Origin of the sequence: Dellaglioa algida (genome assembly GCF_030127605.1) — a bacterium.
Taxonomy (GTDB): domain Bacteria; phylum Bacillota; class Bacilli; order Lactobacillales; family Lactobacillaceae; genus Dellaglioa; species Dellaglioa algida.
Genome location: NZ_JANXLE010000007.1, coordinates 57,672 through 114,956, shown reverse-complemented (window position 1 = coordinate 114,956; position 57,285 = coordinate 57,672). Strand labels below are relative to the sequence as shown.

The following is a 57,285-nucleotide window of genomic DNA, read 5'->3' as shown; positions in this document are numbered from 1 at the left end:
CATTGCAGATAAATTTAAAAATTCAAAAATAACCGCCTTTATTGCAACAAAAAACGACCCGGACCCATGAATGTGGGTACAAGCCGTTTTTACAAATTTTTACTTAATTACATCCAATCCGCCCATATATGGTCGAAGAACCTCTGGAACTGTTACCGATCCATCTTCATTTTGATAATTTTCAAGAACCGCAGCCAACGTACGTCCAACAGCTAATCCTGAACCGTTCAACGTGTGGACAAACTGTAATTTTCCATTATCATCTCTGTACTGGATATGTGCTCTGCGTGCTTGGAACGTCTCAGTATTAGAACAACTTGAGATTTCACGGTACATATCTTGGGCTGGTAACCAAACTTCTAAATCATGCGTCATTGCCGCAGAAAATCCCATATCTCCGGTTGATAACGTGATGACATGGTAAGGTAATCCTAATTTTTCCATGATTCTTCCCGCATCGTTCGTCATTTTTTCTAACTCCGCATATGAATCTTCTGGTTTAGTGTATTTCACCATTTCTACCTTGTTAAACTGATGCAATCTAATTAAACCACGAGTGTCTCTACCTGCACTTCCCGCTTCAGACCTAAACGATGGTGAAAGAGCTGTGAAATAAACTGGTAATTTTTCTTCCGGGATAACTTCATCTCTATAGTAATTAGTTAGAGGGACTTCTGCCGTTGGGATTAACGTTAAATTTTCATTTTCAATTTGAAAAACGTCCGCCTTGAACTTAGGAAATTGTCCCGTTCCATACATTGATTCATCATTAACAACGTATGGCGGAATGATTTCCGTATACCCATCGGCTGCATGTTCGTCAAGCATAAAGTTATATAGTGCGCGTTCTAACCGTGCGCCCCAACTCTTATAGTACAAGAAACGGCTACCCGCCACTTTGGCACCACGCTCAAAATCCAAAATATCTAATTTCTCTCCGATTTCCCAATGCGCTTTAGGCTCAAAATCAAATGTTCTTGGCGTTCCGACTTTTCTTAATTCAACGTTCGAATCTTCATCAGGTCCAACTGGAATCGTCTTGTTTGGCATATTTGGCAAGCGTGACGCCATATCAGTTACCTCTTCGTCCAAACCGTTTAATTCTTCATCGAATGCCTTTATAGCATCCCCAACTTTTTTCATTTCTTCAATTTGAGCATCCGCATTTTCTTTATTACGTTTCAATTGTGCAATGGCTTGTGAAACATCATTTCTTTGCTTCTTTAACGTTTCCGTTTGAACAATAATATCTCTACGTTTGCGATCTTTTGCAACTATTTCTTCAATAATCTCGGGTTTAACTCCTCGATTACCTAACTGTTCCTTCACTTCATCAACATTTTGGCGGATCATTTTAATATCTAACATGCCTTATTCCTCCTTTTTTTGTATAAAAAAAGCCCACTCATCCACTAATTGGGACGAAAGGCTTATTTTCGCGGTACCACCCAAGTTCGACAAATAGCTATTTGTCACACTCAAATTAATAACGGTCTCCCGTGTGGCATTACCCACCCACTTATTCACGCCGGATTTTCAGCTTCGTAATTCTCACCACCATTACGTCTCTTAAATGCCTACTTATAACGTTTTCCGTGTTTATTTATTACTTTAATAATAAGCGTTGACCCGCCAAATTGCAAGTTTATTTCTTGCCTTCTTTGTTGAGTAACGTTATATATTCTTCCAACGACAAATTATGCTTAACTATATATTTTGCGTTATCTTTACCAACATAGCGAAAATGCCACGTTTCATAGTCAATTTTCGTTGATTTCTCTTTATTTTTTGGAAATCTTAAAATAAATCCATAATCCACTGCATGATCCATCAACCACTTTTGGCCTCTATCTTTTTCACTGCTGTTGTCTAAATCACCATGCTGAGCGTACCAATTTGATGACATAATATCGACAGCCAGTCCAGTATGGTGCTCACTAGATCCCGGTGCGGCCACGTATTCTTTAGTCAGCTTTTCAGCCTCAGAAACCGATTTTTCAGAATTTTCATAACTCTGAATTGAATCTGCATAGACTTCTTTTTGGTAGCTGATTGATCGATAACCCGATACGAGTGAAGCTTTATATCCAGCTTTGCTTGCAGCTGCTACAAATTCGTTCAGAGCACTTTCTATTTTAGTATTTATAACAATACTACCATCCGTTACCTGTTTAAAATCCAATTCTTGCTTTAATTTATGATCAGAATTGACCAACACTAAATTCCAATCGTTACTTTTTACATTTTTAGGTAGTTCGCTTTTTTTAACGACTTTCGATTCTTGATGAGTTGATGTCGTGTCCGCTTTTTTACCACAAGCACCTAAAAATAGGATACACGTTGCCAATGTTACTACCATCCATTTTTTTCTAATCAAGACGCGCCTCATTTCTTCGATAAATCAACATCTTTCAATGGAATTAATTTTGTTTTATAACGTATTTTATAGTATGTGTACAGGACAATGAATAATGGAATACTCATATAACTAACTGATATGGCTTCCCAATCAAAATGTTGGAATGATTGGATATCTTGTCCAAGAATAACTAATATACAAAGGATAAGTGCCAAAATTGGGCCAACCGGGAACCATTTTGCCGAGTATTTTAATTCTGATACTTTGTGTCCCTGCGCTTCAAACGCTTTTCTAAATCTATAGTGTGAAATTGCAATCCCTAACCAAGCGATAAACCCAGTTAATCCACTTGCACTGAGCAAGAAGACATAGACCCTTGATCCAAAGACACTTGCTAAAAATGTCAGTAATCCGATAAATGTCGTTCCCCATAAAGCTGCCATCGGAATGCCACGTTTATTCGTTTTTCTGAACTTTTTAGGCGCGTAACCTTGTTCCGCAAGTGAATGTAGCATTCGCGTTGACGCATACATTCCTGAATTTGCCGCAGAAAGGACCGATGTTAAAATAACGGCATTCATAATACTTGCAGCCGAGGCTAGACCAGCTCTTTGGAAGACGAGTGTGAACGGACTAATTGAGATATCCGACGCACTTGATCCAAGTAAATCTGGGCTAGTATATGGAATAATTGCCGCAATAACAAAGATTGCAAAGATATAGAATAGTAGAATTCGCCAAAATACTTGTTTAATCGCCTTTGGAATACTCTTTTCAGGCGTTTCTGATTCTCCCGCCGTAATACCAATTAATTCAGTTCCTTGGAACGAAAAACCAGCAACAACGAAGACACTTAAAATCATTGGGACACCACCAACAAATGGTGCCTTTTTCATCGTAAAGTTTTCAAGACCCGTTGCATGTCCACCAAGAATACCGAAAATTGTTAGGACACCAACAACTAAGAAAACGATAACCGTTACAACTTTGATAATTGATAGCCAATACTCAGTTTCACCAAATGATTTAACAGATAGTGCATTAATTGCGAAAATAATGACCAACGAAACTGTACTAAATATCCAGCCCGGCACATCCGGCAACCAAAATTGCATAACCAATGCCGCCGTACTAATATCAACGGCTAGCGTGATTGCCCAGTTAAACCAGTAGTTCCAACCCATTGCAAAACCCATTGCTGGGTCAACAAACCGCGTTGAATATACCGCAAACGAACCCGAAACTGGTAAATACGTTGCCATTTCACCCAAACTCGTCATCAAAAAGTAGACCATAATTCCGATTCCGGCATAAGCTAATAGTGCGCCACCCGGGCCTGCTTTTGAAATTGCTGATCCACTTGCCACGAATAATCCCGTTCCAATACTTCCACCCAAAGCAATCATAGATAAATGCCTTGTTTTTAGTTCTCGATGCATACCTTCTTGTTCTGCCATTTGAAATCCCCCCTATATATAGAGGAGCACTCGTGATTTTTAAAATTGAGAAAAGAAAAGAGCCTTCTTATACAACACTATTATGCGTTATACAAAAAGACTCAGATTAATAGACTCAGTCAAATCGTTATAAGCGCCCCGCGGTCGTTATTGACCACGACAGTCTTTGACTTATTAAGCCAAAACCCAGCAGTCACTAAATTTAAGTTAGCGTCCACTTCGGCAGTCTACCCTTTCTGTTTAAGTTCTTCAGCACTTAATTGCCTCGTTAAACATACTCATGAAAACTGCATCCTCTTCTTTCGATAATTCCTACTATAATCAATTCACTAAATTTTTGCAAGCCAGAACTTAGTTTTCTGCCAATTTAATCTCATCGTGTAATTTCGCGACATTAACGTTACTCTTTAAAAAAGCATCATTTTCAATCGGAAAATGTTGTTCAAGTGAACTAAACGGTTGTAAACTAACCATCCCATTCTCTAAATGATAATCTAAAATGTGACCGCCCATATCCATTTCATCGGATAAAAAGTGTAGGTGAAAACCAGCCGCACCAATCCCTTGGAATAACTTAGGCGTAAAATAACCAACGATTGTGCCATCAATATGTTCCGCGCTAAATTCCGATTGTTCAGCGGTCACGGCCGTTAGGGTTGGGTAAGGTTTACTCTGTTTAGCAACCGATCGTGTATTCATTTTGCTAAACGTTCCTTTAATAACAATCCCAAAAAATAAATTTTGATAAGGATATAATTCTAGCAATTGTTCCTCTAAGATGCTACCCGCCACATTCTCAAATTGAATAGAAACGTCTGGCTGATGAAAATGAACCGTCGCAAATGGGACAAGAACATTATCGGTAAGCTGATTAACTTGGCCTTCTGAGGTGATTTGGAATGCCTTTCCATCCATAGCAATCATTTCACCATCTAAATCGCCGACAGTTCCAATTCCATAATCACCATGTTTTAATAGTTCTCCAACGGAAAGTGTGCCTTCATATAATCCTTCAATTAAAGTTGCCAAAGTACCATGCTGATAAATCTTATTTGTCTCATGCATTGAATTAACCCCTTTTCATCATTATTTTTAGTACAATTGATCCATTAAAATTGATTGACCTAATTCTTGATTGTCTTTGTAGTTAACTGGGACATCAACAATTACAGGACCATTTGTTGCAAATGCTTCATCTAATGTTTTAGCCAAATCTTGTGCTTTTTCAACGCGTAAACCTTTTGCGCCAAAACTTTCGGCGTACTTCACGAAATCAACTGGGCCAAAATTAACCCCAGCAGATTTACCATATTTCATTTCTTCTTGGAATTTAACCATGTCATAATGACCATCGTTCCAAATAATATGAACAATATTTAAATTCAAGCGAACTGCTGTTTCTAAGTCTTGTGCTGAAAATAAAAAGCCACCATCCCCAGAAACTGACACAATCTGCGTATTTGGTCGGACCAACGCCGCTGAAATTGCCCAAGGTAACGCAACACCTAACGTTTGCATCCCGTTACTGAATAACAAATGACGAGGTTCGTAACTTCTAAAATGACGCGCAATCCAAATATAGAAACTTCCGACATCAACGGTCACAGTCATTTCATCTGAAACGCGTTTTTGTAGTTCACGGATGATACTCAATGGGTGACTAGTCAAAGTTTCATCAGTCACAACTGGTGCTTCATCTCTTGCTTGTAATTTTTCTTGTAGCCCATCCAAGTACTCACGTGACTCAGAAGCCATTTGGTAACCTTTCATGTATGGCAATAAAAATTCAAGTGTTTGTGCAATATCACCGACCAACTCTTTTTTAGGTTGAAAATTATGATCGATTTCTGAACGCATATCATCGACAACAACAATATTTGCCGTTCCTTCGGCATTCCAGTTACGTGGTTCGTACTCAATGGGATCGTAGCCAATTGTAATGACTAAATCACTCTTTTTAAGTAATTGATCCCCTGGTTGATTTCTAAATAAACCGACACGGCCAAAGAAATCACCAACTAATTCACGAGAAATCACACCAGCAGCCTGGAATGTCTCAACAACGGGTAAGTTAGTTGCTTCAACCAGATTACGAATAGCTTGCGTGACTTCAGGTGAAGACGCACGCATCCCCACAAGTAGGACAGGTAATTTTGCTGATTTAATTTCTTGTGCTAAAAGGGTACTTTCAACCGGACTAGCTGGCCCTAATTTAGGTGCCATCAATGGTTGGATAACCTTTGTTTTCACTTCTGAATCCGTTACATCTTGCGGCACACTAACAAAACTTGCCCCTTGTTTTGCGGCCTCAGCTTCTTGGTAAGCATTTGCAATCACTTCTGAAATATTTTCGGGTTCTTGAACTTCTGCACTGTATTTAGTAATGGGTTCAAATAATGCTGTATTATTCATACTTTGATGCGTTAAGCGCGTTAAATCTGAACGTTTAACCTGTCCAGAAATGGCTAAGACAGGATCACCTTCGGCTGTCGCAGTCACAACACCAGTTGCTAAATTACTTGCACCCGGTCCAGAAGTCGTTAGTACAACCCCTGGTTTACCCGTGATACGACCAACACCAGCAGCCATAAATGCCGCATTTTGTTCGTGACGTGTAATAATTAATTCTGGTGACTTAGGGTTCGTTGGATGTTCTAATTTCTCAAAAACGCGATCAATCTTCGCACCCGGAATTCCAAATACGTATTTCACATCATGGTTTATTAAACTATCGACAATGGCATCTGCGCCGTAATATTTATTATCTGACATTATGATTCCTCCATATTTCTATTAACACTACGTATGATAGCATTTGCATAAATAAATAACCATCGTTTTTGCTTACAAAATATAAGCTTTATACAAAAAAACATGATTAACCCAGTTACGGCTAATCATGTTTTCATTTATTATTTATGATTTCCTGTTACATTTTCAACAATTTTTTGGATAATCAACTTATGTTGACCACTAATGTCCTCTTCATTCCAGTTAATTAAAGGAATTTCAGATTCACCAAACGTTGCGGAGATGAGTTGATAAACCGTTTGAGATTCTAAATAATCGGCCCAACGTTTATCTGCCTCCGTAAATACATTGTTAATAACCGCCGTTGCTTTTTTCGTATCTTGCTTAAATTCGCGGAATACGCGATCAAAAAAACCATAATTAGGATAGGTTTCGATTTTGCCTTCAGTGGCCTCCACAATTTCTAATAAATTAATATCTTTGGCATCCCTTGCCAATGTAAATCCACCATTATTACCAGAAATAGATTTCACAAGACCCGCGACAACTAATTTACGCATAATTTTACGTAAATAGGTTTGTGACCCTCCAAGACGCGCGTTAATCACTTGCGATGATATTGGCACACCTCTATTTTGTGTTGCCAATAAAGAAATAATACAAGCTGCTTGTTCAAATCCTTTTGTTAATTGCATCATCAGTCACCCCAATCAATTAATTTTGAAACCGTTTTTTATATCGCATTAAGGATACCATATGTCGTTAATAATTGGTACTCATTATTTTAAATCAATCGCGTACACAAGTTCGACGACTAACTCAGCCGGACTAAAGACCGATGGAACTTCCCTTTTCTCAATAAATTGAAAGCTTGATTTTTTTAAAACCTGAATTGACGCTTCATTTTCAAGCGTTGTTACACCCATTATTCGTTTTAAAGAGCCAATTCGAACTGCTGTTAACAGTCCTTGAACTGCTTCTGTCATGATTCCTTGATTTTGAAAAGCCGGATTTAATGCATACCCTATCTCTTTAATCGTTAAACTAGGTTCCTGATCCTCATCGATGACTTCATATAAGCCAATGTTGCCAACTACCTTTCGCGTAGCTTTAAGCTCAATCGCAAAAATCCCTTGTTTTTGCAATGTTGCAATAAATAAACTGGCCTCGACCGATGAATTGACGGGAACAAAGCCCGCAGATTGACCGACATTTTCTAGCTGCGCGTATTCATAGATATCAGTTACGTCTGAAGCCCTTAGTGGGCGGACGATTAATCGACTCGTTTCATATTGATTCATCTTCTTAACCCTCGATATTAAATTTCTTTAACCATTTTAATTTTAAAGTTGGATATATCATTAACGCGATTGATGTCCAGGTCGATGCTAGTAAAACAGAACCTATTGTATCCGTTGGAAAATGGGCCCGCAAATAAACTCTTGAAACCATGATTAATATAATCCATACGACTAATAAACTATTAATCAAGATTTGTCGACTATTTTTAAATTCTAACAGCATAATACTCATGATAACTAGGCAAAATAACGCTACACCAAACGTATGACCACTTGGGAAACTAAACCCACCAATTGAGCCATGACCAACCGGCCGGGGTCTCTGAATGGTATTTTTAAGAAACGTAACAAGAAATTCGCCACTTAACATGATAACACCGACCCACACAACGGGGATTAAACCGCGTAATTGATATAAAATAGCCATTACAATAATTGAATAAAGAAAAATCATCATTGGACTACTTAACCAACTAATCATCCACATGACTTGATGCAATTGTGTCGATGGTTGCGCCCTAATTATTGCCGTTATATGGTCATCAATATCTAGAATGAATCCATTCTTAATAACAACTAACCACGTTAACTTCAAGAATAATCCACCACAGATAACCGCTAAAAAAACAAGATACTTCTTATTTTTTATCATCACTCTCCAACCCCCTAATCTCTGTCTGTTTCTTTCCCATAATTTATCATATTTTTCAATTCAATTAAAGTCAGAGAATGTAAATCTTAAAATTTCATACAGAAATTCAGTGAACGCTCAATTTTTGCTTGTTTTATGGTAAAATAAGCCATGTTTATAAATTTAGAAAAGGATTGGATATAAATAATGAATATACTACTACTTATGCTTGTTGCCGGTATTGTGGCAGGCGCACTAGGATCAATCTTAGGGTTAGGTGGCGGTATCATTGTCACTCCCGTTCTGACTTTAATGATGGGTTTAGACATTAAATATGCCATCGGAGCCAGTATTATTGCCGTTATTGCAACAAGTTCCGGCGCAACAATCGCATTTTTAAAAGATGACGTCTTAAATTTAAGAGTTGCCATGTTTTTAGAAATTGCGACAACAATCGGCGCCATTGGTGGTGCCCTTCTAACTGGTATCTTCAATACATCATTTCTTTTTATTTTATTTGGTGCTTTCTTGCTACTCTCAGTCTACAACATGCTCAAAAAAATATTTGTTGGCGAGGAAGTTCTCAAATCAGCCAACCCGGATTACTTATCAACTAAATTCAAATTAAATAGCTCTTATTATGATAAACAATTAAAAAAACAAATTGATTATCAAGTTGAAAACGTTCCGGGCGGTATGGCTATTATGTTAGGTGCGGGGGTTGCTAGTGGTCTCTTAGGTATTGGCTCAGGTATTTTTAAAGTTATGGCCATGGATACTGCAATGAAGATGCCACTAAAACCATCAAGTTCAACAAGTAACTTAATGATGGGTGTAACCGCTGCTGCAAGTGCCACCGTTTACTTTTTTAATGGTTCAATTAGGCCCGACATTGCGGTCCCACTGGCATTAGGAATTTTGGTTGGGTCATCTATTGGCTCACGCGTGATGCAATATTTACCCGCAAAAATCATTCGTCTAGTTTTTGTACCGGTCTTGCTCTACGTCAGTACTCAGATGATTTTAAAAGGATTCGGGGTGTCTATCTAGCATGAATGAAAATAATAAAACATCAGCCGAAATGGCTAAAATTGAATTAATGATTGGCAAAATTTTAAGAGCCGGGGTTTTCGTCTCTGCTACCATTATGATTATTGGCCTTGTCTTATCGTTAGTTACCGGTTCGACGGGCTATCCGGGGAACACATTTCCAACTTCGTTTACTGCTATTATTTCAGGAATTGGTGCTTTAAAACCATACGCAATCATGATGCTCGGTTTATTTTTTCTCATATTAACACCAATTCTTCGGGTTGTTGTTTCAATCTACGCCTTCTACAAAGAAAAAGATTACTTATACGTTAAAATTACCGTCATTGTTTTAGTCATTTTAATTGCTGGCTTTTTCATTGGTGGACACTAATTAATTAAAGGGGAACGTTTTCATGTCAAGTCGTCGAGAAGAATATCAAAGGGAACAAGCGTATCAAAGATTAAATGGTTCAACGCCATTACCAAAACGCGAAAAAAAAGGACATAAAAAGAAAAAAAATAAGAAACGCCGTCGTTTAATTGCATTAGTTATTTTAATCCTCGCCATCGGCGGTGGTATCTACGCCTATCAAAAGTATTCGAATGCCAAAAATGCGGCTGATAAAATTTATACGTCGACTAAAATTGCTAAGTCTCGTAACGTTTCATCCGTCTTGAATGATGGCAATCCTATTTCTATTTTACTTTTAGGTTCCGATGACGGTGCTCTAGGACGTGCTAAAACGGGTGGCCGTACGGATACTTTGATTGTTGCTACGCTTAATCCGAAAACGAGTTCAATGACTTTAGTTAGTCTACCTCGCGATGCCGAAGTTGCTATCTCGGATCATGAATCTGACTTTCCAAGCAAAATCAACTCCGCCTACGCATACGGTGGTGCCGCAACGGCCGTCAAAACGGTTGAAAAATACTTAAATGTACCAATTGATTTCTATGCGACAATTAACATGGGGGGATTAGAATCATTGGTTGATGCCGTTGGCGGTGTTGACGTCAAATCACCATTAACCTTCTCATACGGTGGTGCGAGCTTTAAAAAAGACGTTAAGAGTCATGTAAATGGTAAACAAGCATTATCGTATGCTCGTATGCGCTATGACGATCCACTCGGTGATTACGGTCGTCAAACCCGACAACGTCAAATTATCATGGCGGTTGCCTTGAAGAGTACCAATCTTCAAAATCTATTGAATCAGAAATTTTTAAATACCATGTCATCTCAACTAAAAACTGATTTAAGCTTTGATGATTTAACCGTTCTGGGAACAAATTATCGTAAATCAACTCATCATTCAAAATCGGATCATTTACAGGGAACAGGCACAATGGTCAACGGTGAGGCCTTCGAAATTGCTGATGAGGCTGAAAAGCAGCGTATCACTGATAAACTACGTGATGCACTCGATCTTGTTCACGCCGAAACGGGCAACACGTTAATGCCAAATGCCAAAATTAATACCACGCGTAAATAATATTTAAGACCGTCAACTTCATATTGACGGTCTTTTTTGTACAAAAAAACAACTCACTATAACAGCAAGTTGTTTAAGTTTTAAATTAGTCTTTGTTTACGTTAACTGCTTGAGGTCCACGGTCACTATCTTCAACGTCAAAAGTTACTTTTTGACCTTCATCTAATGTTTTAAAACCGTCGCCTTGGATAGCTGAGAAATGTACAAATACATCGCTACCATCTTCGCGAGTAATGAAACCAAAACCTTTATCTGCGTTAAACCACTTTACTGTACCTTGTTCCATGAATAAAATCCTCCTTGTGTCTAGTGACACGTTTTATTTATGACCCTCGAACCGTCCCAGTTGGTATCGTCTCCGAAAACACTCATCAACTTCATTTGGTTCGAAAAGTCACCTAAATTATATCACGTCTAATCGTAAAAATAAATTCTAAAGTAGCGCTTTTATTTAGTTATTCTCATCTTCAAGAGGCAACGCTAAATCGTCATTTTCTTCAAGACTACGTGGTTGGTATTTACCCATTAAATAGCCCTGTATCATCTGGATAACTTCATAACGATCATTACCCGACAAGTTTTTATCTCGATAGGAGAGTGTTGCCGTCCGAGCAAATAAATCTTCAAGGTCGATGACCTCGTTATTTGTTTGGCCGACTAAAAAATCAATTGAGACATGGAAGAATTCGGCCAATTTTCTAACTTCTAAATACGAAGGCGTGTTAATACCACGCTCCCAACTACCAATCTGAGGACCAGAATTTAAATTGTGCGTCGATTCTTGTGACTGATTAAGCCCAACGGCTAGTTGCGTTAATGTTAACCCACTACCTCTACGCAATGCTTTTAGTCTTTCCGGAAACATAAACAACACTCCTTTTAGTTAAGCATACCTCTTTTTCAAAAAAAGTGTCGCTTTTTAACCGAATAACCCACCAATATAATAAGTCACAATCATGGTAACTAATCCAACCACAACATTTCTAGTCATCGCGTACTTAACATTATTGTGCCCTAGTACGCCACTTATCGCCCCGGTTAGAAGCAAGGCTAAGGCGACGCCGATAACGGTCATCGAAATCATCATCCCCGCTGGCAATATTGTTATCAACAACAAAGGAACCAGTGACCCAACCACAAACGAAATCACCGATGAAATTGCGGCATGCCAAGGGTTCAGGTATTCGCCAACATCAATATTATTAACTTCTTTGCAGTAGTTTTCCAACTCATTTTGACTCATTAATTCAGAAACAACATCCACTGCAACCGTTCGTGATAGTCCTTTACCCTGATAAATACCAATTAAGCGTTCAATTTCAAATTCATGGTTTTCTTGTAATCGTTTCGCTGCTAGTTGAATAACTGACTTTTGTGTCTCTCTTTGTGCAGAAACTGACACATATTCACCACCCGCCATGGAAAAGGCGCCAGCAAACATCCCCGCAAGTCCAGCTAATACGAGATAGTATTTATCTTGACTAGCACCTGCCATTCCTAAAATGACGCCCGCAACTGAAATAATTCCATCATTAGCACCTAATACCCCGGCTCTTAAAATATTTAACTTCGTTGATAATGTCATACCAACCTTGACTACACGGCTATCCATCAAACGTCTCACTCCATTTCCAATTACTTAAGTATAAGCTAATTGAGAATAATTATCAGTTAGCTCAGCCAATTTAAGAAAAGAACATGATTGTCTTATCTTAAATAGGGTGCGACCTTTTCTCATACATCGGCGGTTGTCTCATAAGTCGAAAGAAACTGCATTTCCACCCATTATAGGATATAATTAAAACAGTTGTTCGAAAGAGGTGAATCAAATGTCTGACTCAAAAAAATATCCAATTAGTCCTTATTTTGAAATTAAAAGTAATCATCCTTGGTATATTGACGCGGAAATTGAAGAATTAATGCATTATGGTCAAAATCTTAAAACTGTCTTACAGTCAATCACCAAAAATGAAAATATTAATAAGGGCTGGCGCGATGAAGATTTAGAAACCAACGTCCAGTTACTGCTCCTTATTGACTACGAAGAACTTGAAGTTTGGAAATACCCTGTTGATTTGTCATTTGGTAAGCTGTCTTTAAAAGAAGATGTCATTTCATTCAATAAAAATAGTCGGATCGCGCTTTATTTTGAAGACGATCAAGCCGTTATGCGTAAACTGGGGTACTTACCAAAAGAAGATACACTTCAGGCACACAATATTATGGCTGAATTACCTAACTATAAAATTGCTACCTATTTAACGGGTGGTCCTTATAAGAAGCTCACATTTGAAGATAACGAACTTGAAATAGATAACGGTTTTGAAGAATTCCGGTTAAATATTTTAATCTACTAAAAAAAGCATTCTCGATGAGAATGCTTTTTTTGTTATTTATTTTTACTTATTTTTCCGATAATTGACTTGGCCGAACGTTTTAATACATCACCCATACCAAGCGCCTGAACCATATTTGCTGGATCAACATAGTTCCGAATAGTACGTAGCACTAGCTTTGGCTTTTTAGAAGCGAATGTGAATGTCCCATTTTTTTTCGTTTTAATTGCATAACGCGGAATCCAATGGCCTTTAAACATCACCGATGCAACTACTTGTTGAACTTCATCCCATGGAATTTGGATAAACTTACGAGCGTCAGATTGATTATAAAATTCAAACCCTTTATCACCAATCATTATCGTCCCGTAGTCTGCTAATCCCGTAAAGGCGGTTGCATCTATTGTTAAATCTATTTTTGTATTCATTGATTGAACCATGCTGTTTGGACTCCATTTTCTGTTTTGACGTAGCTTAATTATACCGTTATTTACCCTAATAAACTATAAAAAAAAACTCGGGATATTTCCCCGAGTTCAATTTTAATTTTATAGGATGTGAAGAACGTGAGCACCGATACCAACTACGAATAAACCTAGAATGATAACAATTGGTGAAACTTTCTTCTTCAATAACCACATACATAAGAATGTAAGTAATAACCCAGCTAAACCTGGAATTAATTGATCCAAGTTTTGTTGCAATGTTGTTACTTTATCTGGTGTTAGTGATAAACCTGATGCTTGGTCTTGCAAGGCTTGTTGAACCCCTGCAGAACCTTTAGGCATATTAGTCCAGTCAATGAAAGCACCTTTAGCTAATTTAACCGTTGAAACAACCGGCGTAAATTTAATTGAAACCCAACGTTCAACCAAGGCCGCAAGTACGAACATACCTAGAATCGAAGCACCTTTAGTAATATCTTTTAACAAACCACCTGAAAGATCTTCTGTGATTTTAGAACCGGCTTTGTAACCAAATTCTTGTGTATACCACATGAAGCCCATACGGATGATATTCCAAGCAACGAAGAAGATGATTGGTCCAAGAATATTACCACCGATAGCCAATGAGGCACCTAAAGCACCCAACATAGGACGGACAGTAAACCAGAAGACGGGATCGCCGACACCGGCTAAAGGACCCATCATACCAACTTTAACACCTTGAATTGCAACATCGTCGATATCAGCACCATTAGCACGTTCTTCTTCAAGTGCTAATGTAACACCAAGGATTGGTGATGCAAGATAAGGATGAGTATTGAAGAATTCCATGTGTCGTTTCATTGCTGCCGCACGGTCTTCTTTAGTTTTGTATAATTTTTTAATTGCTGGAATCATTGAGAATGTCCAACCACCATTTTGCATACGTTCGTAGTTCCATGAACCTTGAATGAACGTTGAACGCCATGCTACGGCTAATCGATCTTTTTTAGTTAATTCAATTTTATCTGCCATAATATTTTTCCTCCCTCTTCCAGTCTAATAGTCGTTTAGAATTTCGCCAAGTGGATCACCGGTATTATTGCCACCGCCACCATTTGATGAACCACCCATTTTTTCGAGGTTCAAGTAAATAAGAGCAAGGGCAACACCGATAGCACCAATAGCGATCAATGTTAATTGCGTAATAGCTGCGACTACGAAACCAAGAACGAAGAATGGCCATACTTCTTTTGTAGCCATCATGTTAATAACAAGTGCATAACCAACGGCAACCACTAATCCACCACCAATAGCCATACCATCTGTTAACCAAGCAGGCATTGAGTTCAAGAATCCGGCAACAGTTTTTGCTGGAATGAAGAGAAGTGCTGCTGCAGGGATAGCAATACGGATACCTTGCATACAGATAGCAAGAATATGCCATACTTCTAATTTACGGATATTACCTTGTTCTGCTGCGGCATCCATTGCATGAACAATAGGAACAGCAAGTGTACGAACAACCATTGTTAAGAATAATCCGGCAACGGCAAGGGGAACGGCAACAGCGATAGCTGCGGGAACACCTTTAACACCTTGTCCACCTAATACTAAAATAATTGCTGATGCAACTGAAGCAAGTGCAGCATCGGGAGAAACAGCAGCCCCGATATTTGCCCAACCAAGTGCGATCATTTGTAATGTACCACCAAGAACGATTCCGGCGGTGAAATTACCAGTTACTAAACCGATTAAGGTACATGCCACTAGTGGTTGATGGAATTCGAATTCATCCAAAATTCCTTCAATACCAGCTAGAAAGGCAACTAATACTACTAAAATCATTGATATAGCTGACATAATAAGCCTCCTAAATTAATTTCCTTTTATTTGTTGTTTAAGCCTTAGCTAATTCTGCTTTAGCTTTTTTGAGAATGTTAGCCATGTTATCCTTTGAATCATTAGGTACTTTACGGACATCAAATGTAACGCCCTTGTCTTCTAATTTTTCAAAAGTATCAACATCTTCTTGTCCCATTGATAATACGTTGTTAACAACGACTTTACCAACTGAATGAGCCATTGAACCAAGATTAATTTCACTAAAGTTCATACCGCCATTCATTGCTGTTAAAACATCTTCTGGGCTTTCAAAGAGTAATAATGCTTTCATTCCACCAAAACGAGGGTCTTTTGAGACTTCAATCATCTTAGCAATTGGCACAACATGTGCAACAATACCAGGTGGTGAAGCTTGCTCGATTAAGTTTTTACGAAGCGCATCTTTGGCAACATTATCAGAAACAACAATGATACGATCGGGTTTAACTGATTTAGACCAAGCTGTAGCAACTTGTCCATGCAATAAACGAGAATCGATACGTGTTAAAACGTAATCAATTTTACCATCACCGATGACAGTTCCTTCAGGAATTGAACCAGTAGGTTTGTTTGTTGCAACAACAGCTGTTTCTTTTGGTGCCAAATCTTCTGGTTTGATCTTAACGCCGCCTTTTGCTTCACCTAAGATACTTGCAGCAATTTCTTGTGCAGAATCCATTGATAAGCGTGCTGCGTAAGCTTCAATTAACATTGGCAAGTTTAAACCTGTAACGATTGCCCATTTGTCTTTGTGGGCTTCAAACAAACCGTTTGCTTGATTAAATGGTGATCCACCCCATAAATCAACTAAGAACAAGACTTCATCGTCGTCATCAAAAGTAGCAATTGCTGCTTCAAGATGAGCTTTCAAATCGTCAGGGCCTTCATTTGGCATGAAAGTTACAGCTTGAACTTTTTCTTGTTCACCAAAAATCATTGAACCGGATTGCATAATGCCTTCGGAAAATTTACCGTGACTTGCAATTACAATTCCAACCATTTTAAAACCTCCTAAATGTTTATTAGATTACTGTAAGAACTCAGGAAAAACGCTTACATTTATAATATAAAAGTACACACAAATTTATTTCAAAAGCAATTCAAGCATCCGCCTTTGTTCCTAAGCAATCTAATTTAATTTTAAAATGTTATAAAAACCTTAAAAATAATATCGTTTCCATAACGTCTATGTTGTTTAGTATAGCACAACGATTACGAATTACTATTAAAAAAGCGCAATTGTATGCGGTTACAATCATACCATTTAAACGTATGGATATTAGTTATCCACCCGCATAATGGGTTTTTTAACGTTTACATGACTTGTTTCATTCAAAAAAAACCTATCTATACCAATTTGTAAAAAAGTTTTTTAAAATCATGATAATTCCTTGCTTTTCTATAAAATGGCACCGAAATTGCGTTAACCATTTTCGTTAGGTCTTCCCTCAAAAAAATGAAATCAGCAAAGAACCGCCCACCAATAAAATAAGTGGACGGTTCTTATTATCTTAAACTATCAATAAACGCGATTTGTTCAACCGATATTTTCTTGCTGTATACCTTTATATCCCTAAACCTCAACTACTCGATTAGCAGCCAACAGATATAGATATTTATGTGCAACTTTTAACCCCGTCATATTTGCTAGTGCTTCGCCATAAAGATTCAATTGACCTCGATAACGAGCCGTTAATTTTTCAATCTCTTCTATAGTATTGTCTTTAGAAACTTTATCCGTCTTGTAATCAAATAAAATCAATTCATTATCCTTAATGAAGTACCCATCAATAATCCCATGGATGAGAACTTTTTCATCAGGAGACTCAACGTTTTGGAAGAGTTCGCTGGCCGGTAATAACATTGAGAAAGGTGCTTCACGCTGTACGGTGTTCCCAGCCAATACAACTTCCTTCCCTAGATCAGACTGAAAGAAATTAGCGATATGTTGCTCGTTAATTAATACCGCCACCTCTTGAGTTAAAACCTTGGCTGAGACTAAGCGTTTAATTTCAGTTTGAATTCCTACTAAGGTAACCTCAGTGGTTAAATCTAGTTCTTGTAGAACCAAATGTGTTGCACTACCAATATCACTTCCGGTTGGTGCGGTCACGCCCTGCATAAATTTCGGCACAGCGAGTTCACTTGTCACATAGCGATTGCCTTGACCTGCTATGCTCAATTGATTCATTTCACGATTAGTTGGATCATCGAATAATCGTTTCACTTCTGATACTGCCTGATAGGCTGTTGTTTTTGTCAAATTATCAAATGGATATTGGAAATTTAACACTTTGTCAATTTGGTCAACATCAATAGTACCAAAAGTTTCCGGCATGCCATCAGTCGTTGCCTCTAACCAATCTATTTGCGTGACTTCTTCTTCGGAAACACTTAATTGTTGTAAATCCTTTTTTTGATAGAAGCTGACACTAAATTGCGTTTTTACAGCATTTTCATCAAGTAGTTGTGGTACCACTGGTGGATCTAACAACAGTGATTTATCAAACTGCGGATGACGGACTAACGCCATACCAATCCAGTCCATGAAATTTTTAATGCCACTTCGAGCTGGCGCGTTTAAAACAAGTTGTTGACTCTGGAACGCTTTTTGCCAACGTTTAATTGCCGTTTCTCTATTTGCGTAAGCACCAACAATAAATAACCGTTGTTCAGCACGTGTTAAAGCAACATACAACAAGCGCATTTCTTCCGCCTCAGATTTCTCGATAACGGCCGATTTCACAATTGATTTTTGCAGTGTATCCATTGCTGTCCGATTCTCAGGGTTCAAATAAGTAATACCAATTCCGGCTTTATCATCGATTAAATAAGGCATCCGCATCCCCATTTGATTGAATTGATGTGTCGCATCGACAAGGAAGACCATTGGAAATTCAAGTCCCTTACTCCCATGAATGGTCATTACTGACACCGCATTTTCTACATTTTGAACAGGTGCTTCTGCTAAATCTTTATCCCGTTCTTGCATTTTTTCAATAAACCGAACAAATTGGAATAGCCCCTTAAAACTACTATTCTCATAAGCATGTGCGCGATTATATAAGGCATGTAGATTGGCTTGTCTTTGACTTCCCGCGGGCATCCCACCAACATAATCAAGAAAACCCGTTTCTTGGTATATCTGCCAAATTAGCGTTGCTATCTGATTTTCATGCGCAATCTCACGAAATCCTGAAAGTTGCGTCAGGAATCGATCAATTTTTTGATAAAGATTTTTAGCAAATCCACTTTCTTTAAAGGTATCAAAATTTTGATAGAAAGTTAGTACTGCTTGATAATAATCATCCGTCCGATTACCAATTCGTAAATAGGCCAGCTCATTTTCATCTAGCCCTACGATAGGTGACCGCAACACACTAACTAACGGAATATCTTGATACGGATTATCAATAATCCGCAATAACGACATCATAATACGAATTTCAGTGGTTTGAAAATAACTTTCCGCATCGTTAACAACAACTGGAATCCCCATTTTTTTAAACATATCAATAATCACTAAATTATTCTTACGTGTTGGTACCAATAACGCTATATCACGGTACGCCACTGGTCGTTTTTCTGAAGTCTCACGGTCAAATATCTCCGTTTTAGTCGTCATTAGTTCTTGAATACGCTGGCCTATTAAAGCAACCTGCCCTTCTGACTTCCCGTCAATCTCAAATTGTTCATTTGTTGCTTCAATTGGTTCATCCGGATTTTCAAAAGTTTCGGGTTCATCTGATTCATAAATTAACACCTCAGCATTTTGCTCAACATCAGGGTAATACGTTGCTCCAAATACGAGTTTAGCATCAGTATCATAAGCCATTTGACCGACTTTATTATCCATGATTTGGGTAAAAATTAAGTTAGTAAAAGCCGTTACATTCTCCACGGAACGAAAGTTTTCAGCTAAAATAATTCGGTTACCCTGACTGTCATCTTCCTTATAAGCTTTATCCTTACTTAAAAATAGACCAGGGTCCGCCAGTCTGAAACCGTAAATCGACTGTTTCACATCCCCCACCATAAACATATTACCAGGGTTTTTCGTAGTAATTCGCGTTAAAATGGCTTCCTGAAGTTGATTTGTATCCTGATATTCGTCAACCAAAACTTCATTATATTTTGCTTGAAGTGCCGTTCGCGTCTGAACAGACGTTTCAGAATCTCGCGTCAAAATATCCAATGCTAGATGTTCTAAATCATTAAAATCAAGCATATGCCGTTGACGTTTCTCCTTAGTAAACGCATCACTAAACAAGCCAATCACGTCGACTAATTTTTCAATCAGCTTTTTAGACTCCGCCATAATTTCTAAAGTTTCTGTTTCATTTAAATTAAAGAAGCGCTCAGTTAGATTAGTTAATCGTTTTTTAATACCGTCTTTTAAGTCTTTAATCTGATCCTTAGCTGCAGCTTGGTCTGCTTCCAAGTTCTTCGCCGGCACGCTTGGGGCACGTTTCAACTTATAACCACGAATATTATCGTGAATTTGATTCCAAGGCGCATCATCGTCAACTGATTGAACAATAGCCACTAAGAGCTGGATTTCTTCCTCGGTGACCACCTGATGTTTGGTTAAACTAAAGTGAACGGATAAGTCTAACGCCGTTTTCAAGTCGGCTTGAATTTGGGTTAAATCGGCCTGAATTAACGGCTTAATTGTCGTTTGGTAGTATGAGCTACCAACCAGGTCATCTCCCACATCATAAGTTGCCGCTAAACTGGCTAACCATTCTGCGGGGTTTGGTTTTGAACTCGCAAATGTAAATAAACTAAAAACAAGTTCTGATAACCCATCATCATTGCGATCGTTTGAAAAATTTTGTGTTAGTCGTTCAAATACTGCGTCATCCGTAGTATATAATGACTCACGCAAATCCTCCCAAACACTTTCTCTTAATAAGGCTGCTTCAGTTACATCCGTTAACATTCTGAAGACGGGATCCAAATCAATCACGTAATAATAACGTTTAATTAATTGCAGACAGAAGGCATCAAAGGTGCTGATATTAGCGACCGGTAGGCGCATCAATTGGTCAACTAAATGTTGTTTATCTTCACGATTATCTGTTTCATTGATTGCTTTTTGTAGCGCAACTTGAATTCGTTGACGCATTTCTTTAGCAGCGGCTTCCGTAAAAGTCACAACTAATAAATCATCAATATTCGTTTTTGCCAAGATTTTTTTAATGACACGTTCGACTAAAACACGTGTCTTACCTGAACCGGCAGAGGCCGATACCAGAATATCGGTCCCACTCTCGTCGATGGCACGTTGTTGACTTGGCGTAAATGTAAACTTACTCATTATTCATCGTCCTCCCCGTCCGTCAGGCGTCGCTCTATTTCTTCCCAACTCAATTTACTAATTTCATGGTAATTATTTTCAGGTAACATCGCATCAAATTGAAAGATAGATTTATATGGTGAATATTGTAATGCTGTTTTTTTGGCGTTCCAACGTGCAGGACTTAGGTTCGTTGACCCTGAAAAAATATCGGTTGCCGCATCCGTTATTAATTGTTTATTATGTCCCAACAATAAATTCAAATCAGTTTGTGTGATTAATTTTTTTGATAATGAAGACGGCGACGTGAAACCTTTTTTCGTTTTTCTAAACGGATAGATTAATGAATAGCCTAGTGATTCGTCTTCAAAATCAGTATCTAAATTACTCAATAATTGATTATCTTCAAGTAATAAACCGTCCATTTGGTTAGCTTTCAATAACGTTTTTTCAAACCCTTTTGCCTGAACATCTGCCATCTTCAACTTAGGATTTTGTAAATGCATATAAACGGCACCAGCGGCGGCTGTTTCCAATCCCGTGTCCGGCGCAATAGCATCCGCATTTTCAATTAGAGCTTGTAAGTAGGTTAGCATCTGCATCGATAACCCATAATAAGCATCACTAAAATCAAATTTTCGAATACCCGATTTGTAATCGACGATTCCAAGATACTGTTTTGACTCGCCCTTCATATAATCAATCCGGTCAATTTTACCGCGGACATTCACTGAACGACCTTTGGGCAAAGCGTAAGTTAAAGCCTTCAATCCGGATTCAGCACCAACATGTCCAAACAAGACTTCTGTTTTCAGTGGTTTCATTTTTGTTTGTTGACCTTGTTGCCACATAGCGTGCGTTACTTGTTTCAATAGTAAACTAAGTTGCTTAGCAATATAGCCCATTCGACTGGAACTCCCCAGAATTTGAAATTGTGGTAGGTCGCGCATGTCTTTTAAAATGGCATTTAAATAATCATCTAATTGTTCTTTAGTAACGTTGGCATAAACTTGATTATTATCAGCGACTGCCTTCATCAACTCGTCCAAACCCATATGGAAAAACTCTCCTGTACTTGCTGGCGATAATTCAAAGACGTCACGTTCCTTCAATTTTAATCCATACTGTAAAAAGTACTCAAAAGGATTACGGTAGAATGTTTCCAATTTTGAAATTGAAGTATCTAGTCGTGTGCCATACAAGTCAGTTATGATCTCTTGAGTTAACTTAACTGGGACATTTTTATAGTCTAAACTGCCCAACAGTTGTTTCGTTAATGACCCGATTTCAGAATCAGTCATCAATTGACGCAAAAGATACAACCAAGAGTCTGGCATTGGCGATAACATTGTTTTCGCCAATCGACTAGCAACGACTAATGACGATAACGTGCTCCGCTTCGTCCCCACAAAATCTAACGCCGATTGTTCCGTCAGTTCCGGATTAGCAGCCAATTGTTGTGTTGGTAAATTAAAATGTTCTTTAATCATCATTAAATAAGGCGACGGATTTAAATTTTTTTCGCCGTCGTTTCCGCTAGGATATGAAAAAATAAGTTGTTCACGTGGTCCTAGAAAAGCAAGGTAATTTAAGAAGGGTTCAGCCGCCATTTGGCTAATTGCCGAGTCTGATAAATATTGTTCGGCGGTTAGTTCTCCGGCCATTTGTACTCGATCATCATCTGTTAATAATTGTGTCTGACTAACTTGTTCCGGCATCACCATATCTGTCGAGCCAATCATAAACGTAATCTTACGATTGTTCATTTGAACCATCCCTGATTCAGAAATAACCACTTGATCCAAAGTCGATGGCACTTGTGAGTAACTTGCGCCTTCAAATCCAGCCTGAATTAATGCCATAAAATCATCCGCATTAAACGTCTGCTTTCCTAATGTTTCAACGTATTCATCTAACATACCGACAAACGTTTGCCATGTTTGTTCGGGTTCTTCTGATCGAGCAATATTACCAGCAGCCAAATAACGATCACGCCAACTTAACAAGCGTTTCGTTACTCCGTTTTCAACTAGGAATTGGTAAACAAGTTTTGCGCCTGCTTCACCGGTTGTTGCTTGATCTAGTTGTTCAAAGAAAGGTGGCAAAATTGCTTGAACAAAATGTCTAATCTGATTAATTTGAGTTGTAATTGCTTGGTCTTTATCCGTCTGTTGCTCATCGGCATCCGTAAAATCGAAGCGGTAGAAAGTCCAGTCATCTTTACGTAGCCATTGAGAACCAGAAAAACCGTACTTCAAAACCATATTTTCCGTTAAATCAACGGCACTCCGATAGCGTTCAATTGGCATTTCAACCGCATCAACTCGTGGAATCAACAACTCCGTTTTTAATAATCGCATCATTGCACCATATTGGTAATGTTTCGCTTTTACTTCAAATAGGGCTGCTAGTAACTCAACTAACGGATGGTCAGCCATCGCATGCTGTAAGTCATTAAAATAAGGAATTTGGAATTCGTTAAAAACGGGTGGAATTACCGTCTCATAGCTGTCTAAATGACGAGTTAAAATCATAAAGTCTCGGTAACGGTAGCCTTTAGTTGCTACTAACTGCCTAATTTTTGTAGCTACTTGTCGGATTTCGATATATCGACTATCTGCTTCAAATACTTGAATAGAATCCGAATGAACCAATGATTCTGATTGCGTTCTAACTAATCGTCTCGAAGCAATCCAAAAATCTTCTAAAAGTGATAAATCAGGATTTTGATTTTCCTTTAGTTGAGCATAGCTATCAGTCAAGACTGGAATTTGAATTTGATGTGCTTTTCCAACTAAATCAGCATATAAACGACTCGATTTATAAAATAAATCCGTTTTTTCAGCAACCTTATTTGCGTGACCTTGGTCTAAAACTAACCCTATTGTGACTTGCTTGGCCCCTTTGATTAGAGCTGTCACAAGTTCTTGTTCTTGCGCCGTGAATTGTGAAAAATGGTCAATGTAAAAATAACTTGTTCGTAAACCGTCTTCTGTGAAATAACGACTTAATTCCGCTAATAAATCATTATTTTCAATATAACGATCAGCCATTGCGGCATCAAAAGCGCGATAAATAATTTGTAAATCATGCAATTTGGCACCTAAATCACCAGTTGTTGGAAAAGTTCCAGCAATTCGCGTCAAATCATCAACCGTAACACAACCGACTTTCAGTTCTTTTAACTGACTAACCAGTTGTGAAATAAATCCCGTCTGCGTTTTTTCGCCTCTAAAAATTGTTAAGTCATCTTCATGTTCAGAAATCAACTGATAGACCAACATGTTTAATCCAGATTGAGACAAACGTGGAATCTGATAATAAGGTGTATTTTTCAAAAAGAACCAAGCTAATCGCGTGAACGACAATACTTGGACATTTGATTGTGCAAAAAGATTCTGTTCAGTCAGTTTTTCTTGTCCTAATGCTTCAAGAATACTAACTTCCGCTTCAAACTTAATATGATTTGGAACCAGATAAAAAAACTGACCCGATGGATCCATTTTTTGTGACTCTTTTAATTGTCCAACAAGGCTTGCCTGATGGTCTGTACTTGCTTTTCCTAACACAAATTTCAAACTCAATTTTACCGCCCCTTTTCATGCTACTGAATCATTCTTATTATCTATTAATATATCATATTACTATTTCTCATTTTGTCTCCCTTATATCATCCTCACTGCCTAACTAATATATGCCCACTACATGCCCAATATATATATAAAATAGAACTAATATGATCTTAAATAACATTGGGAGAAAAACGAATATCATTAGTAGATCATAAGGCAATCGACGTGTTTTCATCTGTTTAAATGACAGGTAAAATAAAACAAATATGCAAATTATAATGAGAAAATAGATGAAATTGTAATCATTTAAAGTATCACGATATGAGTCTACAGAGATTAAAGATAATTCAATTAAAGAAATTAAAAATACATAAAATTTAGTGTTTCCCTCTACTTGTGCCTGAAATTGTAATTTTAAACAAACTAAAAAATCAATTAATAAAAAAACTTGTATAGAAAACAGACCAATTATGCCTAAATGATACGGAAATAATTGAAGCATTAAAAAGAGAAACAACAAAGTATTAATAACTAACAAAAAAATAGGAACAATTGATTGCAATTTTTTAGACATAAAAGAACCTCCAGTAGTTATTATGCAAAACAAGTATACCATTAAAAATTTTTAAAATTTGTTTGGATAGGACTTATCATTTCAGCTAATAACCATTAGCAAAACCCAAAATAAAAAGCCGCCAGTAAACTCACAAAAAGTGATTTACCAACGGCCTCTTTTAATTTAATTTTTTTCTGTGAATAATTTATCAACTGAACGGTTTTTATGAATCAAATCAATGGCTTGGCCAAAGAGATCTGCAACTGATAAACGAACTAATTTGTCTAATTTATCAGCTTCTGGCACGACAATACTATCAGTTACAATAACTTGTTTAATGTTGTCATCAGATAAGGCTTCAATTGCGCCTTCCGACATAACAGCATGTGTTGCACAAGCATAAATATCTGTTGCACCAGCAGCTTTAAGTGCGCGTGCTGCATCAGTCATCATCGTTCCCGTATCAATCATATCGTCAATGACGATACAACGACGGCCTTTAACATCACCAATAATTGACGTTTCTGCACTATTATCGGCAAAGTCAGAGCCACGTTTATCAACGATAGCAATCTGAGCTTTAAGTTTTTCGGCCATATTACGGGCACCTTTAACGCTGTTATGATCAGGTGAAACGACCACAACATCATCTGTAATCCCATTTTCAATGAAGTATTTAGCTTGGATTTCTAATGAAACTAAATGGTCCACTGGGATATTGAAGAAACCTTGCAATTGCGCCGCATGTAGATCCAACGTAATCACGCGAGATACGCCGGCTAATTGAATAAAGTTTGCAACAAGTTTGGCTGTAATTGGTTCACGTGAACGTGCCTTGCGATCTGAACGTGCGTACCCATAATAAGGCATTACAACGTTAATAGTACCAGCACTTGCACGACGCAATGCATCAACCATAATTAAAAGTTCCATTAAATTTTCATTTACTGGATTTGAAATTGATTGAATAATATAAATATCCGCGCCACGAATACTTTCATCGATATTAATTTGAATCTCGCCATCACTAAAGTGTTTCACGGATGCTGTAGAAAGGGTTGTATTTAAAACGTTAGCAACCTTCTCTGCTAACTCAACGTTAGAATTAAGTGCAAATAATTTTAATTGACCTTTTGCGTATTGACCCGACATGATAGCCTCCGTTATTCTTCTATATTTTTTCTTTATCCTCCTATTATAATGAATTTATGTGTAAATTACTATCCTCTGCGTAAAAAGTTTGCGATTATCTGAATAGTTCCCTTGGAGTAAACGACATTAAGCGTATTTAATGGTAAAATAGAGAGGTACGAATTTAAAATATGAATTAATTATGGGGGACACAAAAATTGTCTAGTAGTACAGTTATCGTCAATTTGATTGTCATCTTGGTGACATTATTTGCCGCAGCATTCTTTGTTGCCGCAGAATTTGCACTCGTTCAAGCACGTCCTAGTGCCATCGAGGCCGATATGGAAGCGGGTATCGGTAATCGTAAGAAACAAGAAAGAGCATTAAAAATGCTGGCTCATCTGAATGAATACCTATCAACAACCCAAGTTGGGGTCAGTGTTGCCGGGATTATTCTTGGTTGGGTCGGTGAAAAAACCATTGAGTTCTTGTTAGTGGATGTCCTCAAATGGTTCCATTTCGCGTCTGAATCAGGATTAAACATCATCGGTGCAATTATCGGTGTGCTAATATTGACCTACGTTGAAGTGGTTTATACGGAAATCGTGCCTAAAAACTTAAGTATCGATATGCCCGTCCAAGTTCTAATGGTTGTCTTAACACCATTACGTTACTTCCATCTTGCATTCTATCCATTGGTTTGGTTGCTGAACAACTCAGCAACACGCGTAGCCAGAATGCTTGGTATCACACCAACCGATGAAAATAGTGAGATTTTCACCCAAAAAGAAATTCTAGCCTTATCACAAAATGCCGTTTCAGGTGGTGAACTTGATCGTGATGATTATGTTTACATGCAACGCGCATTTGATTTGAATGATAAGATTGCCAAAGATATTATGGTTGATCGAACAAGTCTTTACGTGGTTGATATTACAGATACCATTCACGATGTTATTAAAGATTACTTACATCAAGGATATAGCCGTTTCCCAGTCGTTGCTAACAATGATAAAGATAAAATACTCGGCTATGTTTATATCTATGATTTAGTCAGACAAGCTGAAATCGACGATACCATTTTAGTTAGTAAAATGCTCAGATCAATCATTACTGTCCCAGAAACAACACCAATTAGAACGCTGTTAAGCCAAATGATTAGTAAACAAACACCAATCGTAGTGGTTTCGGATGAATATGGTGGTACAAGTGGGATTGTAACCGATAAAGATATTTACGAAGAATTATTTGGAACAGTTAAAGATGAAATTGATGACGTTTCAAGTGAATACATCGTCAAAAATGATGATGGCACCTACAATGTCAGTGGTAAAACAACTTTATATGATTTTGAACGCTTCTTTAAAATTAAAAATAAAGAAATGAATGATTCAGAGAGCGTTACCTTAGCCGGTTTCATTCTTGAAAATCATAAAGTTCGATTAAATGAAGTTATTCGCTTCGATGCTTTCGATTTTAAAATCATTGAATTCAAACGTAACTATATCGATTGGTTTCAAGTGAGTTACTCATCAAAACAACCAGAAACAACTGGAGAAGAAAAAATTTCAGAATAAACCCATTAACTGGTTAAAGCAACAAAAATAACCCTTAATATCGGACTAAAATCCAATACTAAGGGTTATTTTTTTGACTCAAATTCAATCATTAATCAAAAGCAATGCTGATAAATAAATCAATTCAAGCTACTTTACGTTATTTAGTAACTTTCCTTTTTCGATTTCCATAAAAGTAGCATCCCCCAGATAATAATATGACTAACATTCCAAAAATAGTTACCCAGTTGTTCTCTTCTTCTCCGGTTTTAGGTAATTGTTTTTGAGTTGGTTTCTTAGGAATTGAGTTCACTTTTGTTGCTTTTGGTTTCATAACTTCCTTTTTATTAATTTCTTTTTTGACAACTTCTATTTGTTTCGATTCCTTCTTAGCAGTAACTTTCTTCACTGGTTCTTTCTTAACGGAATCTCTCTTAGTTGGTTTCTTTTCAGGTTTATCTGGCGTTAAGCTTCTGATAAGCGTATTTGTAATTTCAAAATGGCCTGGTGCCATTTCTTTCACATCCGCCGAATAAGCCTTGTCTGTCCCAACTTCTCTGACGGTATACGTTACCTTTTTACCATCATTTCTAAGATATAATTCTTGCCAAGAATATGCCCATTGATTGTTTGCATTCAATTCTACAACCTCACCGTAAGCTTTGTCATCCGCATATAATTGAACTTTCACTTGTCCAGGTCGTAACCCACCTTGATTATCATGATCGTCCCATTTCTTTATAACGTGAATGGTTGTTTTATCAGGTTCATGTTCATTAATCAGATTATTTCCATCTACCTTAGACGTATAACCTGAAACCGAATCTTCTGAAATCGTATATTCAATTACTTTTCCATTTTCATATTTCGGTATGTCTTTAAATGAATATTTCCAGTCGTCTTTTGCAGATACTAATTTTACATCTCCGACTTGTTTACCATTCGCTAGTAAATGAACTTTAATCGTTTCGGGTCTTTTTCCATCTCGATTATTGTCATCTAACCACGTTTTATGACCTGAAACACTCGTTAATTCAGACTCATGCTTGTTAATCAGATTATTTCCATCTACTTTTGATGTATAACCTAATACCGAATCTTCTGAAATCGTATACTCAATTACTTTACCGTTTTCATATTTCGGCACATCTTTAAACGAGTATTTCCAATCGTCTTTTGCGGATACGGACTTCGTATCTCCAACTTGTTTGCCGTTTGCTAATAAATGGACTTTAATCATTTCCGGTCTTTTTCCATCTTGATTATCATTATCCAACCAGGTTTTACGACCTGATATACTTGTCAACTCAGACTCGTGTTTGTTAATCAGATTATTCCCATCTGCTTTTGACGTATAATCTAATACCGAATCCTCTGAAATGGCATATTCAATTACTTTACCGTTTTCGTATTTTGGCACGTCTTTAAATGAATATTTCCAATCGTCTTTTGCGGATACTGACTTCGCATCCCCAACCTGTTTACCATTAGCTAATAAATGAACTTTAATCGTTCCAGGTCTTTTGCCGTCTCGATTATTGTCGTCTAACCACGTTTTCGTTCCTGAAATTGTTGCTAATTCAACTTCATGCTTATTAGTAATCAACAATTCATTATTCGATTTATTCATGATTGACGTGAGCGATATATACTGATGTGCGACATTTAGTTCCCTCACACTATAACTATTTTTTACACCTTTTGATTTTTCATTTAAATCTGTCCAGCGATGAACCCAGTTATTTGCTTCACTCAATTCCACAACTTCACCTTGTGTCTTACCGTTTGCATATAATTGAACCCAAACTTTATCAGGACGCACACCATCTTGGTTGTTCTGATCATCCCATTTTTTCGTAACTTGGATTATTGTTTTTTTGGGAATGTAGCTATTAATAAGGTTGATTCCATCAACTTTTGATGTATAGCCTGGCACCGAATTCTCTGAAATAGTATATTCGATTGCTTTACCGTTTTCGTATTTCGGCACATCTTTAAATGAATATTTCCAGTCTTCTTTTGCGGATACTGACTTCGCATCTCCGACCTGTTTGCCATTTGCTAATAAATGGACTTTAATCGTTTCGGGTCTTTTACCATCTTGATTATTTCCATCTAACCACGTTTTATAACCTGAAATTGTTGTCAATTCAGACTCATGTTTGTTAATCAGATTATTTCCATCTACTTTTGCTGTATAACCTGCTACTGAATTTTCTGAAATGGCATATTCAATTACTTTGCCATTCTCGTATTTTGGCACATCTTTAAATGAATATTTCCAATCATTTTTTGCGGATACTGACTTCACATCTCCAATTTGTTTACCATTTGCTAATAAATGAACCTTAATCGTTTCCGGCCGTTTTCCATCTTGATCATTGTCATCTAACCAGGTTTTATTACCAGAAATATCAGTCAATTCAGTTTTATGACTGTTAGTAATCATAAACTCATTTTTTTCTTCATTAACTACGGAAACGACCGATTTATATTGTTTAGAGACGGCGACTTCCTTAACGCTGTAGTTTACTTTAGACCCTTTTAATTTTTTATCTAATTCTGTCCACTGATATAACCAATGATTTGCTTCATTCAATTCCACAATGTCGCCTTGTGTTTTATCATCCGCGTACAGTTGAATCTGGACTTTATCGGGGCGCAGACCATCCTGATTATTGTGGTCCGCCCATTTTTTGGTAACTTGAACGGCCGTTTTCTCAGGCGTATATCGATTAATTAAATTAAATCCTGATACTTCGGGTGTATAACCAACCACGTTATCTTCAACTACGCTGTAATGAATTAATTGGCCGTTTTCGTATTTTGGCATGTCGTTAAATGTATATTGCCAATTTTCAGCGGCCGTCACTTTTTTAGCAACCCCGACACGTTGGTTATTCGCTAATAAATGAACCTGAATAGCACTTGGTCGTTTTCCATCTTGATCGTCATTATCGACCCATGTTTTTTTACCAGAAATAGCGGTCAATTCGGGTTTATGTGTGTTGGTGATTAAAAACTCGTTCTCCGCTGCATCCGCGTTTGAAATATCAGCTTGGTACTGTTTTGAAACATTTAATTCCTTTACGCTATACTTAATTTTCGTACCATTTTCGTTTTTATTCAGATTCAACCAGTGCCCGGTCCAATGATTGTCCTCATTTAATTCGACCGGATTTCCTTTTTCTTTTCCGTCCGCATATAATTGCACTTTTACATCGTCCGAACGTATACCATCTTGATTATTGTGATCAACCCATTTTTTAATTACCGTTACGCTCGTTTTCGTTGGCATATAGGTATTTTCGATATTCATACCGTCTACTTTACCCGTATAGTCTTCGACAGCATTTTCAGATACTGTATATTGAATTAATTTTCCGTTAGCATATTTGGGCACATCGCTAAACTTGTATTGCCAGTTTTCACTGGCTTTTACCGTTTTTTCAGGTCCCTCTTGCTTACCGTTTGCTAATAAATGAATTTTAATCGATTCGGGTCTCTGTCCGTCCTTATTTTCATTATCTACCCACGTTTTTTCACCACTAATATCTGTCGTCTCGGATTCATGCTGATTCGTAATCACGAATTCATTCTCACTCGCATCTTGAGTCGTTACCTCTGGAACATACCCGTCTGTTTGACTCGTTTCTTCAACAGTATAGATAATTTCAGAACCATTAACGCTCTTCACTAGCCCTTTCCACGAATAATGCCATTGGTTAGCAGCTTCCAAAGTGACTGGATCACCCGTTTTATTTCCATTTGCATACAGTTGTGCAGTTACTTTCTCAGGACGCAAGCCATCCTGATTATCGTGGTCGTCCCATTTTTTAGTTACTGAAGCAATTGTTTTATTTTCTCCATCAATCTTGCCATCCACGTTGACATTTTTAACCGTCGCATTTGATTCTTTACCGCTTACCGCTGGTTGATTGAATTCTCGATACCATATTTTACTTTTATTTTCAAAAGACTTTTGATTGTAATCTTGAATTTTTGTTAAATATTTAATTCTAAAAGTATTCTTTGACACCCATCTTTCCGGGATAAAAACCTTAATTTGTCCAGTCTCTGGATCAGCAGAAATAGAGCTACCCTGAAATACTTTTGTGAATTTTTCTACGGCTCCTTTACCCAGAAAACAACTACGATTATAGCCATTCACAGAAATTTCAAAATTATCTAAATCTAGTTTCTGTCCGGGTTGTATTTTGTCATCAATATCGACGCCATCTGTCGCAAAATTTTTATTATTATTAATATTTAAAAACCACCGTACATGACTTGTATCCTCAGGTTGCATATCGCCCGACTTATAATAAAACGAATTTTTAGTCGGCTTCGTTGCTGGCTTTTCGATACTTATTTTCGCAGACTGATTCCCACTTGTGATGATTAAATTCCCAATGTTTTTATCATCCATTTCAGTCATATTACGGCCCTCTAAATCAAACTCAGTCCATCCCTTAACATCTGACATATCTTCAATATTATGATCAAATAAAATGACTGCTTTTTCTTTGGTTACCGTTAAGGTTCCCACGTCGACATTATGTATTTTAAATTTATAGGTTTTAGCATATCCCGTCCCAAACACGTTGCCAGAATGTGGCCAATTGACAGCAATAATGTCTCCCGCCTTTATCTTTCTCCCTTGAGCATTAAATTCTAATCTAACCGTTGCCTTCCCTCCATCAACCATTCTATTTGTTGATAGTTTAAGATCCGTCACCATATGACTCACATCATTATTTACTTTTGCTTGTTGCGTTACTACATCCCCATGGGTTGCTTCAGCGTAAGCCGTTGCTGGCGTAATGCAAAAAGAAGTTAATAATCCTAATAATATGAAATATGTCCTTATTTTTTTATTCATCTAATCCTCCACTAAGATTCATCATTGGTCTAGTTCATTTATTGAGACGTTTGATCGTTTAATTTCGTTAAAATTTGTCCCATAAGTTCCTTTTCGTCATTTGAAAGAACTTTTATTGATTCGGCTAATGCCTTATCAGCGATAGTACTATAACGATTGTAAGTTTCTTTTCCACTATCTGTCAGCTTTAATCGGGAAGCTCGCTTGTCTAAAGGATTCACTTTTTTATCGACGATGTTTTTATCAATTAAACGTCTTAAAATACCAGAAATCGTTGCCTTATCGATATCTATTCGTTTTGCTAAATCCGCAGAAGTTACTAATTGCGTCTTAGACATTAAGCCTATATTTTTAATAACGGCCCATTGTTGAACCGTTACACCTTCTTTTATTAATTCTTTATTAACTTGATATTTCACTTTTTTAGAAACCGACATGAGCAAATAACCTAAATCCATATCCATCACTCCTCATATTTTAGTTAGCATACTAACTATACCAATTGGTACACAATATTTCTATGAAGGATTTCTCTTTTTTTTAAAATAATGCCAGTAATTTCTTACTGACATCATTAAAAAACCATTATAGTCACTCACTTATAGAGATTTTATTGCAGGTACCATTGACTAAAGGAACGTATGTTCGTATAATTAGGTATTATATTGAAGGGAGGTTTTTAGAATGTACAATTATGGCAATGAACCTAGAAGGGTCATCTTTATGATTGATTCTAAATCCTTCTATGCTTCAGTTGAATCCGTTGCACGCGGACTCAATCCGCTACGTTCTGTTCTTGTCGTGATGTCTACTGCCGAGAATACCGGTAGCGGATTAGTTTTGGCGGCTAGTCCGATGGCTAAAAAACTATTTGGCATTAGTAATGTGACCCGTGCTAAAAGCGTTCCAATCCACGATGAACGTTTAGTAATTGCTCCACCAAGAATGAATTTATATATAGAAGAAAACATAAAAATTAATAAAGTTTTTCAACAGTTTGCGTCAGATGATGACATCCACCCCTACTCTATTGATGAATCAATTATTGATATGACGACTAGTTGGAAGCTTTTTGGAAATTCTCCATACGAAGTTGCTCGAAAAATTCAACTCGCCGTAAAAAAGGAAACCGGTATTTATACAACAGTTGGCATTGGTGATAATCCAGTGCTCGCTAAGTTCGCCTTAGACATCGAAGCAAAACGTAATCATAGCTTAATTGCTGAGTGGCACTATGAAGATGTGCCAGATAAACTATGGCCCATTACTGAATTTGAAAATGTTTGGTCAATCGGGCAGCAGACTACTAAAAAATTAAAATCTTGGAAGTTCAATTCAATGTATGATTTAGCACACTCTAATCCGTATGAACTTAAAGCTAGATTAGGTGTTGTTGGTAGTCAATTATTCGCGCTCAGCTGGGGCATTGATCGTTCAATCATTCATGAAAAATACATCCCAAAAGAAAAATCATACGGTAATAGTCAGGTATTGCCTAAAGATTATGTTATTCAATCCGAAATTGAAGTTGTTATCCGTGAGATAGCTGAACAGGTTGCTGCGCGTTTAAGAGCCCATCATAAATCTGCAACCGTTATTAATTTGGGGATTGGTTTCTCTCTGGCAGAAACCACAGACTCTACACGCAGCCGACCAGGTTTTGGAATATCAATGAAGATTGATCCTACCAATTCAAATCTAGAGCTAACAAATCACGTCCTGAGGTTATTTCGGAAAAAGTGGCATCACGAATCATTAAGACACATTAGTATTTCTTGTGGCAACTTGATTGATGACAACGCACAGCAACTAGACATCTTTGATACTAAAGACGACGAACTTAAAAATCATATTTTAGATCATACAATCGATGACATTCGAAAGAAGTATGGCTTCAACTCACTTGTAAAATTATCCAGTAAATCAAAAGGCGCCACCGCGATTGGTCGTGCCGGTCTCGTTGGCGGCCATGCTGGAGGAAATGCATATGACTAAGGAAACTAGCGACTCAAATCTCATAAATCAATTCCTTAAATATGATTATCATGATCGTGGCATGATGAAATGGCAGGGCTTCTATTTAAGTGACCATACCTCGGCTAGGACAAAGAAATCGAACGAAGAAAAATCCAAACAAGCATTAACCCACGCTATTAAGATGACTAGTCGTGAGATTGCAGAAGTAATTAATTCTGCAATTATGCAATCTACTCCCGTCTCTATTGATTTATCTACCAAAAATATTGATGGCACTCTTCTGGATCCAGTTACGGGTTTAATTGCTGGGTGGTATGAAGATAACTTAATTATTAACGACGCGAAAGTAAATATTGCGGATATACATGCGATTTATTTCTCTAGTTATTAAAAGAAGGCAACCGATATACGCAGAGTTTATCTGTGTATATCGGTTGCCTCCTTTTAATTATTCTTTACGGTAAGGATCAATTCATCCAGAACTGCCCACCCTACTTCAGTTACTTTTTCCGTGCACGATATAAATTAACCATAGTTCTACCTAAAAATATCGCTATAATAAAAATTCTACAATCATGAAATAAAGAACTATCTTGAATAAAGAATGATAAAATTATTATCATTAAAAATATCGTCCCTATAAGAGAAAGAGAATCATCTACGCTCTTTTTAAATTTTTCCATATTTTACACCCGCCTAAAATATAATTATAGTCAACAAAGTGTCACTTCTTAACATCCACTCAAGTAATAAACTAAGTAAGTACTTTCTAAAAAGTACTCGCTCATTTTTCATTTAGATTTTTAAAATTGCCGCTATTATGAATGTATAAATAATAACAATAATACCCATTAAAATCCCTGAAAGTATTGCCTCTGAACCGATAGCTCCTTGTATACCCGCTAACCACAGTCCAATTATACATAATACGACACCAACTATACCCAGCCATCTCGCCTGATTATTATCAGTCTTAACTATTTTTTTATTGATAAAACTCCCCCTAGTATTTTAAAACCAACATTAGGATAACACCCGTTATCAATTGCTACAATTCATAACGTTTCTTATTCATGATATAATGAACTCATAAAAAAGAAGCCCCACGTCAACAGGCCTTCTCGTATAGAACTGTTAAAGACGATAGCTAAATGTTAATGATTTTTTTGTCCTAATTTTATAATGACCACTCATTTTCATAAGTATTACCTCCTTAAGAATAGCCACTATCTTTTCTGTTAGACACGTTTGCCATGGTCAAAGAATCTTTCTATTTTAAGCGCATGTGATAACATCTGAAATATATATTTTGAAGGAAATATGTTTAAAAAAAGACAATTAAGGAGTGATATATCATGTTTAAAAATAGAAATATACAAGGAATTTTTGTTGGATTCACGGCAGGTTTATCAATTTTATTGACACGTAGTTTAAACTTAAATTTAATCATGTCGGCTCTTGTAACTGCTCTTCTTGTTTATATCGTATCTAAAATAGTTGTGTATTTAGGAAATAAATAAGAAATATTATAAATTTAATTCTACTTTATCTGGTTATCTAAGTTTGAAGACCCCCGACAATACTGTATCCAACCCTTAGACACAAAACTATTAAGTTTATTGACTGTAAAACAAAAGTCCGTAGAGAAGTTGCTCTCGACGGATTTTTGTATGTTTTCAAATAATAGATATTCATTTTATTTATTTTTTAAATCTTTTTCTAAATTCAAAATTTTTTGGGTAGTTAATTCCTTAATTATTTCCGTACTAATCATCACTTTTTTTGTGATTTTATTCAACTTATTCCGGTATATTCCCGAATATATCGAACAAACAATCCAAATACATATTAATACTAAATCGATAATAACAATAATATGATTATTCATCTATTTCTCCCATTAACTTTCTTATTTGGTCTTGTTGCTTTTCTTCTAGTTTAGTAAGATAATCGATTTTTTTTCTATCTCTTCGTATTCCTAAAAGTGTAAATACAATTGTAAGACTAAATACAAATAGTCCCCATTTCATAATTTCCATAAGTTCCTCCTAAAGTGCTAATGCCAATGCTAAACATTCAAAAACTTCAACCAAAGCAGCAACTATCTCCGATTCCTCAACATATACTACTACACCACAGTCTATTCCATCAACTTGTGTAACATAGTTACTTTTATAAGATAGCATTAATCACTTTAGCTAAAACCAATATGACTGCTGATACTCCACTTAAAACCACTGCAATTCCGATTAGATACAATCAGGCATTTCCTTTCGTTTGATATAGTACTTATTTTCATAAGCACCACCTCTTTTCAAGAATAGCCACCGTCTTTTCACTTTTCTACTAAATTAATATAGCATACTTCTATCAGTTAATTTATTATCACAAATATCCTATTTATGCTATACTAGACATATGAAAAAAGAAGCCCTGCGCTAACAGGACTCCTCACATAGAACCGTTAAAGACGGTGACCATTCTAATTAGTTAAAAAATAACCGTTATCTGGTCAAAGATAATTAGACGGTTATTTTTTTTTGTCATTTTTTAGCAGTTCTACAATTAGACCAACTAAAGTAATGGTAAATGTACCAAAACCAATAATTGTCTGAATCGTTTCATATGCGGACAAATCAAGCATTTCCCTTCATTAGATATAGTACTTATTTGCATAAGCACCACCTCTCTTCCAGAATAGCCACCGTCTTTTCACTTTTCTATTTGTTTAGTATATCATATTTTTATCACCTAATTTATTACCACAAATATTCTATTTATGCTATACTGAAAATATGAAAAAGAAGCCCTGCGTCAACAGGACTTCTCGCATAGAACCGTTAAAAAGACAGTAGCTCATTAATTAGTTAAAATAACCCTCTTAACTCGCGAAAGTTACGAAGATGGTTATTTTTTTTGTCCCAATTCTACAATGACAACAATCAACCCTTAGACACAAAACTGCTAAATTCATTGACTCTAAAACAAAAAAGTCCGTAGAGAAGTTGCTCTCGACGGATTTTTGTATGTTTCCAAATAATAGATACTTATTTTATTTATTTTTTAGGTAGTTAGTTCTGCTCTCATTTACTCTTGACTTTTACTTTTTTTGTAACCGAAAAAAGCCAACAATAGTACTACCTAAAAAAATCATTATTAAATAAATCCTACTATTATAAAAAGCAGAACTATCCTTAATAAAAAAAGATAGAATTATTAGACCCAAAAAGATTATTCCCATAACGGAAAGCGATTCGTCCATACTTTTTTTAAAATTTTTCATTTTTATGTTCCACCCAACTTATTATTGTAGACCTGCACGACCCAAAAATGTAGGATAAAAGTAATTGTAGTCAAACCAAATACCATTTTTATAAGCTGCACAAACTCCACCAATCGAGAACCCTAAGGCCAATCTTACGTCACTAGCTTTTATTTTTACTCTAGCATAGTTCTAATGAAATGAAATTGAATTCACTCCAGCTCCTATTAACATAACAACATAATATTACCACCTTTTTTAGAATTTAAAAGTATTTAGTCTCTAATTATTAACACCTCTTGCTAGTTCCAGTCATGTAGTTAATTTTCACATTACCCTGTACATTAAAAGTATAAATATTAAAACTAATTTTATTATCTTCAATGCACCAATTGAAAGTTTCTTTAGCTTGATGAAACAAGAATGTCTAAAATGTCAGGTTATTGAGGAGCTCATTCAAGAAACAAGCAAATACGTCTAATGGTTTAATAATGACCAGATCTCTTATAAATTAAAAGACATGACTTCGATAGAATATCGAAATCACGCCTTAATTGCTTAATTAATATTTAAACGTCTAACTTTTTTGTTAAACTTCAAAGTTTCCATACTTATAATGCTTTTTAAATAGATGAAAATAGTAATTCCGCTTACTCCAACCTCTACCACCGCCACACTCAATTAAATGACTATCGTAATTGAGCTAATAATAATTTTTCATGTACACTTAAATTACAATCTTATCTAAATTATCACAAATAATAACGTTATTTTTATTTTAACTATATACTAGTTTTTTCCCCGTTAGTATAAGTAACTTCAACCTTTCCTTTTGTTACTCCCTCAGTTTCTCGGATGTAAAAATTAATGCCAAGTTCTCCTATAACCTTATTTTTTGTGAAATAGAGAAACGAAAATGTATAAATATCCGGCAATACATCTGGAGGAGAGTCCGGAGGAATCTCATAAGTTATCGTAACTGTCATATTATTTCCCTCTATCATCCAATTAGGACTTGCCTCATTAAATTTTATCGACTTAATACCAGTAAATGTTTTCTTCAATTCTACTACGGAATTATATTCCGCTTTAATTTGAGCAATTCTATTTTTTTCTTCTACCTTTTTTTCGTGAGCCTTATAGAAGTTTCCACCGATAACAGAAACTGTTATAAACGTCAGTAAAATAATCCAGCCTTTTCTTCCCATATGAACGCCTCCAAATTTTTGACCCCATTATTTAGTTATACATCTAATTTTAACACCCTCAGCTTACCAAAAAACGGTCTCCAAAAGTTAGACTTTTAGAGACCGTTATAAAAATTTAAATTTATTTGGTTGGTACGTCACTTAAAGACCAATCCATCGTCCCATTGTAGCTACCAATCGTAACATCTGAATTTGCATGCAATAAAATACCCTTGTTGTCAGTCCAACCGTCATTTAATTTATACGTATCACCAACACCTGTTGCTTTTTGACCCGAAGCAATAAAGGTACTGCCGGTACCAATCTTAGTTTCAGTCTGACCATCAACTGTGTAATAAACATATCCAGATAATTCTTTCCCCGTCTCGCTGTTCGTTAATGGCGATTCCGAAACGCTCAAATACCAAGGACTCCCAGATTTACGTGTATCTGTGACTCCAACGTTCCAATCACCAGTTCTCTGAACTATTTGTCCTTGCCCATTGATCATCGTTTTAGCAAAATCACTCCGTGCGGGCATTGTGCTAAATGATAACATGCCAGCACCAACTGTCACAGTTAACGGGTTAGCCATCGCAACAGTTTCTCCTGACTTCGTAGCCGTAAAAGGCGTGCTAACTGAAGTCCCACCACTTGCCTGACGCAGGTTCTTCAAAAACTGACTGTCGCTAGTCCCAATAACAATACCCGCACTACTATTATTATCGGCTTTATCTATCGCAGTAATGCCAAATCGTTTAATTAAATCGGCCATCACTTGATCATCCGACATATTTTGATAACCTTCAATATCAGATGGCATTAAATTAATTGCCGTTTCTTTTGACGTAATGGACAAGTCCGTTCCCGTAATAGTTGCCTCCACCGTTCCCGGTTTATCGCCATAAGCATTGGTTTCTGTTACTGTCATTTTGGCTTGGACCGGGAGTTTACCGTCCCAGTTCAGACCCCAAGTTCCATCGGCTTTAACGGTTGTTTCTTTAGTAGTCCCATTAACAACCACACTAATTTTATCACCAGATTGTGTTCCAGTACCTGAAATATTTGGGTTTGTAGCTGCCGGTGTTCCTGTAATAGTTGGTTTTAAAGTTATCTGGCCCACATCCGTATACGCTTCTTGAGTTATATAGAAATTACTTGCTTTTGGTGAACTATGATCTGTCTCCACTTTATTTCCAATCCAGACCCGTTTTCCCGCATTATTAGCCATTAACGCCGTGTGCCCTTTATCTACGGTAACAGTCGTATCACCCGTTATATCCCTCTTCCTATCAGATATCTTTTTCCCAGATTTATCTCCGGCACCTATCTCAGCATACTTGTCAACTGAGAGTATATTCCACATAGTTGAAAATTTATACTTCGACCCTTCTGGTTCCTGTATATCAATTATTCCATTTGAAGTTACAATAAGACTATCCGTTCTTCCTGTCAAATGTCCATCACGTACAAAGTTAGCCTGAATTTTTGTTGTCCCCCATGAAAAGAACTTCGCACCGTCTGGTCCTTCAGCGAGTCTAGGTGCACTTGTAAAAGTACTTGTTATATCTTGCATTGCGTTCGTTGGTTCCGTAAGTACAGCTGCTCGAATGGCTCTGGATGATAGTAATACCCCCGCAAAAGCCGTCAAAAATAGACCCGTCTTCTTAAAAAATTGATTCATGTTAATCATTCCCCCCTGAGTTTGATTGCTATTATTCTTATGTAAAAAACTAAAATGTAAAACTTAAACTGATCATTAATTATCTTATTATCAATTATTAGGTATTGCTTAAAAATTAATCCATGGATGTCGAACAATCTCCATTAACCCGTTTCGTTGTATATTATGTACAATAATCATCCACGTTTATATTCTACACTAGTTATCCACGATGGCAACACATTTATACAACCTTATAGTGCCCAATCTTTCCTTTATGTACCTGCAGTCCTTTACCATCAACGCTTACTTTAAATATGGTCAATATTTTACGGTATAGTCCATTTTTTTGACATTATTTTACCGGTTTATCACGTTTTTTTAGTGATTTAAAAATAATTTACTTCTTTCAGTCTTTTTATTTGTAAACGTTATCACAAAATGCGATAATACGTTGTGTAAGATATGTTATTACTTAACGAAAGTGGGGATTTAAGTTATGTCAGAAAAAATTAAAGCATCAGTTGCAATGTTAAAAGTATTACAAGATTGGAAAGTCGAAAATGTTTATGGGTTACCCGGTGGGTCATTCAATACAACAATGCGTGCTCTCGAATCTGAAAAAGAAAATATTAATTATATCCAAGTTCGCCACGAAGAAGTTGGCGCATTGGCCGCTGCTGCAGAAGCAAAATTAACAGGTAAAGTTGGGGTTGTTTTCGGTTCAGCTGGTCCTGGTGCAACGCATTTATTTAACGGTTTATACGATGCACAACAAGATCACGTCCCCGTTCTTGCTTTAATTGGCCAAGTTGCTTCAGGCGCAATGAATATGGATTCATTCCAAGAAATGAATGAAAATCCAATGTTCGCCGACGTTTCTGTTTACAATAGAACCGTTATGACACCTGAAAGCTTACCTCGTGTTATTGACCAAGCAATCAGAACGGCATATCAATACAAAGGCGTTGCTGTTGTAACAATTCCAAATGATTATGGTTGGATGGATATCGACATGGATAGCTATTACGCATCAGGTCATAACTACTCAAGTCCAATTCTTCCTGAACCAGACGATTCAAAAATTAAAGACGCTTTAGCACTAATTAAAGAAGCTAAACAACCTGTTTTATTTGCCGGTATTGGTACAAAAGGTGCTACTGATGAAGTTATCGCCTTTTCTGAACATTTTAAAATGCCAGTTATCATTACGGCTATCAATAAAGGAACAGTTCCTGATAGTTTCCGTGCAAACTTAGGTTCAACTTATCGTGTTGCAACAAAACCAGCTGATGAAGCAATTGAGGCTGCTGATCTTGTTGTCTTCGCGGGTGCTGATTTACCTTTTGCACAAACTAAAAAAATCTTAAAACCAAATATGAAATTCATTCAAATTGATATCGACGCATCAAAAATTGGTAAACGTCATGCAGTTGATGTGGCTTTACTCAGTGATGCTAAGAAAACATTAGCTCGTTTTGTTGAATTAGATGGTTCTCCAGTTGAAAGTCGTCCATTCTTCGATGCAACAATTGAAGATATGGCTAACTGGCGTGAATACCTCAAGAAATTTGAGGACAAAACAACAACACCTCTTCAACCAGCTGCTGTCTTTAAAGAAATTAACAAACATGCAACTGGCGATGACATTTTCGCAATCGATGTTGGTAATGTAACAATGAATAGCTTACGTTACTTAGATATGAATCCTAAACAAAAATTCACAACATCTGCTCTATTCGCTACAATGGGCTATGGTATGGGTGCAGCAATTGCTGCTAAATCAGCATATCCTGACCGCCAAGTCTTTAACCTTGTTGGTGATGGTGCCTTTGCTATGGTCGTTCAAGACTTATTAACACAAGTGAAATACAAACAACATGTTATCAACGTTGTTTTCTCTAACCAACATTTTGGTTTCATTCAAGATGAACAAGAAGATGAAGGCCAACCATTCTACGGTATCGATTTCAACGACGCCGATTGGGCTCAAGTCGGAAACGCAATGGGTGCCGTTGGTATTCCAGTTTCTACTCATGACGAATTGGTTGCCGCATTTGAAAAAGCTGAATCTATAGAAGGTCCTGTTGTCATTGATGTTAAAATCACTGACGAACGTGCCATCCCTGTTGAAGATCTAGCTGTTAATCCAAAGAATTTCTCAGCTGAAGAAATCGCTGCATATCGTAAACGCTACGAAGCAGAAGACTTACTTGTCTTAGACGATTTAATTGAGAAATACTCAAAATAATGCCCTCACGAATGATTAAGAACTTATCTGTTTAGATAGGTTCTTTTTTTGTCCATTGATCTCCAGATAATGGTACAATACTAGGCATACAAACCCTTAGGAGGTTACGATTATGACAAACACACACCAACTAGTTAACCGTAAAAATGTTCCCGAAGAATTGACTTGGGATTTAACCGCTATATATCCAAACGATATCGCATTCCAAACAGATATCGACTTAGTTCGTGATTTGGTTCAAGCATTCGATACTGCATATCACGGCCATTTAGATAAATTAGTCTCAATTCATGATGCATTCAGTGCTTTAGAGGACATATACACGCGTCTCTCTCATATTGAACATTATGCATTCTTGCAACAAGCTGTTGATATTACTGATGCAACAGCTAATCAATTAATGCGTGAATTTGAGGCATTGTCTGCCGAAATTTCCACAAAATTGGTTTTCTTCGACATTGAATTACTGGAACTACCGGTTGAGCGTCTAGATGAGGTCGTAGTCGCCAATCCAAAATTAAAAGCCTACATTCGCCAATTAAAAAAACAAAAAGAATACCAATTAAGTCCTGAAGTTGAGCAAGTCCTCGCAACTTTTCAACCTAACTTTTCGGCACCAGAATCCGTTTATGGACAAACACGTGCGGCTGATATGGACTTTGATGATTTTGAAGTCAACGGGGTCACTTATCCCATGTCATTTGTTTTATACGAAAATACTTACCAGTATAATTCAGATCCGGCCGTTCGTCATGCCGCATTTAAAAGTTTTTCTACAACATTAGCACATTATAAACATACGATTGCCGCAAACTACTATAATCAGGTTTCAATGGAGAAACGGATTGCCACATTACGCGGTTATGATTCCGTATTTGATTATTTATTAGCGGAACAAGAAGTCGATCGTACCCTATTCAACCGTCAAATCGATACCATCATGACTAAATTAGCACCTGTTATGCAAAAATATGCCGCACATATTAAGAAAGTTCGTGGCTTAGATAAAATGACCTTTGCCGATTTACAAATTGATTTAGATCCTGAATTCGCACCTAAAGTTTCAATCGAAGATGCCAAAAAATATGTTAATGACGCCGTAGCCCCACTTGGTTCTGACTATCAAGCAATGGTTGCCCGTTCATTCCCAGAACGTTGGATTGATTTCCCTCAGAATATTGGTAAAGAAACAGGCGGCTTTGAAACAACGCCTTATGGCAAACATCCCTACATTCTGATGTCTTGGACAGACGAGTTAGCCGACGTCTATACTTTAATTCATGAACTTGGTCATGCTGGACAAGCTATTTTGACGCAAGATAACCAATCTATTCTTGGGAGCGAGCCTTCTACTTACTTAGTTGAGGCACCTTCTACTTTTAATGAATTATTACTAACGACTTCAATTGAAAATCAATCAACGGAACCACGCTTACAACGTTTCGCTTATTCAAAAATGTTAACAAATACTTATTTCCATAACTTCGTCACGCATTTACTTGAAGCAGCTTATCAACGTGAGGTTTACCAATTGATTGATGCTGGCCAAGGCTTTGATGGCGATCAATTAAGTGAAATCAAACGGAATGTCCTCGAACGTTTCTGGGGTCCTGACGTTGAAATTAACGACGGTGCTGAATTAACTTGGATGCGCCAATCTCATTACTACATGGGACTCTACTCTTACACCTATTCAGCTGGACTCGCTATTTCAACACAAGCGCATTTGAATCTACTGAATGATCCAGAAGTCGCAACTGAATCTTGGCTAGCTTTCTTGAAACTTGGTGGTGAATTACCTCCAATTGAAGCCGCTAAAGTTGCCGGTGTTGATATCACAACCGATGAACCGTTGAATCAAACGATTCAATTCTTAGACGAAACTGTTGATAAAATAATTGCCCTAAGTCAAACGATTTAGGCCACAAATACCACTTCCTTCACCAATCGGAAGTGGTATTTTTATTGACAACTTTACTACTACGTTATACTTTATACTAGTAGTAAGTCATACATGATAGGGAGGCGTTACGTTGGAAAATTTAACTGAAATGCTTAAAGGCGTACTAGAGGGATGTGTTCTCGAAATCATTAGTCGTGAAGAAACCTATGGCTATGAAATTACCCAGCGGTTAAATGCGCTCGGGTTTACGGATGTTGTCGACGGAACAGTCTACACCATCTTAATTCGACTTGAGAAAAAGGAACTCGTTAATAGTGAAAAAAGGCCCTCTCTCGTGGGTCCACCACGTAAATTATATACATTAAACGCCGCAGGAACTGAAGAACTACGCCAATTTTGGAATAAGTGGCAATTCGTATCAACAAAAATAACCGAATTAAAGGAGCTTTCATATGATAAAATGGGTTAAAAAAATGATTGGTGACAAAAAGGACTGGCGCCAAATGCAATCTAGAGCTAAAGCATTACCGACTGAATACACATACGTTTTCCACAAGATTCAGCATTACATGTGGAGTTTCTCTTCGGGGTATGGCTCAGGAATGGATATGATGCCAATCTTTGATGATGTCCTTGGACTCTTTGAAGAAGGCGCTGCTGCCGGTAAACGGGTGCTAGAAGTAACTGGCGAAGACGTTGCCGCATTCAGCGATGCCCTGCTACAAAACGCAAACACGTACACGGAAAACTCCCGCAATAAACTAAACAGTGAAATTAAAAACAGGGTAAATAAACATAATTAACCAAATAAATAGACCACTAAACTGAAAACTTTTAGTGGTCTATTTATTTTTACTTACTTGGTGTATTAGTTAATACCCAGCTCACTCTAGCCGTGTATGCGTCTTTATGGATTTGACTTGGGTCAGCTTTAATTAAAACTCCTGCATCTTTATCCCATGGTAATTTTGTCGGCGTCAACTTAGATGATCCCGATAAAATTTTAAGACCAGTTTGATTTAAGACTTGTGCGTTATCGCCAGCCGTTGCGCGATAAATCACGGCACCTTTAATGGTGTTACTTCCTGAAGTTAAATCAGTTGCCGAAACTGATAAATCCCAAGTACCCGGTAACGATGTTTCTAAATCAACAGAAAAATCAGTTTTCCGCGATAAAATCGTTGCCTTATCAGGGATATCAGTTGATCCAAAATCTAAACTACCGGCAGTCGTAAGGCCTAACTTACCTGGAACCATGACCGTGATTGTTTGTGTATCAGACTTATTATCATCCGAATCCACCGCATAAACAGTGATGACATGTTTACCTACTGATAAATCATCCGGTAATTTGTAGGCACCGGAATGCAATTCATTAGCTTTAGGATTATCAAATGTGTCCATCAGGACTGGTGTTCCTGATCCATCTTGATAGTACATTTTAATTTTCGCACTATCGTCAGTCACATGATAACTTAAAGAATAAGGCGCGTTAACTGTTTTACCACTATCATCCAAAGTTAAGGTTGGTTTATTAGCACCCACGCTAATATTGGCCGTGTATGATTTAGTTTGATTGCCAAATTGATCGGTCGCCATTACCGTATAAGGATTTTTACCAAGCTTTAATTGGTCACTTGGTACATTAACACTGAATTTTCCGTCAGTTCCAACATCAGCTTGTACTGAATAGTTATCATTAACTTTAATTGCCGCAGTTGTTGTCCCCGCTGGGAAAATACCACCGAGGCTTGATACGACTGTCCCAGCAATAGTTGCTCCGCTGCCTGCCTTAACGGTAATGTCATTAATACCCGTTAAAGTTAATGTCCGTATCCCACCAATTGTGAAACTTGCAGCATTTGATTGGACAACAGCATTTGAACCAGTAAACTCACTCTCATCACTGTGAACAACAGTATCTTTTGTCTCTTTGTTAGCAGTTCCCAACAACGTAATTTTAGCGTTTGAATATTTGGCTAATGATAAGTTATTCTTAAGTAACTTAGTAATTTCACCATTAGAGGTATTCGTTAAATTAATTGTTTCTGAATCAGTGCCAGCACCCGAATAAGTGATTGTTCCTGATTTTAAAGTCACATCATTTGGTATTTTTAAACTCGCATTAATATTCTTCCACTCTTGTTTACCACCTGAATAATTTATATCCGTCACAAAGCTTAATGAATCATCAGATTGAACTAAGCCATTATTAGTAACATCTTTATTTTTTTGAGTAATATCTGTTACCTTCTGCGTAGCACTCGCATTAACTAAACCTGGCACTTGTTCAAACATAACCAAGTTAGTTTCATAACTAGCACCCGTTGATCCAGTGAAGCCCCAACGAATTGAACCATTTGAATTAAATTTAGATTTATCAATTGTAAGAGAATTAGGTAAGCTCTTACCAGGTAACATTGCATTGGTCTTTGGATCTTTATCATCAATCGAGTACATCATTGTTCCCTTAGTACTTGATTCCGACACGTACTTCAACGTCACATGGTGCCATTGCCCGTTAGATAGGTCTCCCCCATAATTAATTAAACCAAGATGATTTTGGTGGTAGAAATAATTTGTAACGAGCGTTAATATACCTTCTCTCGTGACAAGTTTATCTTGCTGATACGTGCTCTCATCGGCGGGATACCCACTGGCTAAATGATTTTTTCCACCCGTTTTTGTATCAAAACTGTTACTGGAATTTTGTCCAGAATTATCATGGGTATCAAATTCAAGTGCCCAACTATTTTGAATACTATTTTTAACTAACTCTGCAGGATCTTTATATCCAGATGTCTTTGAGAGACCAATACCATAAGTAGGCAATATATCGTCAGCCCAAACCCCAAGCGTTTCACCATTCCCTGTTGAAATGGCCTTATTACCTTTAGGATCATTCTGTAAAACCAAGGCCATACCATCTCCGGCAGCGGCATATCCATTTCCGAGATATACCCACATTGAAGCCGTTTCGTCTTTATTAATATCAAATGTGTTACCATCTGTCGACCAGACAGCTGCTTTTTGATTTTTATCATCCGTTATTGTTACAACCGATTTCGTAGCTGCATTTGGATCTGTTGTGATGACATTATTCGGTGTTAAATTAACTGTTTTACTTGCCGAAGAAACGCCCGTCCCAGTACCCGTTTGAAAGATACCATTCAAAGTTATTCCATGTGGCGCTGCCTTAATTGCATTAGGGTAATCCGTTACAGCGGAAACACCCGAAATACTAGCGAAAAAAGTAATCGCTATAGTAAACATAACTACCTTTAATTTTCCCTGTTTAATTCCCATACTTCACACCCCATTCTACCTAATCGATAAACATAGTATACGCCCAAATATAATTAAAAAACGTCAGTATTTTACCGTCTACTCTCATAAATTGACCGGATTGTGGATGTTCAGAAGGGTTGACTTTATAATCGCCTTTAAATGTCCATATACCGGTCTTTTCCGGTCCACTAAAAATAAAAGTGAACTTACAGTATTGTAAGTTCGCTTTTATTTGGTAAGTTTATTTTAATTTAATTCCTAGTAAGGTGACTAAAATTGTTGCTTGGTATGCATTAATCGATAATCCACGAACTAATCTAGGATCTAAAATAACTGTCTCAAACTCACTCTGCGAGAAATCAACGAACTTCATATTTGTTTCAATAAAATCACAACCTTCAAGGTTACTTTCAGGAAACGTTAGTTTTTTCTTAATTTCAACTGCTTGAAAACTAGCTTCCTTTAGATCGCAGCGTGTAAATTCAACGTCTTGAAAATGAGTGACACTAAAGTTTGAGTAGCTCAACTGACAATCCTTAATCGTCATTTCTTTAAAAACTGTCCGATTTGAAAAATCACAACCCATCATTCGACAGCTTTTAATCTCACTTCTAAAAAAATAACTTTCATTAAATGCGGCATTTAAAAATTCACAATGATCAATAACGGTATCCAACCATTCACTGCGCACGAAATCAGTCTGCATAAATACACAATGATCAAAAGTAACTGAATCTACTTTTACCGGATCAAACGAGTTTTCAATCGTACAGTTACGATAAGTCGATCCATATGTAATTGTATCAAATGAAATGGTCTGTCCTTCTATAACTTGATTATCCAAACGTAATCAACTCCTTAATTATTTCATTCAACTAGTTTACCATATCCATAATTAAACAAAAAAATAAACCAGAATATTCTGGTTTATTTTTAATTAATTATTATTTTCTTCTTTTTTATCCCTGCGAATGTAGAACAGTAATAACGTTCCTAACAGAATGATAAGTCCCACTAAAAATGCGGTAATCGACTTTTCTTCATTTGTTTGTGGCAAGATACCACCCACAACTGAAGTACCGATACCCTTATTAGCAGGTGTATCATCATTATGCATTCGGTCAGGTACATTGGTTGGTTTTTCGACCGATTTATTCTCTTTAAATTTAACCGTTATATTGGTCGAACCAGCTTCCATCACCGTTGCATTAACTGGTCGGCTAATATTTAACGTAATAAATCCTAAAAACAAAATAACAATAAGTAATACCCTTTTTTTCATAAAATTAACCTCCCCAATACAGCATCGCTTCTTATAAAAAAACATTACACAGTGATTAACACTATATAATGTTTTTTAGTTTAATTATTAAGCAGGTACGTCTGAAAGCGTCCAGTTCATTGTTGATGAGTAAGCTTGTGCTTTAGCAGTACCGGCCGGAACTGCTAATTTAATCGAACCAGCAGCAAGATTGTCAATTGTTACACCACTACCTGTACCTTTAACGGCATTAAGTGCAACAGATGCAGTTGTTGCGTCAGCAACAGCCTTTGAAACAGCCGTTACCGTTCCGGCAGCTGATCCGGCAACAGAAACATCTTTTGATTCGTCAATTGAAATCTTAGCACCTTTAAGAACGTCTGAACCACTCTTAAAATCATCAGCTTTAACTGAAAGTGCCCATCCAGCATCAGTTCCACGAACATCACCAACTTCAAGACTAACCATTTTATTAGATTTATAAACCATTGCTTGTGTAGGAATTGCAAGATCCTCACCGAAGTCAACATTTTGTGTAGCATAGACAATCGCTAAGTTACCAGGATTATCTGTACCAGGATCAACTGGTGGTTTCGTTGGATCCGTTGGATCAACTGGGTCAATAGGTTTTGTGCCATCGCCAGCTTTAAATGAAACGGATGCATTTGTTTTAGCGCCATCAGGTAAAGTAGCAGCGTTCGCATTACTTGAAACTGCTAAACCTGCTCCTAAAACTGTTGCTGAAAGTAGAGCACTTGCTAATAATTTTTTCATAATTTAATTCCCCCGATTATTAATTGTTAATTTAAAGTAACCCAGTACCAGTTAAGCAGGTACGTCTGAAAGTGTCCATGTCAATACTGATTTGTAGGCAACATCTGCAGTTGCACTACCTGCGGGAACAGTTAACGTGATGCCATCTTTAGCAATTGTATCAACGTTAATTCCTGAACCTTGGCTTTCGCCAGTATCTTTAATAATACCGGCGGCATTAAGTACAACGCCACCTGTAATTGTATCACTAAGGGCTTTAGTTGTTGCTTTTACAGATGTACCACTGTTAGCAACGACACTAGCACCTTCAGCTAAACTAATTACGGCACCCTTAAGTACCTTGGGAGCAGTCGCAGCACCATCCGACAATTGATCAGACTTAACTGACAAAGCCCATCCAGCATTATTACCACGAACATCACCGACTTCGACTGCAATATTTTTATCAGCCGTTAATGTAGCCTTAGTAGCTGTAATTTTATTGTCTTGTCCAAAACTAATATCCTTTGTAGCGTAGATAATTGCAAGAGGCCCTTGATTACCAGTACCGGGATCTGTTGGTTTCGTTGGGTCAGTTGGATTTGTTGGGTCAACTGGATCGATTGGATCTGTACCACCAACGAATTTTACATCTGTATTAGTTGTTGCCTTTTGATCTACGGTAGCAGCGTTCACGTTACTTGAAACTACTAAACCTGCGCCCAAAATCGTTGCTGAAAGCAATGCACTTGTTAATATTTTTTTCATAATTAAATTCCCCCGATTTATTATCTATTAAAATTAAACGCCTGGTACGGCTGAAAGACTCCAGTTCAATGTTGTCGTGTAAGCCTCAGCTTGAGCCGAACCAGCAGGAATTGTTAAAGTCATCTTATCAGCTCTAATTTTATCGGCATTCAAACCGGCACCTTTACCAGCTCCAGCATCCAACACCGTGCCACCAGCACCAACTGCATCTTTAAGTTCATGAGCCGTCGCTGCCTTACCTGCTGCTCCTCCGACAAATTCATTATCACCCTCGCCAAGAAATAGAGCAGCACCTACTAAATCACCAGATTTTACGCTCTTAAATTGATTTGCGCTAACAGAAAGCGTCCAACCAGCAGATGTTCCACGAACATCCCCAACTTGAAGTGAGACAAAGTTGCTACCTTTAAGTTCCTGAGCTTTTGCGGAAACGGGAACTGTTTTGCTAACGGCATAATTTCCATCTTTAGATTCATCTAAACCAAAGCTGACTGCCTTAGTAGCATAGACAATCGCCAACGGTCCGTTATGCCCTGTTTCGCCGCCACCACCATCACCAGGATCTGTTGGATCTGGATCTGTTGGATTTGGATCAATTGGGTTTGTTCCTTCACCAGGTACAAATGTTACTGAACCAGCCGTGTTTGCTGTGTCTGGAATTGTACTGTTGCTATCTGCAGCACTTGCGCTACCTGAAACTGCTAAGCCTGCCCCCAAAACTGTTGCTGCTAATAATGTACTTGTTAGAATTTTTTTCATAATCAATATTCCCCCGAATGTTTGTTTATTAATTAAATTAAGCTTTTGGTCCGTCTGTTAATGACCAAGTTAAAGTCGTTGTGTATGAAGTAGCATGTGCTTTACCACCCATAACGTTCAGTAGTATTCCACCTTTATCGTAATCAGTTGTAACTACACCAGTACCACTACCATTAGCTGCGCTAATGGCCACTGAAGAACCGCTTAAAATATCAGCTACTGAAGCTGCGGTTACTTTGTCTACCACCGCTCCATCAGTTTTAGCTACACCATCAGGGAGTGTTAACGAAGCAGCCAATGGATCTGGCGTATCCTTACTTGCTAAAGGCGTTCCTGAAACAGTAACATTCCAACCACTAAAGTTTCCACGAAGATCACTGACGGTAACATTAATACCATTATTTTTTGCAGGATAACTCACCTTCGTTGCGGAAATTTCATTTGATCCAAAATCGATACTTGGCGTTGCACTCGTAATTGAAAGTGGACCGGCATCTGGGCCTGTTCCGCCACCGGCCGTAAATGTTGCTGAAGCCGTTGTATCTTTTGATGTAACTGTATCAGCAGCTGATACGCTGTTCATTGCCCCAAGACCTAAAACTGCTCCACTGATTAATGCTGTTGTTAATAATGTTTTTTTCATAATTGTTACCCCCAAGTTTTTTTGTATACGCTTATTATAGTAAATATATAATCTAAAAACGGTCAATATTTTACGGTTAAACGTATATTTTTGATAATATTTATATATGTTCATCTACTTTGTTCATCTCTTATAACAATTACTATAATATCAAATTTTTATCATTTAAAACGACCAACATTTGCGCGTTGAGTGTAAGTTTTTGACACTATTTTAATTTACTAATTGCTGATTTTGAAATTAAAAAGCCCACGTATACAACAAAAACGGCTCCTACCAAGCAATTACGGCTATTTAAAACATCATATTCATTAATCGTATACCCCATTAACTGATAGTACTATTTATGCTTACATAAAAGAAGTCAATATTCGCCACTCACTTCTACTTTTGTGATAATTTTTGATAAAACGCCTATTAATGTACCTATATTACTTTTCCTGATGAACAATATTGTTTAGTTGATTTTACTTTTACGTCCTTTCCTTCTATATTAATGTCTTTTATTCGGACACAAAATTTAGTTGTACTTTGATTTCATTTTTCTTTATACTTAAGCTTAACAATTGTTCCAAAATCTCATTAAAAAATATTTTTTATTCTATGGAGGCTATTATTTTGCTTGAATCAGAAAAAACGTTACGCTGGTATAACGTTGCTTTAATTGCATTCGTTTCCGTTTGGGGACTTGCAAATGTCTTTAATAACTTTGCGAACCAAGGTCTTACGGTTATTACATCTTGGATTCTAATCATGATTTTCTACTTTGTACCTTATAGTTTAATTGTTGGCCAATTAGGCTCAACATTTAAAGATGCCAGTGGTGGTGTTTCTTCTTGGGTGAAGGAAACGTCAACAAAAAGACTTGCCTACTACGCGGCTTGGACTTACTGGGTTGTACATATTCCTTACTTAGCACAAAAACCCCAAGGTATTTTAATTGCCTTCAGTTGGTTATTTAAAGGAAACGGTAATTTCGTTAACGAAACATCGGCCATGACTGTTTCAATCATGGGCTTAGTTATCTTCGTCTTTTTCTTATGGATCGCCTCAAAAGGGATTGCAACATTAAGTCGAATTGGTAGTATTGCCGGTACAGCAATGTTCGTCATGTCATTACTCTTCATTTTATTAGCCGTGTCAGCTCCCTTTATGACACATGCTAAAATCCAAACACCTGACATGGGTGCCATTAAATCATACTTACCTAACTTTAACTTCGCTTACTTCACAACGATTTCAATGTTAGTTTTCGCTGTTGGTGGTGCCGAAAAAATTTCACCTTACGTTAATAAAACAAAGAATTCTGCTAAAGAATTCCCTAAAGGTATGTTAGCTTTAGCTGCCATGGTTGCTATCTGTGCCATCCTAGGATCATTTGCCATGGGATTCCTATTTAATGGTAAAGATATTCCTTCTGATTTAATTACAAATGGCCCTTACGAAGGTTTCTTACGTCTTGGTAGTTTCTACCACGTCGGTAACTTATTCATGATTCTTTACGCAATCGCAAATGCAATGGCTCAAATTTCTGCCCTTGCCTTCTCGATTGATGCCCCATTAAAAATTCTTCTTGGTGATGCAGACGATAACTTCATCCCTAAAAAATTATCAAAACTCAACAAAAAAGGCACGCCCGTTAATGGCTATGCCATGACAGGTATCTTGGTTAGTGTTTTAATCATCATCCCTGCTATCGGAATTGGTAACATGAACGAATTATACAAATGGTTATTGAATTTAAACGCGGTTGTTATGCCAATGCGTTACCTCTGGGTATTCTTTGCTTACATGTTATTAAACAAACAATACAAGAAATTCAAATCAGGTTATAAATTCGTTAAGAACCCAGTTGTCGGTTACATTATTGGCGCTTGGTGTCTTTTATTCACAGCCTTCGCATGTATCTTAGGGGTTGTGCCTAAACTTAACTATTCAGATAGCCCTTCTAACTACATGTTCCAATTAGCGCTTAACATTATCACACCAATCGTATTAGTAGCACTTGGACTTATCTTACCAGCAATCGCACGTCGCAATAAAAAAGACGCTGCATAGATTTCATGCTGTCAGGCACCTATCAATTTAATTTGGTAGGTGCCTTTTTTTGTATTATGTTAAGAAGAAGATAACTCTACTGAAATTTATGGTTTTTGACTTACGGATTGGGTATACTAAAACAGTTAAATAAAAATTTTGGAAGGAACCTGTCATTATGATGAGTATTATTGAAATGTTTAAGGTTATTGTTCTGGGTGTTGTTGAGGGTATCACAGAATGGTTACCAATTAGTTCCACTGGACACATGATTTTAGTCGACGAGTTCCTACAACTCAAAGAAAGTCCTGCCTTTATGGAAATGTTCTTTGTTGTTATTCAACTAGGTGCTATTCTTGCCGTTTGCGTGCTTTATTTCCATAAGTTAAATCCATTTTCTCCAAAGAAATCACAATTAGAGAAAAGAGATACTTGGTCACTCTGGAGTAAAGTTATCGTCGCTGTCCTACCGGCTGCTGTTATTGGTTTGGTAGCTGATGACTGGTTAAACGCTAAATTATACAATTTCCCAGTTGTTGCTCTAATGTTAATTATTTACGGTGTTCTGTTCATTATTATTGAAAACAAGAAAGCTAATACGACACCTGCTATCACGTCATTTACACAAGTTAGTTATAAAACAGCCATTTTAATTGGTGTCTTCCAAGTCCTTGCTTTAATTCCCGGAACATCACGTTCTGGTGCCACAATTCTAGGTGGTATCTTACTTGGGACATCTCGTTTCATTGCTGCTGAATTTTCATTTTTCCTATCAATTCCAGTTATGTTCGGCGCAAGTTTATTGAAATTATTTAAATACTTCCATAATGGAAATTCATTTACTGGTGATCAATCAGCCGTCTTATTACTTGGCTGTGCCGTTGCCTTCTTCGTTTCAATCGTTGCGATTAAATTCTTAATGGGTTACATAAAATCAAAAGATTTCAAACCTTTTGGTTGGTACCGAATCGTTTTAGGTTCGCTACTCCTTATCTACTACTTCTTCATTAAATAAACAGACAAAAAACCACCAATTTAAAATTGGTGGTTTTTATTTATCTTCTTTTTTCTTAGTTGTCGTTTTTTTAGCCGCTGGTTTCTTCGTTGCGACTTTTTTCTTTGTCACTTTTTTAGTCGCTGCCTTTTTGACTGCTGGTTTCTTTGCGGCTGGTTTTTTAGCTGCCGCAGTTGTTTTCTTAGTGGGCTTCTTCTTAGCAGGCGCCTTTTTCTTTTTAACCACTTTTTTCTTAGTTGCTGCTGCCTTTTTAACGGGTTCAACTTTTTCTTTTTCAACAATTTCAGGTGGATTCTCTAAGAAGGCTACCTTCTCGGCAATCATGGTCGTCATGGTCACGTTGAAATCATCTTGATGTTCTAAATACTCAACCCCAGAGGTTACCTTATCGATACGTAACTTCGAAACGTTAATCACTGGAGATTCAACAATCAAATACACATTGATCTCCGCTTCATCTGTTACTTCATTAAAGAATCCTGGTAATTTTTTGTAATATTTATAAGGTAAATTAATGATATTAGTCTCAAGCGTAAAAATGGCTGTTCCTTCAGGATATTCAATCATCAATTGGATTTCAGCAAGTTGGTTATTTTTCAAACTCTCAGCCAAAGTTGCATAACCTTTAGCAAATAAATCGGGAATACCGACATTTTGTACATCTTCTGGTGTCGCCGCATAAAAAAGCTTCGTATACGTCTCTTCTTCAATCGCTGACATGAACTGTTCAACCGTCATTTTCATTAGGTGTCCTCCGTCTTTTCTCTCATTCCATAAACTATCATATCCTAGATAACAAGAATTGCAAAATTAAAATACAAAAAAAGGCGCATAAATGTACTTATGCACCTCCGTGAACCCTTATTTTAGTGGGACATTGCTTAATGTCCATTTTATTGTGGCATGGTAAGTCTGCCCTTTAACCGTGCTAGGCTTAATGTGTAATAAAATCCCCGTATCTTTATCCCATACCTTATTTATTTTGTCACGTGATGAAGTCCCACTTAGAATTGAAAGACTACTATTATTTAACGGTGTCCCCGCATCCTTCGCAGAAGCCTTATAGATTAATGCATCTTTCAAAATTGATTGATCCGCGCCTACCAGTTCACTAGCTGTAATGGCTAAGTTCCATGTTCCTGGTAACGACGCCTCTAATTGTACATTTAACTTCTCATTAGGGTTGAAGTCCGTTAATACATTCGGAATTGGTAATGGCTTTTTTTCCGTCCCGAAATTCAAGGCACTAATAACCGTTAAACTTAATTTACCTGGATCGGCGACGGTAATCGTAACCGTTTTTGTCGCGGTATGTTGATAGTTGTCCACAACGGTTACGGTATACGTATGCTTACCGACTGTTAACTGACTCGCCGGAATCGTTTCTTTATGGTGGGAACCAGTTTTACTTAACTCGATGTATTCTGGCTTGCCTTTAATAGTATTATCAACAACACCGGTTACTTCGCCAATATTTTGCGGCTTAATATCTCTATCCGTTTTCACAAGCGCATCAAAACTAGCCGTATCACCGAGATTACTATTTTGGTCGGTAAGACCCGTAATGCTCAATGTTTGGTTGGGAACCGAAATGGTAAAGTTAGCCGCGTTGGATTCTACAATTGCGTTATTTCCATTGAAGTGACTAATGGGGCTCGTTGCCTTAGTATCCGCAGTTACGGTATTAGCTGTACCCGTCATACTGATTGTTGCCGTATTATTTGCGGTTGATAAGTCTTTAGACAGTTCCTTAGTAATAACACCGTTTTTAGCCGTATTCGTATTAAAGTTATCGACTGTTCCATCTGCATACTTGATCGTAGCGGCTTCGTTCAACGTCACATTAGTTGGTA

Annotated in this window: 47 protein-coding genes and 1 riboswitch (1 of these 48 cut by a window edge); of the genes, 14 read left to right on the top strand and 33 right to left on the bottom strand. The window is 37.1% G+C overall.

Annotated elements, in window-relative coordinates:
- Positions 1-99: 99 nt before the first annotated feature.
- From serS to N0K73_RS06850, 8 genes are all read right to left on the bottom strand, one after another.
- Positions 100-1,368 carry a serine--tRNA ligase gene (gene serS / locus N0K73_RS06885; protein WP_112251344.1) on the bottom strand — a complete coding sequence of 423 codons (1,269 nt, stop codon included), beginning with the start codon at positions 1,366-1,368 and terminating at the stop codon, positions 100-102.
- Positions 1,369-1,645: 277 nt separating this feature from the next.
- The gene (locus tag N0K73_RS06880; RefSeq protein WP_225416506.1) at positions 1,646-2,377 is read right to left on the bottom strand and encodes a M15 family metallopeptidase; all 732 of its coding nucleotides are present in this window, start codon (positions 2,375-2,377) and stop codon (positions 1,646-1,648) included.
- An 8-nt stretch (positions 2,378-2,385) separates the two neighbouring features.
- On the bottom strand, positions 2,386-3,816 hold the full coding sequence (locus N0K73_RS06875; RefSeq protein ID WP_057974792.1) for an amino acid permease: 1,431 nt from the start codon (positions 3,814-3,816) through the stop codon (positions 2,386-2,388).
- 123 nt (positions 3,817-3,939) lie between these two features.
- Positions 3,940-4,123: riboswitch (Lysine riboswitch) on the bottom strand.
- A 44-nt stretch (positions 4,124-4,167) separates the two neighbouring features.
- On the bottom strand, positions 4,168-4,881 hold the full coding sequence (budA, locus tag N0K73_RS06870) for an acetolactate decarboxylase (RefSeq protein WP_112251340.1): 714 nt from the start codon (positions 4,879-4,881) through the stop codon (positions 4,168-4,170).
- Positions 4,882-4,908: 27 nt separating this feature from the next.
- Positions 4,909-6,588 (bottom strand): acetolactate synthase AlsS, encoded by a 1,680-nt coding sequence (gene alsS, locus N0K73_RS06865; protein WP_057974790.1) that lies wholly within the window; start codon positions 6,586-6,588, stop codon positions 4,909-4,911.
- 140 nt (positions 6,589-6,728) lie between these two features.
- Positions 6,729-7,262 (bottom strand): Rrf2 family transcriptional regulator, encoded by a 534-nt coding sequence (locus tag N0K73_RS06860; protein ID WP_057974789.1) that lies wholly within the window; start codon positions 7,260-7,262, stop codon positions 6,729-6,731.
- A gap of 84 nt (positions 7,263-7,346) precedes the next feature.
- Positions 7,347-7,868: a GNAT family N-acetyltransferase gene (locus N0K73_RS06855; RefSeq protein WP_112251338.1), complete on the bottom strand. Its 522-nt coding sequence runs from the start codon at positions 7,866-7,868 to the stop codon at positions 7,347-7,349.
- Positions 7,869-7,872: 4 nt separating this feature from the next.
- Positions 7,873-8,520: a phosphatase PAP2 family protein gene (locus N0K73_RS06850; protein ID WP_112251336.1), complete on the bottom strand. Its 648-nt coding sequence runs from the start codon at positions 8,518-8,520 to the stop codon at positions 7,873-7,875.
- 186 nt (positions 8,521-8,706) lie between these two features.
- Here N0K73_RS06850 and N0K73_RS06845 point away from each other — a divergent pair, with 186 nt between their 5' ends.
- From N0K73_RS06845 to N0K73_RS06835, 3 genes are read left to right on the top strand one after another with little or no spacing between them, the layout of a single operon-like run.
- Positions 8,707-9,549 carry a sulfite exporter TauE/SafE family protein gene (locus N0K73_RS06845; RefSeq protein WP_430869442.1) on the top strand — a complete coding sequence of 281 codons (843 nt, stop codon included), beginning with the start codon at positions 8,707-8,709 and terminating at the stop codon, positions 9,547-9,549.
- A gap of 1 nt (position 9,550) precedes the next feature.
- Positions 9,551-9,922, top strand: coding sequence for a DUF1634 domain-containing protein (locus tag N0K73_RS06840; RefSeq protein WP_112251332.1), 372 nt, complete (start codon positions 9,551-9,553; stop codon positions 9,920-9,922).
- 22 nt (positions 9,923-9,944) lie between these two features.
- The gene (locus tag N0K73_RS06835; protein ID WP_112251330.1) at positions 9,945-11,024 is read left to right on the top strand and encodes an LCP family glycopolymer transferase; all 1,080 of its coding nucleotides are present in this window, start codon (positions 9,945-9,947) and stop codon (positions 11,022-11,024) included.
- Between the two features lie 85 nt (positions 11,025-11,109).
- Here the strand turns inward: N0K73_RS06835 and N0K73_RS06830 are convergent, their stop codons facing one another.
- The 3 genes from N0K73_RS06830 to N0K73_RS06820 all read right to left on the bottom strand — a co-directional run bounded on the left by N0K73_RS06830 (position 11,110) and on the right by N0K73_RS06820 (position 12,636).
- Positions 11,110-11,310: a cold-shock protein gene (locus N0K73_RS06830; protein ID WP_112251328.1), complete on the bottom strand. Its 201-nt coding sequence runs from the start codon at positions 11,308-11,310 to the stop codon at positions 11,110-11,112.
- Positions 11,311-11,475: 165 nt separating this feature from the next.
- Positions 11,476-11,889 carry a helix-turn-helix domain-containing protein gene (locus tag N0K73_RS06825; RefSeq protein WP_057974508.1) on the bottom strand — a complete coding sequence of 138 codons (414 nt, stop codon included), beginning with the start codon at positions 11,887-11,889 and terminating at the stop codon, positions 11,476-11,478.
- A 54-nt stretch (positions 11,890-11,943) separates the two neighbouring features.
- Positions 11,944-12,636, bottom strand: a complete 693-nt coding sequence (locus N0K73_RS06820) for a VIT1/CCC1 transporter family protein (RefSeq protein ID WP_225416505.1) — start codon at positions 12,634-12,636, stop codon at positions 11,944-11,946.
- Between the two features lie 217 nt (positions 12,637-12,853).
- Here N0K73_RS06820 and N0K73_RS06815 point away from each other — a divergent pair, with 217 nt between their 5' ends.
- The gene (locus tag N0K73_RS06815; protein ID WP_112251326.1) at positions 12,854-13,381 is read left to right on the top strand and encodes a hypothetical protein; all 528 of its coding nucleotides are present in this window, start codon (positions 12,854-12,856) and stop codon (positions 13,379-13,381) included.
- Between the two features lie 32 nt (positions 13,382-13,413).
- Here N0K73_RS06815 and N0K73_RS06810 read toward each other — a convergent pair whose 3' ends face one another.
- The 7 genes from N0K73_RS06810 to N0K73_RS06780 form a co-directional block, all read right to left on the bottom strand.
- Positions 13,414-13,800, bottom strand: coding sequence for a DUF956 family protein (locus tag N0K73_RS06810; protein WP_057974505.1), 387 nt, complete (start codon positions 13,798-13,800; stop codon positions 13,414-13,416).
- Positions 13,801-13,908: 108 nt separating this feature from the next.
- Positions 13,909-14,820 (bottom strand): PTS system mannose/fructose/sorbose family transporter subunit IID, encoded by a 912-nt coding sequence (locus N0K73_RS06805; RefSeq protein WP_057974504.1) that lies wholly within the window; start codon positions 14,818-14,820, stop codon positions 13,909-13,911.
- A 24-nt stretch (positions 14,821-14,844) separates the two neighbouring features.
- Positions 14,845-15,648, bottom strand: a complete 804-nt coding sequence (locus tag N0K73_RS06800) for a PTS mannose/fructose/sorbose transporter subunit IIC (RefSeq protein WP_057974503.1) — start codon at positions 15,646-15,648, stop codon at positions 14,845-14,847.
- Between the two features lie 37 nt (positions 15,649-15,685).
- Positions 15,686-16,669: a mannose/fructose/sorbose PTS transporter subunit IIA gene (locus tag N0K73_RS06795; protein WP_112251323.1), complete on the bottom strand. Its 984-nt coding sequence runs from the start codon at positions 16,667-16,669 to the stop codon at positions 15,686-15,688.
- A gap of 573 nt (positions 16,670-17,242) precedes the next feature.
- Entirely contained in the window at positions 17,243-20,989 is a 3,747-nt protein-coding gene (gene addA / locus N0K73_RS06790) for a helicase-exonuclease AddAB subunit AddA (RefSeq protein ID WP_430869436.1), read from the bottom strand.
- On the bottom strand, positions 20,989-24,552 hold the full coding sequence (locus tag N0K73_RS06785) for a PD-(D/E)XK nuclease family protein (RefSeq protein WP_112251319.1): 3,564 nt from the start codon (positions 24,550-24,552) through the stop codon (positions 20,989-20,991). The genes addA and N0K73_RS06785 overlap by 1 nt, the downstream gene beginning before the upstream one ends.
- A gap of 727 nt (positions 24,553-25,279) precedes the next feature.
- Complete coding sequence (locus tag N0K73_RS06780; protein ID WP_057974498.1) at positions 25,280-26,248, bottom strand: ribose-phosphate diphosphokinase; 969 nt, start codon at positions 26,246-26,248, stop codon at positions 25,280-25,282.
- A gap of 197 nt (positions 26,249-26,445) precedes the next feature.
- Between N0K73_RS06780 and N0K73_RS06775 the strand changes: the two genes are divergently transcribed.
- Positions 26,446-27,804, top strand: coding sequence for a hemolysin family protein (locus N0K73_RS06775; RefSeq protein ID WP_112251317.1), 1,359 nt, complete (start codon positions 26,446-26,448; stop codon positions 27,802-27,804).
- A gap of 139 nt (positions 27,805-27,943) precedes the next feature.
- On the opposite strand, the gene N0K73_RS06770 is transcribed toward N0K73_RS06775, so the two are convergent.
- Both N0K73_RS06770 and N0K73_RS06765 read right to left on the bottom strand, forming a co-directional pair.
- Positions 27,944-32,665: a Cna B-type domain-containing protein gene (locus tag N0K73_RS06770; protein ID WP_284063897.1), complete on the bottom strand. Its 4,722-nt coding sequence runs from the start codon at positions 32,663-32,665 to the stop codon at positions 27,944-27,946.
- Between the two features lie 38 nt (positions 32,666-32,703).
- Positions 32,704-33,123: a MarR family winged helix-turn-helix transcriptional regulator gene (locus tag N0K73_RS06765; protein WP_057974495.1), complete on the bottom strand. Its 420-nt coding sequence runs from the start codon at positions 33,121-33,123 to the stop codon at positions 32,704-32,706.
- A gap of 226 nt (positions 33,124-33,349) precedes the next feature.
- On the opposite strand from N0K73_RS06765, the gene N0K73_RS06760 reads away from it, so the two are divergent.
- From N0K73_RS06760 to N0K73_RS06750, 3 genes are all read left to right on the top strand, one after another.
- Complete coding sequence (locus N0K73_RS06760) at positions 33,350-34,660, top strand: Y-family DNA polymerase (RefSeq protein ID WP_284068663.1); 1,311 nt, start codon at positions 33,350-33,352, stop codon at positions 34,658-34,660.
- Positions 34,653-35,033: a hypothetical protein gene (locus tag N0K73_RS06755; RefSeq protein WP_112251311.1), complete on the top strand. Its 381-nt coding sequence runs from the start codon at positions 34,653-34,655 to the stop codon at positions 35,031-35,033. Before N0K73_RS06760 ends, N0K73_RS06755 begins: the two co-directional genes overlap by 8 nt.
- Positions 35,034-35,997: 964 nt before the next feature.
- Positions 35,998-36,162 (top strand): hypothetical protein, encoded by a 165-nt coding sequence (locus N0K73_RS06750; protein WP_157052001.1) that lies wholly within the window; start codon positions 35,998-36,000, stop codon positions 36,160-36,162.
- Between the two features lie 360 nt (positions 36,163-36,522).
- Here the strand turns inward: N0K73_RS06750 and N0K73_RS06745 are convergent, their stop codons facing one another.
- From N0K73_RS06745 to N0K73_RS06730, 4 genes are all read right to left on the bottom strand, one after another.
- Positions 36,523-36,681 carry a hypothetical protein gene (locus tag N0K73_RS06745; RefSeq protein WP_157052000.1) on the bottom strand — a complete coding sequence of 53 codons (159 nt, stop codon included), beginning with the start codon at positions 36,679-36,681 and terminating at the stop codon, positions 36,523-36,525.
- A gap of 491 nt (positions 36,682-37,172) precedes the next feature.
- On the bottom strand, positions 37,173-37,286 hold the full coding sequence (locus N0K73_RS06740; RefSeq protein ID WP_112251305.1) for a putative holin-like toxin: 114 nt from the start codon (positions 37,284-37,286) through the stop codon (positions 37,173-37,175).
- Between the two features lie 1,400 nt (positions 37,287-38,686).
- Entirely contained in the window at positions 38,687-39,112 is a 426-nt protein-coding gene (locus N0K73_RS06735) for a hypothetical protein (RefSeq protein ID WP_112251301.1), read from the bottom strand.
- 121 nt (positions 39,113-39,233) lie between these two features.
- Entirely contained in the window at positions 39,234-40,775 is a 1,542-nt protein-coding gene (locus N0K73_RS06730) for a WxL domain-containing protein (RefSeq protein WP_112251299.1), read from the bottom strand.
- Positions 40,776-41,253: 478 nt separating this feature from the next.
- Here N0K73_RS06730 and spxB point away from each other — a divergent pair, with 478 nt between their 5' ends.
- The 4 genes from spxB (at position 41,254) to N0K73_RS06710 (ending at position 45,711) form a co-directional block, all read left to right on the top strand.
- Positions 41,254-43,005: a pyruvate oxidase gene (gene spxB / locus N0K73_RS06725; RefSeq protein WP_112251297.1), complete on the top strand. Its 1,752-nt coding sequence runs from the start codon at positions 41,254-41,256 to the stop codon at positions 43,003-43,005.
- 112 nt (positions 43,006-43,117) lie between these two features.
- Positions 43,118-44,926, top strand: a complete 1,809-nt coding sequence (gene pepF, locus N0K73_RS06720; RefSeq protein ID WP_112251295.1) for an oligoendopeptidase F — start codon at positions 43,118-43,120, stop codon at positions 44,924-44,926.
- Positions 44,927-45,038: 112 nt separating this feature from the next.
- The gene (locus N0K73_RS06715) at positions 45,039-45,377 is read left to right on the top strand and encodes a PadR family transcriptional regulator (protein WP_191981120.1); all 339 of its coding nucleotides are present in this window, start codon (positions 45,039-45,041) and stop codon (positions 45,375-45,377) included.
- The gene (locus tag N0K73_RS06710) at positions 45,361-45,711 is read left to right on the top strand and encodes a DUF1048 domain-containing protein (RefSeq protein ID WP_112251293.1); all 351 of its coding nucleotides are present in this window, start codon (positions 45,361-45,363) and stop codon (positions 45,709-45,711) included. Before N0K73_RS06715 ends, N0K73_RS06710 begins: the two co-directional genes overlap by 17 nt.
- Positions 45,712-45,760: 49 nt before the next feature.
- Here N0K73_RS06710 and N0K73_RS06705 read toward each other — a convergent pair whose 3' ends face one another.
- From N0K73_RS06705 to N0K73_RS06675, 7 genes are all read right to left on the bottom strand, one after another.
- On the bottom strand, positions 45,761-48,214 hold the full coding sequence (locus N0K73_RS06705) for an L-type lectin family protein (RefSeq protein ID WP_112251291.1): 2,454 nt from the start codon (positions 48,212-48,214) through the stop codon (positions 45,761-45,763).
- Between the two features lie 223 nt (positions 48,215-48,437).
- Positions 48,438-49,040, bottom strand: coding sequence for a pentapeptide repeat-containing protein (locus N0K73_RS06700; protein ID WP_112251283.1), 603 nt, complete (start codon positions 49,038-49,040; stop codon positions 48,438-48,440).
- 93 nt (positions 49,041-49,133) lie between these two features.
- Entirely contained in the window at positions 49,134-49,478 is a 345-nt protein-coding gene (locus N0K73_RS06695; protein WP_181647442.1) for an EF2685/EF0750 family sortase-dependent surface protein, read from the bottom strand.
- Between the two features lie 87 nt (positions 49,479-49,565).
- Positions 49,566-50,231 carry a WxL domain-containing protein gene (locus N0K73_RS06690; protein ID WP_112251279.1) on the bottom strand — a complete coding sequence of 222 codons (666 nt, stop codon included), beginning with the start codon at positions 50,229-50,231 and terminating at the stop codon, positions 49,566-49,568.
- Positions 50,232-50,282: 51 nt separating this feature from the next.
- Positions 50,283-50,978, bottom strand: coding sequence for a WxL domain-containing protein (locus tag N0K73_RS06685; RefSeq protein ID WP_112251277.1), 696 nt, complete (start codon positions 50,976-50,978; stop codon positions 50,283-50,285).
- A 33-nt stretch (positions 50,979-51,011) separates the two neighbouring features.
- On the bottom strand, positions 51,012-51,737 hold the full coding sequence (locus N0K73_RS06680) for a WxL domain-containing protein (RefSeq protein ID WP_112251275.1): 726 nt from the start codon (positions 51,735-51,737) through the stop codon (positions 51,012-51,014).
- 37 nt (positions 51,738-51,774) lie between these two features.
- A complete protein-coding gene (locus tag N0K73_RS06675) occupies positions 51,775-52,380 on the bottom strand; it encodes a WxL domain-containing protein (RefSeq protein ID WP_181647440.1) in 606 nt (201 codons plus the stop codon).
- A 618-nt stretch (positions 52,381-52,998) separates the two neighbouring features.
- Here N0K73_RS06675 and N0K73_RS06670 point away from each other — a divergent pair.
- Positions 52,999-54,438, top strand: coding sequence for an amino acid permease (locus tag N0K73_RS06670; protein ID WP_181647438.1), 1,440 nt, complete (start codon positions 52,999-53,001; stop codon positions 54,436-54,438).
- A gap of 160 nt (positions 54,439-54,598) precedes the next feature.
- Positions 54,599-55,432 (top strand): undecaprenyl-diphosphate phosphatase, encoded by an 834-nt coding sequence (locus N0K73_RS06665; RefSeq protein ID WP_181647444.1) that lies wholly within the window; start codon positions 54,599-54,601, stop codon positions 55,430-55,432.
- Positions 55,433-55,468: 36 nt separating this feature from the next.
- Here the strand turns inward: N0K73_RS06665 and N0K73_RS06660 are convergent, their stop codons facing one another.
- Both N0K73_RS06660 and N0K73_RS06655 read right to left on the bottom strand, forming a co-directional pair.
- A complete protein-coding gene (locus tag N0K73_RS06660; RefSeq protein WP_146744987.1) occupies positions 55,469-56,176 on the bottom strand; it encodes a hypothetical protein in 708 nt (235 codons plus the stop codon).
- 117 nt (positions 56,177-56,293) lie between these two features.
- Positions 56,294-57,285 carry the final stretch of an L-type lectin family protein gene (locus N0K73_RS06655; RefSeq protein ID WP_112251267.1) on the bottom strand. Its footprint extends 1,159 nt past the window's final position, so 992 of the gene's 2,151 nt are visible here — the last part of the coding sequence; its start codon lies beyond the right edge, outside the window; its stop codon occupies positions 56,294-56,296.

Bases quoted from the DNA above. Each gene is read 5' to 3' on its own strand.
- N0K73_RS06690 (WP_112251279.1), bottom strand. From the start codon at position 50,231: ATGAAAAAATTATTAGCAAGTGCTCTACTTTCAGCAACAGTTTTAGGA.
- N0K73_RS06675 (WP_181647440.1), bottom strand. From the start codon at position 52,380: ATGAAAAAAACATTATTAACAACAGCATTAATCAGTGGAGCAGTTTTA.
- N0K73_RS06740 (WP_112251305.1), bottom strand. From the start codon at position 37,286: ATGCTTGATTTGTCCGCATATGAAACGATTCAGACAATTATTGGTTTT.
- N0K73_RS06750 (WP_157052001.1), top strand. From the start codon at position 35,998: ATGTTTAAAAATAGAAATATACAAGGAATTTTTGTTGGATTCACGGCA.
- N0K73_RS06730 (WP_112251299.1), bottom strand. From the start codon at position 40,775: ATGAATCAATTTTTTAAGAAGACGGGTCTATTTTTGACGGCTTTTGCG.
- N0K73_RS06685 (WP_112251277.1), bottom strand. From the start codon at position 50,978: ATGAAAAAAATATTAACAAGTGCATTGCTTTCAGCAACGATTTTGGGC.
- N0K73_RS06835 (WP_112251330.1), top strand. From the start codon at position 9,945: ATGTCAAGTCGTCGAGAAGAATATCAAAGGGAACAAGCGTATCAAAGA.
- N0K73_RS06780 (WP_057974498.1), bottom strand. From the start codon at position 26,248: ATGTCGGGTCAATACGCAAAAGGTCAATTAAAATTATTTGCACTTAAT.
- N0K73_RS06795 (WP_112251323.1), bottom strand. From the start codon at position 16,669: ATGGTTGGAATTGTAATTGCAAGTCACGGTAAATTTTCCGAAGGCATT.
- N0K73_RS06855 (WP_112251338.1), bottom strand. From the start codon at position 7,868: ATGAATCAATATGAAACGAGTCGATTAATCGTCCGCCCACTAAGGGCT.
- N0K73_RS06760 (WP_284068663.1), top strand. From the start codon at position 33,350: ATGTACAATTATGGCAATGAACCTAGAAGGGTCATCTTTATGATTGAT.
- alsS (WP_057974790.1), bottom strand. From the start codon at position 6,588: ATGTCAGATAATAAATATTACGGCGCAGATGCCATTGTCGATAGTTTA.
- N0K73_RS06815 (WP_112251326.1), top strand. From the start codon at position 12,854: ATGTCTGACTCAAAAAAATATCCAATTAGTCCTTATTTTGAAATTAAA.
- N0K73_RS06695 (WP_181647442.1), bottom strand. From the start codon at position 49,478: ATGAAAAAAAGGGTATTACTTATTGTTATTTTGTTTTTAGGATTTATT.
- N0K73_RS06830 (WP_112251328.1), bottom strand. From the start codon at position 11,310: ATGGAACAAGGTACAGTAAAGTGGTTTAACGCAGATAAAGGTTTTGGT.
- addA (WP_430869436.1), bottom strand. From the start codon at position 20,989: ATGAGTAAGTTTACATTTACGCCAAGTCAACAACGTGCCATCGACGAG.
- N0K73_RS06820 (WP_225416505.1), bottom strand. From the start codon at position 12,636: ATGGATAGCCGTGTAGTCAAGGTTGGTATGACATTATCAACGAAGTTA.
- N0K73_RS06805 (WP_057974504.1), bottom strand. From the start codon at position 14,820: ATGGCAGATAAAATTGAATTAACTAAAAAAGATCGATTAGCCGTAGCA.
- N0K73_RS06860 (WP_057974789.1), bottom strand. From the start codon at position 7,262: ATGCAATTAACAAAAGGATTTGAACAAGCAGCTTGTATTATTTCTTTA.
- N0K73_RS06710 (WP_112251293.1), top strand. From the start codon at position 45,361: ATGATAAAATGGGTTAAAAAAATGATTGGTGACAAAAAGGACTGGCGC.
- N0K73_RS06665 (WP_181647444.1), top strand. From the start codon at position 54,599: ATGAGTATTATTGAAATGTTTAAGGTTATTGTTCTGGGTGTTGTTGAG.
- N0K73_RS06765 (WP_057974495.1), bottom strand. From the start codon at position 33,123: ATGGATTTAGGTTATTTGCTCATGTCGGTTTCTAAAAAAGTGAAATAT.
- serS (WP_112251344.1), bottom strand. From the start codon at position 1,368: ATGTTAGATATTAAAATGATCCGCCAAAATGTTGATGAAGTGAAGGAA.
- N0K73_RS06660 (WP_146744987.1), bottom strand. From the start codon at position 56,176: ATGAAAATGACGGTTGAACAGTTCATGTCAGCGATTGAAGAAGAGACG.
- N0K73_RS06810 (WP_057974505.1), bottom strand. From the start codon at position 13,800: ATGGTTCAATCAATGAATACAAAAATAGATTTAACAATAGATGCAACC.
- N0K73_RS06735 (WP_112251301.1), bottom strand. From the start codon at position 39,112: ATGGGAAGAAAAGGCTGGATTATTTTACTGACGTTTATAACAGTTTCT.
- N0K73_RS06825 (WP_057974508.1), bottom strand. From the start codon at position 11,889: ATGTTTCCGGAAAGACTAAAAGCATTGCGTAGAGGTAGTGGGTTAACA.
- N0K73_RS06770 (WP_284063897.1), bottom strand. From the start codon at position 32,665: ATGAATAAAAAAATAAGGACATATTTCATATTATTAGGATTATTAACT.
- N0K73_RS06680 (WP_112251275.1), bottom strand. From the start codon at position 51,737: ATGAAAAAAATTCTAACAAGTACATTATTAGCAGCAACAGTTTTGGGG.
- pepF (WP_112251295.1), top strand. From the start codon at position 43,118: ATGACAAACACACACCAACTAGTTAACCGTAAAAATGTTCCCGAAGAA.
- spxB (WP_112251297.1), top strand. From the start codon at position 41,254: ATGTCAGAAAAAATTAAAGCATCAGTTGCAATGTTAAAAGTATTACAA.
- N0K73_RS06875 (WP_057974792.1), bottom strand. From the start codon at position 3,816: ATGGCAGAACAAGAAGGTATGCATCGAGAACTAAAAACAAGGCATTTA.
- N0K73_RS06705 (WP_112251291.1), bottom strand. From the start codon at position 48,214: ATGGGAATTAAACAGGGAAAATTAAAGGTAGTTATGTTTACTATAGCG.
- budA (WP_112251340.1), bottom strand. From the start codon at position 4,881: ATGCATGAGACAAATAAGATTTATCAGCATGGTACTTTGGCAACTTTA.
- N0K73_RS06800 (WP_057974503.1), bottom strand. From the start codon at position 15,648: ATGTCAGCTATATCAATGATTTTAGTAGTATTAGTTGCCTTTCTAGCT.
- N0K73_RS06845 (WP_430869442.1), top strand. From the start codon at position 8,707: ATGAATATACTACTACTTATGCTTGTTGCCGGTATTGTGGCAGGCGCA.
- N0K73_RS06840 (WP_112251332.1), top strand. From the start codon at position 9,551: ATGAATGAAAATAATAAAACATCAGCCGAAATGGCTAAAATTGAATTA.
- N0K73_RS06755 (WP_112251311.1), top strand. From the start codon at position 34,653: ATGACTAAGGAAACTAGCGACTCAAATCTCATAAATCAATTCCTTAAA.
- N0K73_RS06745 (WP_157052000.1), bottom strand. From the start codon at position 36,681: ATGGAAATTATGAAATGGGGACTATTTGTATTTAGTCTTACAATTGTA.
- N0K73_RS06850 (WP_112251336.1), bottom strand. From the start codon at position 8,520: ATGATAAAAAATAAGAAGTATCTTGTTTTTTTAGCGGTTATCTGTGGT.